The sequence below is a fragment of the Enterobacter sp. EC_64 genome (assembly GCF_019584165.1).
GTDB lineage: Bacteria > Pseudomonadota > Gammaproteobacteria > Enterobacterales > Enterobacteriaceae > Enterobacter > Enterobacter roggenkampii.
This window is the reverse complement of sequence record NZ_VDAS01000013.1, coordinates 1-56,461: the sequence shown is the minus strand read 5'-3', so window position 1 is coordinate 56,461 and position 56,461 is coordinate 1. Positions and strand designations below refer to the sequence as shown.

54 protein-coding genes and 2 pseudogenes (1 of these 56 cut by a window edge) are annotated in these 56,461 nt (G+C 56.7%); 34 read left to right on the top strand and 22 right to left on the bottom strand.

The features are described 5' to 3' along the window. Nucleotides 1–681, top strand: the 3' portion of a protein-coding gene (locus FHC52_RS12485) for an L-ribulose-5-phosphate 3-epimerase (protein ID WP_032655247.1). Its footprint begins 180 nt before the window's first position; 681 of the gene's 861 nt are visible here — the last part of the coding sequence; the start codon falls outside the window, past its left edge; it ends in the stop codon at nt 679–681. Next, the gene (locus FHC52_RS12480) at nt 674–1,360 is read left to right on the top strand and encodes an L-ribulose-5-phosphate 4-epimerase (RefSeq protein ID WP_025911930.1); all 687 of its coding nucleotides are present in this window, start codon (nt 674–676) and stop codon (nt 1,358–1,360) included. Before FHC52_RS12485 ends, FHC52_RS12480 begins: the two co-directional genes overlap by 8 nt. Nucleotides 1,361–1,500: 140 nt before the next feature. Here the strand turns inward: FHC52_RS12480 and yjfY are convergent, their stop codons facing one another. Continuing rightward, nucleotides 1,501–1,776: a DUF1471 family protein YjfY gene (gene yjfY / locus FHC52_RS12475; RefSeq protein WP_008502898.1), complete on the bottom strand. Its 276-nt coding sequence runs from the start codon at nt 1,774–1,776 to the stop codon at nt 1,501–1,503. Nucleotides 1,777–2,117: 341 nt separating this feature from the next. Between yjfY and rpsF the strand changes: the two genes are divergently transcribed. The 4 genes from rpsF to rplI are packed head-to-tail and all read left to right on the top strand — an operon-like array spanning nt 2,118 to nt 3,557. Beyond that, nucleotides 2,118–2,513 (top strand): 30S ribosomal protein S6, encoded by a 396-nt coding sequence (gene rpsF / locus FHC52_RS12470; RefSeq protein WP_008502896.1) that lies wholly within the window; start codon nt 2,118–2,120, stop codon nt 2,511–2,513. Nucleotides 2,514–2,519: 6 nt separating this feature from the next. Beyond that, nucleotides 2,520–2,834: a primosomal replication protein N gene (gene priB / locus FHC52_RS12465; RefSeq protein ID WP_008502895.1), complete on the top strand. Its 315-nt coding sequence runs from the start codon at nt 2,520–2,522 to the stop codon at nt 2,832–2,834. 4 nt (nt 2,835–2,838) lie between these two features. Continuing rightward, nucleotides 2,839–3,066, top strand: coding sequence for a 30S ribosomal protein S18 (gene rpsR / locus FHC52_RS12460; RefSeq protein WP_000135199.1), 228 nt, complete (start codon nt 2,839–2,841; stop codon nt 3,064–3,066). A 41-nt stretch (nt 3,067–3,107) separates the two neighbouring features. Beyond that, entirely contained in the window at nt 3,108–3,557 is a 450-nt protein-coding gene (gene rplI / locus FHC52_RS12455) for a 50S ribosomal protein L9 (protein WP_008502894.1), read from the top strand. Nucleotides 3,558–3,626: 69 nt separating this feature from the next. Here rplI and FHC52_RS12450 read toward each other — a convergent pair whose 3' ends face one another. Next, a complete protein-coding gene (locus tag FHC52_RS12450) occupies nt 3,627–4,271 on the bottom strand; it encodes an OapA family protein (protein WP_008502893.1) in 645 nt (214 codons plus the stop codon). A 233-nt stretch (nt 4,272–4,504) separates the two neighbouring features. On the opposite strand from FHC52_RS12450, the gene fklB reads away from it, so the two are divergent. Together fklB and cycA are read left to right on the top strand one after the other, a co-directional pair. Continuing rightward, complete coding sequence (gene fklB / locus FHC52_RS12445; RefSeq protein ID WP_008502892.1) at nt 4,505–5,125, top strand: FKBP-type peptidyl-prolyl cis-trans isomerase; 621 nt, start codon at nt 4,505–4,507, stop codon at nt 5,123–5,125. 312 nt (nt 5,126–5,437) lie between these two features. Beyond that, nucleotides 5,438–6,847: a D-serine/D-alanine/glycine transporter gene (gene cycA, locus FHC52_RS12440; RefSeq protein ID WP_008502891.1), complete on the top strand. Its 1,410-nt coding sequence runs from the start codon at nt 5,438–5,440 to the stop codon at nt 6,845–6,847. An 86-nt stretch (nt 6,848–6,933) separates the two neighbouring features. Here cycA and ytfE read toward each other — a convergent pair whose 3' ends face one another. Further along, entirely contained in the window at nt 6,934–7,596 is a 663-nt protein-coding gene (ytfE, locus tag FHC52_RS12435) for an iron-sulfur cluster repair protein YtfE (RefSeq protein WP_008502890.1), read from the bottom strand. A gap of 244 nt (nt 7,597–7,840) precedes the next feature. Between ytfE and FHC52_RS12430 the strand changes: the two genes are divergently transcribed. Continuing rightward, nucleotides 7,841–9,490 carry a methyl-accepting chemotaxis protein gene (locus FHC52_RS12430; protein WP_021240703.1) on the top strand — a complete coding sequence of 550 codons (1,650 nt, stop codon included), beginning with the start codon at nt 7,841–7,843 and terminating at the stop codon, nt 9,488–9,490. A gap of 87 nt (nt 9,491–9,577) precedes the next feature. On the opposite strand, the gene FHC52_RS12425 is transcribed toward FHC52_RS12430, so the two are convergent. From FHC52_RS12425 to FHC52_RS12415, 3 genes are all read right to left on the bottom strand, one after another. Beyond that, the gene (locus FHC52_RS12425) at nt 9,578–10,543 is read right to left on the bottom strand and encodes a DMT family transporter (RefSeq protein ID WP_220420094.1); all 966 of its coding nucleotides are present in this window, start codon (nt 10,541–10,543) and stop codon (nt 9,578–9,580) included. Nucleotides 10,544–10,618: 75 nt separating this feature from the next. Then, nucleotides 10,619–11,443, bottom strand: coding sequence for an AraC family transcriptional regulator (locus FHC52_RS12420; RefSeq protein WP_047748358.1), 825 nt, complete (start codon nt 11,441–11,443; stop codon nt 10,619–10,621). Between the two features lie 81 nt (nt 11,444–11,524). Next, a complete protein-coding gene (locus tag FHC52_RS12415; RefSeq protein ID WP_047748359.1) occupies nt 11,525–12,373 on the bottom strand; it encodes an SDR family oxidoreductase in 849 nt (282 codons plus the stop codon). 84 nt (nt 12,374–12,457) lie between these two features. On the opposite strand from FHC52_RS12415, the gene FHC52_RS12410 reads away from it, so the two are divergent. Further along, a complete protein-coding gene (locus FHC52_RS12410) occupies nt 12,458–12,844 on the top strand; it encodes a helix-turn-helix domain-containing protein (RefSeq protein ID WP_021240700.1) in 387 nt (128 codons plus the stop codon). Nucleotides 12,845–12,935: 91 nt separating this feature from the next. On the opposite strand, the gene FHC52_RS12405 is transcribed toward FHC52_RS12410, so the two are convergent. After that, nucleotides 12,936–14,879: a bifunctional 2',3'-cyclic-nucleotide 2'-phosphodiesterase/3'-nucleotidase gene (locus FHC52_RS12405; RefSeq protein ID WP_220420093.1), complete on the bottom strand. Its 1,944-nt coding sequence runs from the start codon at nt 14,877–14,879 to the stop codon at nt 12,936–12,938. A 190-nt stretch (nt 14,880–15,069) separates the two neighbouring features. Here FHC52_RS12405 and cysQ point away from each other — a divergent pair, with 190 nt between their 5' ends. Beyond that, nucleotides 15,070–15,810: a 3'(2'),5'-bisphosphate nucleotidase CysQ gene (cysQ, locus tag FHC52_RS12400; RefSeq protein WP_008501432.1), complete on the top strand. Its 741-nt coding sequence runs from the start codon at nt 15,070–15,072 to the stop codon at nt 15,808–15,810. Here cysQ and FHC52_RS12395 read toward each other — a convergent pair. Further along, complete coding sequence (locus tag FHC52_RS12395) at nt 15,804–16,361, bottom strand: YtfJ family protein (RefSeq protein ID WP_023326561.1); 558 nt, start codon at nt 16,359–16,361, stop codon at nt 15,804–15,806. The genes cysQ and FHC52_RS12395 overlap by 7 nt on opposite strands. 324 nt (nt 16,362–16,685) lie before the next feature. On the opposite strand from FHC52_RS12395, the gene FHC52_RS12390 reads away from it, so the two are divergent. Continuing rightward, nucleotides 16,686–16,892 carry a DUF1107 domain-containing protein gene (locus FHC52_RS12390; RefSeq protein ID WP_008501430.1) on the top strand — a complete coding sequence of 69 codons (207 nt, stop codon included), beginning with the start codon at nt 16,686–16,688 and terminating at the stop codon, nt 16,890–16,892. 70 nt (nt 16,893–16,962) lie between these two features. On the opposite strand, the gene FHC52_RS12385 is transcribed toward FHC52_RS12390, so the two are convergent. Both FHC52_RS12385 and msrA read right to left on the bottom strand, forming a co-directional pair. Beyond that, nucleotides 16,963–18,300, bottom strand: coding sequence for a hemolysin family protein (locus FHC52_RS12385; RefSeq protein ID WP_008501429.1), 1,338 nt, complete (start codon nt 18,298–18,300; stop codon nt 16,963–16,965). Between the two features lie 211 nt (nt 18,301–18,511). After that, complete coding sequence (gene msrA, locus FHC52_RS12380) at nt 18,512–19,153, bottom strand: peptide-methionine (S)-S-oxide reductase MsrA (RefSeq protein ID WP_008501428.1); 642 nt, start codon at nt 19,151–19,153, stop codon at nt 18,512–18,514. A gap of 224 nt (nt 19,154–19,377) precedes the next feature. Here msrA and tamA point away from each other — a divergent pair, with 224 nt between their 5' ends. From tamA to FHC52_RS12365, 3 genes are read left to right on the top strand one after another with little or no spacing between them, the layout of a single operon-like run. After that, the gene (gene tamA / locus FHC52_RS12375; protein WP_008501426.1) at nt 19,378–21,111 is read left to right on the top strand and encodes an autotransporter assembly complex protein TamA; all 1,734 of its coding nucleotides are present in this window, start codon (nt 19,378–19,380) and stop codon (nt 21,109–21,111) included. Continuing rightward, entirely contained in the window at nt 21,108–24,884 is a 3,777-nt protein-coding gene (tamB, locus tag FHC52_RS12370; RefSeq protein ID WP_220420092.1) for a translocation/assembly module TamB domain-containing protein, read from the top strand. The genes tamA and tamB overlap by 4 nt, the downstream gene beginning before the upstream one ends. A 2-nt stretch (nt 24,885–24,886) precedes the next feature. Next, nucleotides 24,887–25,231: a gamma-glutamylcyclotransferase gene (locus FHC52_RS12365; protein WP_008501424.1), complete on the top strand. Its 345-nt coding sequence runs from the start codon at nt 24,887–24,889 to the stop codon at nt 25,229–25,231. 315 nt (nt 25,232–25,546) lie between these two features. Here the strand turns inward: FHC52_RS12365 and FHC52_RS12360 are convergent, their stop codons facing one another. The 3 genes from FHC52_RS12360 to ppa form a co-directional block, all read right to left on the bottom strand. Continuing rightward, the gene (locus tag FHC52_RS12360; RefSeq protein WP_023326564.1) at nt 25,547–26,017 is read right to left on the bottom strand and encodes a hypothetical protein; all 471 of its coding nucleotides are present in this window, start codon (nt 26,015–26,017) and stop codon (nt 25,547–25,549) included. After that, nucleotides 26,014–26,598, bottom strand: a complete 585-nt coding sequence (locus tag FHC52_RS12355; protein ID WP_023616970.1) for a hypothetical protein — start codon at nt 26,596–26,598, stop codon at nt 26,014–26,016. Before FHC52_RS12355 ends, FHC52_RS12360 begins: the two co-directional genes overlap by 4 nt. A gap of 222 nt (nt 26,599–26,820) precedes the next feature. Continuing rightward, on the bottom strand, nt 26,821–27,351 hold the full coding sequence (gene ppa / locus FHC52_RS12350) for an inorganic diphosphatase (RefSeq protein ID WP_008501423.1): 531 nt from the start codon (nt 27,349–27,351) through the stop codon (nt 26,821–26,823). 309 nt (nt 27,352–27,660) lie between these two features. Between ppa and ytfQ the strand changes: the two genes are divergently transcribed. The 5 genes from ytfQ to FHC52_RS12325 all read left to right on the top strand — a co-directional run bounded on the left by ytfQ (nt 27,661) and on the right by FHC52_RS12325 (nt 33,905). Beyond that, a complete protein-coding gene (gene ytfQ, locus FHC52_RS12345) occupies nt 27,661–28,617 on the top strand; it encodes a galactofuranose ABC transporter substrate-binding protein YtfQ (RefSeq protein ID WP_021240696.1) in 957 nt (318 codons plus the stop codon). 105 nt (nt 28,618–28,722) lie between these two features. Next, entirely contained in the window at nt 28,723–30,225 is a 1,503-nt protein-coding gene (gene ytfR, locus FHC52_RS12340; RefSeq protein ID WP_063616759.1) for a galactofuranose ABC transporter, ATP-binding protein YtfR, read from the top strand. 10 nt (nt 30,226–30,235) lie between these two features. Continuing rightward, the gene (ytfT, locus tag FHC52_RS12335) at nt 30,236–31,261 is read left to right on the top strand and encodes a galactofuranose ABC transporter, ATP-binding protein YtfT (protein WP_164552858.1); all 1,026 of its coding nucleotides are present in this window, start codon (nt 30,236–30,238) and stop codon (nt 31,259–31,261) included. Beyond that, entirely contained in the window at nt 31,248–32,249 is a 1,002-nt protein-coding gene (yjfF, locus tag FHC52_RS12330; RefSeq protein WP_008501419.1) for a galactofuranose ABC transporter, permease protein YjfF, read from the top strand. Before ytfT ends, yjfF begins: the two co-directional genes overlap by 14 nt. Nucleotides 32,250–32,333: 84 nt before the next feature. Next, nucleotides 32,334–33,905, top strand: coding sequence for a methyl-accepting chemotaxis protein (locus FHC52_RS12325; RefSeq protein WP_032655212.1), 1,572 nt, complete (start codon nt 32,334–32,336; stop codon nt 33,903–33,905). On the opposite strand, the gene FHC52_RS12320 is transcribed toward FHC52_RS12325, so the two are convergent. Together FHC52_RS12320 and fbp are read right to left on the bottom strand one after the other, a co-directional pair. Beyond that, nucleotides 33,877–34,233, bottom strand: coding sequence for a LysR family transcriptional regulator (locus tag FHC52_RS12320; RefSeq protein ID WP_045415455.1), 357 nt, complete (start codon nt 34,231–34,233; stop codon nt 33,877–33,879). The two genes, FHC52_RS12325 and FHC52_RS12320, sit on opposite strands and share 29 nt — an antisense overlap. A 150-nt stretch (nt 34,234–34,383) precedes the next feature. Further along, a complete protein-coding gene (gene fbp, locus FHC52_RS12315) occupies nt 34,384–35,382 on the bottom strand; it encodes a class 1 fructose-bisphosphatase (protein ID WP_008501416.1) in 999 nt (332 codons plus the stop codon). A 197-nt stretch (nt 35,383–35,579) separates the two neighbouring features. On the opposite strand from fbp, the gene mpl reads away from it, so the two are divergent. Continuing rightward, nucleotides 35,580–36,959 (top strand): UDP-N-acetylmuramate:L-alanyl-gamma-D-glutamyl-meso-diaminopimelate ligase, encoded by a 1,380-nt coding sequence (mpl, locus tag FHC52_RS12310; protein ID WP_220420091.1) that lies wholly within the window; start codon nt 35,580–35,582, stop codon nt 36,957–36,959. A gap of 77 nt (nt 36,960–37,036) precedes the next feature. Here mpl and yjgA read toward each other — a convergent pair whose 3' ends face one another. Beyond that, the gene (yjgA, locus tag FHC52_RS12305) at nt 37,037–37,588 is read right to left on the bottom strand and encodes a ribosome biogenesis factor YjgA (protein ID WP_008501414.1); all 552 of its coding nucleotides are present in this window, start codon (nt 37,586–37,588) and stop codon (nt 37,037–37,039) included. A gap of 95 nt (nt 37,589–37,683) precedes the next feature. Here yjgA and pmbA point away from each other — a divergent pair, with 95 nt between their 5' ends. The 13 genes and pseudogenes from pmbA (at nt 37,684) to FHC52_RS12240 (ending at nt 48,670) form a co-directional block, all read left to right on the top strand. After that, nucleotides 37,684–39,036, top strand: coding sequence for a metalloprotease PmbA (pmbA, locus tag FHC52_RS12300; RefSeq protein WP_008501413.1), 1,353 nt, complete (start codon nt 37,684–37,686; stop codon nt 39,034–39,036). A 38-nt stretch (nt 39,037–39,074) separates the two neighbouring features. Continuing rightward, nucleotides 39,075–39,461 carry a cytochrome b562 gene (gene cybC / locus FHC52_RS12295; RefSeq protein WP_008501412.1) on the top strand — a complete coding sequence of 129 codons (387 nt, stop codon included), beginning with the start codon at nt 39,075–39,077 and terminating at the stop codon, nt 39,459–39,461. A gap of 315 nt (nt 39,462–39,776) precedes the next feature. Continuing rightward, the gene (locus FHC52_RS12290) at nt 39,777–40,115 is read left to right on the top strand and encodes a glycine dehydrogenase (protein WP_025911967.1); all 339 of its coding nucleotides are present in this window, start codon (nt 39,777–39,779) and stop codon (nt 40,113–40,115) included. Nucleotides 40,116–40,125: 10 nt separating this feature from the next. Beyond that, nucleotides 40,126–40,488 carry an SFCGS family glycine-rich protein gene (locus FHC52_RS12285; RefSeq protein ID WP_006810339.1) on the top strand — a complete coding sequence of 121 codons (363 nt, stop codon included), beginning with the start codon at nt 40,126–40,128 and terminating at the stop codon, nt 40,486–40,488. 2 nt (nt 40,489–40,490) lie between these two features. Further along, nucleotides 40,491–40,790 carry a DUF4312 family protein gene (locus tag FHC52_RS12280; RefSeq protein ID WP_006810338.1) on the top strand — a complete coding sequence of 100 codons (300 nt, stop codon included), beginning with the start codon at nt 40,491–40,493 and terminating at the stop codon, nt 40,788–40,790. A 22-nt stretch (nt 40,791–40,812) separates the two neighbouring features. Further along, nucleotides 40,813–41,589: a DUF4311 domain-containing protein gene (locus FHC52_RS12275; RefSeq protein ID WP_008501408.1), complete on the top strand. Its 777-nt coding sequence runs from the start codon at nt 40,813–40,815 to the stop codon at nt 41,587–41,589. A gap of 13 nt (nt 41,590–41,602) precedes the next feature. Next, entirely contained in the window at nt 41,603–42,244 is a 642-nt protein-coding gene (locus FHC52_RS12270; protein ID WP_008501407.1) for a DUF4310 family protein, read from the top strand. A 42-nt stretch (nt 42,245–42,286) separates the two neighbouring features. Continuing rightward, the gene (locus tag FHC52_RS12265) at nt 42,287–43,420 is read left to right on the top strand and encodes an amidohydrolase/deacetylase family metallohydrolase (protein ID WP_023326572.1); all 1,134 of its coding nucleotides are present in this window, start codon (nt 42,287–42,289) and stop codon (nt 43,418–43,420) included. Next, on the top strand, nt 43,404–44,522 hold the full coding sequence (locus FHC52_RS12260; RefSeq protein WP_063616761.1) for a DgaE family pyridoxal phosphate-dependent ammonia lyase: 1,119 nt from the start codon (nt 43,404–43,406) through the stop codon (nt 44,520–44,522). Before FHC52_RS12265 ends, FHC52_RS12260 begins: the two co-directional genes overlap by 17 nt. After that, the gene (locus tag FHC52_RS12255; protein WP_063616762.1) at nt 44,519–45,259 is read left to right on the top strand and encodes a 2-dehydro-3-deoxy-phosphogluconate aldolase; all 741 of its coding nucleotides are present in this window, start codon (nt 44,519–44,521) and stop codon (nt 45,257–45,259) included. Before FHC52_RS12260 ends, FHC52_RS12255 begins: the two co-directional genes overlap by 4 nt. A 25-nt stretch (nt 45,260–45,284) precedes the next feature. Further along, nucleotides 45,285–46,420 (top strand): annotated as a pseudogene (locus FHC52_RS12250) (lactonase family protein). Nucleotides 46,421–46,439: 19 nt separating this feature from the next. After that, on the top strand, nt 46,440–48,350 hold the full coding sequence (locus FHC52_RS12245; protein ID WP_008501401.1) for a transcription antiterminator: 1,911 nt from the start codon (nt 46,440–46,442) through the stop codon (nt 48,348–48,350). A gap of 77 nt (nt 48,351–48,427) precedes the next feature. Then, the gene (locus FHC52_RS12240) at nt 48,428–48,670 is read left to right on the top strand and encodes a type II toxin-antitoxin system RelB/DinJ family antitoxin (RefSeq protein WP_008501400.1); all 243 of its coding nucleotides are present in this window, start codon (nt 48,428–48,430) and stop codon (nt 48,668–48,670) included. 91 nt (nt 48,671–48,761) lie between these two features. On the opposite strand, the gene nrdG is transcribed toward FHC52_RS12240, so the two are convergent. From nrdG to FHC52_RS12210, 6 genes and pseudogenes are all read right to left on the bottom strand, one after another. Further along, nucleotides 48,762–49,226 carry an anaerobic ribonucleoside-triphosphate reductase-activating protein gene (nrdG, locus tag FHC52_RS12235; protein WP_023326577.1) on the bottom strand — a complete coding sequence of 155 codons (465 nt, stop codon included), beginning with the start codon at nt 49,224–49,226 and terminating at the stop codon, nt 48,762–48,764. A 105-nt stretch (nt 49,227–49,331) separates the two neighbouring features. Continuing rightward, entirely contained in the window at nt 49,332–51,470 is a 2,139-nt protein-coding gene (nrdD, locus tag FHC52_RS12230) for an anaerobic ribonucleoside-triphosphate reductase (RefSeq protein WP_008501397.1), read from the bottom strand. A 369-nt stretch (nt 51,471–51,839) separates the two neighbouring features. Next, nucleotides 51,840–52,412, bottom strand: a complete 573-nt coding sequence (locus tag FHC52_RS12225) for a fructose PTS transporter subunit IIA (protein WP_032655196.1) — start codon at nt 52,410–52,412, stop codon at nt 51,840–51,842. 1 nt (nt 52,413) lies between these two features. Further along, the gene (locus tag FHC52_RS12220; RefSeq protein ID WP_220420090.1) at nt 52,414–55,011 is read right to left on the bottom strand and encodes a glycoside hydrolase family 38 C-terminal domain-containing protein; all 2,598 of its coding nucleotides are present in this window, start codon (nt 55,009–55,011) and stop codon (nt 52,414–52,416) included. Between the two features lie 10 nt (nt 55,012–55,021). Next, a pseudogene (locus FHC52_RS12215) lies at nt 55,022–56,341 on the bottom strand (PTS fructose transporter subunit IIC); the annotation flags it as partial. Between the two features lie 20 nt (nt 56,342–56,361). Next, the coding region (locus FHC52_RS12210) for an IS1 family transposase (RefSeq protein ID WP_000641146.1) at nt 56,362–56,461 on the bottom strand (100 nt) is incomplete at its 5' end.

Below are 56,461 nucleotides of genomic sequence, written 5' to 3'. Positions count from 1 at the left end.
GTAAGCGCCATCGCGGAAACGGGCGTGCGCGTGCCGTCCATGTGCCTGAGCGCTCATCGTCGTTTTCCGCTCGGCAGCGAAGATGATGCCGTGCGCGCGCAGGGGCTGGAGATCATGCGTAAAGCCATCCGCTTTGCGCAGGACGTGGGTATCCGCGTGATCCAGCTGGCGGGTTATGACGTTTACTATCAGGAAGCTAACGATGAAACGCGCCGTCGTTTCCGTGATGGCCTGAAAGAGAGCGTTGAGATGGCCAGCCGTGCGCAAGTCACGCTGGCAATGGAGATCATGGATTACCCGCTGATGAACTCCATCAGTAAGGCGCTGGGCTACGCGCACTATCTGAACAACCCGTGGTTCCAGCTTTATCCCGATATCGGCAACCTGTCGGCATGGGATAACGACGTGCAGATGGAGCTGCAGGCAGGCATAGGGCATATCGTGGCGGTGCACGTCAAAGATACCCGTCCTGGCGTGTTTAAAAACGTACCGTTCGGCACCGGGGTGGTGGATTTCGAACGGTGCTTCGAGACGCTCAAGCAGACAGGCTATTGCGGGCCTTACCTGATTGAGATGTGGAGCGAAACGTCGGACAACCCTGCTGCGGAAGTAGCAAAGGCGCGGGACTGGGTGCGCGAGCGTATGGCGCGCGCGGGATTACTGGAGGCTGAACATGCTTAAGCTTAAACAGCAGGTCTTTGAAGCCAACATGGATCTGCCCCGCTATGGCCTGGTCACCTTCACCTGGGGCAACGTCAGCGCTATCGATCGCGAGCAGGGGCTGATCGTGATTAAGCCGAGCGGTGTGGCGTATGACACCATGAAGGCTGACGATATGGTGGTGGTCGATCTTGAAGGAAACGTCGTTGACGGTAAATGGCGTCCTTCTTCGGACACGGCGACCCATCTGGCGCTGTATCGGCGTTATCCGTCCCTTGGCGGTGTGGTGCATACTCACTCCACGCACGCGACCGCCTGGGCACAGGCGGGGCTGGCGATTCCGGCGCTGGGCACGACACATGCGGACTACTTCTTTGGCGACATCCCCTGCACGCGCGCATTAACGCAGGATGAAGTGGAAGGAGAGTACGAACTCAACACCGGAAAGGTGATTATCGACACGCTGGGAGAATGCGAGCCGCTGCATACGCCGGGGATTGTGGTGTATCAGCACGGCCCGTTCGCCTGGGGAAAAGATGCCCACGACGCCGTCCATAATGCGGTCGTCATGGAGGAAGTGGCACGTATGGCGTGGATTGCCCGCGGCATTAACCCACAGCTTCAGGGCATTGATGATTACCTGATGAACAAGCATTTCATGCGCAAGCATGGCCCGAATGCCTATTACGGGCAGAAGTGAATAAGTGCTCTGGAATACCGAAAAACAGTTGTAACCGGTGGTATTCCGGAGCCATTCACAAAAAAAGCCCCCGGGCAGGGGGCAACGTCAACTATGGCTATGTTCTCGTTGTTGGCTTTCCTGGTGCTAGCGTTAAGGCGTTATCGGTAAATATCTGCACTGGCGTGCATATTGCCGTTGCTGCCGGGCTCACGGATTAACATCACGTGGTAATAAGTTGCGCCCTGGGCGTCGGTCTCTTCATTTAGTGCCTGATCTGCTTCGCTTTCGGTGGCGAAATTATGATTAATATAGATTACGCCTAAGCTGTGCACATCATCCATGTTTCTGGCCTGTCGGCTGTCTATCTTGATGGCTGCCATCGCGTTTGCACTGAGCAAAAGCGCCGCCATTATGGCTAATGCGATTTTTTTCATGATATGCGCTCCACGACTGCGTGCTGTGAGAGGGGGGATGCTCCTTCTTCTGTTTCGGTTATCTCTGATTAAAGTGTAATCACTCCTCCGGCGGGGATGCGTGACCATTTCTGATGCAGTTGTTCAAAAAAACACCGCTTACGGGTGTGAGTAATTTTAAATCACCCACTTAGACCCGCTTCGCGCTTTGTGCGAATTATTTGTGCAATCAGCTTGAGTTTCCAGGGGCGCGCAAGTATTATGACGCGTCAATTTTTCAGCCGACCTTTAACACGTTCCTTGCCTCCCCGGGCCTCGGCTGACCCAGACAGGAGGCTGAATAATCCGTAAGGAGCAATTCGATGCGTCATTACGAAATCGTTTTTATGGTCCATCCTGACCAGAGCGAACAGGTTCCGGGTATGATCGAGCGCTACACTGGTGCAATCACTGCAGCAGCGGGCACGATCCACCGTCTGGAAGACTGGGGCCGCCGTCAGCTGGCTTATCCGATCAACAAACTGCACAAAGCACACTACGTTCTGATGAACGTTGAAGCGCCGCAGGAAGTGATCGATGAGCTGGAAACTAACTTCCGCTTCAACGATGCCGTTATCCGCAGCATGGTTATGCGTACCAAAAACGCAGTGACCGAAGCATCTCCGATGGTTAAAGCGAAAGACGAGCGCCGTGAGCGTCGCGATGATTTCGCAAACGAAACCGCAGATGATTCTGATGCTGGGGATTCTGAAGAGTAATTTCTGATGACCAACCGTCTGGCGTTGTCCGGCATCGTATGCAGGGCTCCCCTTCGAAAGGTCAGTCCATCAGGAATTCCGCATTGCCAGTTCGTGCTTGAGCATCGTTCTGTGCAAGAGGAAGCCGGGTTTCACCGGCAGGCGTGGTGCCAAATGCCCGTTATTATTAGCGGACACGAAAACCAGGCCATTACTCACAGTTTAACGGTCGGTAGTGCAGTAATCGTTCAGGGGTTCATCTCTTGCCACAAGGCAAAGAACGGTCTGAGCAAAATGGTTCTGCATGCCGAGCAGATTGATTTGATAGATTCTGGAGACTAGCCATATGGCACGTTATTTCCGTCGTCGCAAGTTCTGCCGTTTCACCGCGGAAGGCGTTCAAGAGATCGACTATAAAGATATCGCAACGCTGAAAAACTACATCACCGAAAGCGGTAAGATTGTCCCAAGCCGTATCACCGGTACTCGTGCAAAATATCAGCGTCAGCTGGCTCGCGCTATCAAACGCGCTCGCTACCTGTCCCTGCTGCCGTACACTGATCGTCATCAGTAATCGGGCACGGTCCATTAATACGACTTTAAGAGGATAAGGTAATGCAAGTTATTCTGCTTGATAAAGTAGCAAACCTGGGCAGCCTGGGTGATCAGGTAAACGTTAAAGCGGGTTACGCTCGTAACTTCCTGGTTCCACAGGGTAAAGCTGTTCCAGCTACCAAGAAAAACGTAGAGTTTTTCGAAGCACGTCGCGCTGAACTGGAAGCCAAACTGGCTGACGTTCTGGCGGCTGCTAACGCTCGCGCTGAAGCAATCAACGCACTGGGCACCGTTACCATCGCGTCCAAAGCTGGCGACGAAGGTAAACTGTTCGGTTCCATCGGTACCCGCGATATCGCTGATGCAGTTTCTGCAGCAGGCGTTAAAGTGGCTAAGAGCGAAGTTCGTCTGCCGAACGGCGTTCTGCGTACCACTGGTGAGCACGAAGTTGACTTCCAGGTTCACAGCGAAGTGTTCGCTAAACTGGTTGTTAACGTTGTAGCTGAGTAATTTTTTTACTCTGCTCACGTTGAAACGCCGGCCTTGTGCCGGCGTTTTGCTTTTTACAGAACCCCGCCCTTAACGTACCCTGATAAAGCTGCCGTCTGTCTGGCGGGTAAACAGCACCTGTTGTCCATTTCCGGTATCAATCGTTAATCCTGTCACCACCCCGCTGGCATTCTGGCGAATTTGCACCATCTGGCCATTCTGCAGGTTACTGAGCGGTTTACCCGCGCCTTCCACCTTCGCCATGGCATACACGTCTGTCGGCGGCAGGTTGTGGTCACGGAACAGCTGCGCCAGCGTTTTCCCCGGCTCTACGCGATAGGAACGCCACTGTTGCTCAATGCCGGTGGGCTGTTGGGTCTGAGGCTGAGACGGGGCGGCGGCCTGTTCCTGTGGCTGTTCGTCCTGAATCGGCTCTGGCTCAACCGGCGCGACCTGACCCGGATCGTTAGACGGGGTAACGAGCTGCGTCTGCATCGGCTGTGCGTCAGGCTGCGGTCGCGTTTGCGACTGAAGGTCCAGCTGAGCATTGCGGGTGACGGGGGCAGTATCAACATCATCGCCACCGGAAGGAAGCAGGAAGCCCACAATCACCATCAGCGCACCAATGATGATCCCTCTGCGATGCAGAGGAGGCAGCGGATCCATGATGCGAAAATTGTCCGGCGCCTGCCAGATTTTCGCCAGGGTAGGTTTCAGTTCAAATCGCCCGGGCATGGCACTCCTCCTGCTCCGCGTATTTTTTATCCTGTGCCCCGAAGTATAGTTTGCTAACTGCCTGAACGGCGTAGTAAACCCGACATCCGTGACATCAGTTCGGGATTAATCCTGGTTCTCTCTATTGTTTCTGTTTCGTCGCGGTTTGTCACCTTAACTTCAGACAAAGTTTTACCCATAAGGGCATGGCTGATATGCTGCCCGCTACTTTAAATGTGATGGAAGGAAAACCCATGACCACCCCGACTTTTGACACTATCGAAGCGCAGGCAAGTTACGGTATCGGCTTGCAGGTAGGACAGCAGCTGAGCGAATCCGGCCTGGAAGGTCTGTTACCTGAAGCGCTGGTGGCGGGTATCGCTGACGCGCTGGAAGGTAAACAGCCTGCCGTTCCGGTTGACGTTGTGCACCGTGCGCTGCGTGAAATCCACGAGCGTGCTGACGCCGTGCGTCGCGCGCGCTTTGAAGAGATGGCCGCCGAAGGTGTGAAATATCTGGAAGAGAACCGTGAGCGTGAAGGCGTGAACAGCACCGAGTCTGGTCTGCAGTTCCGCGTGATCAATCAGGGCGATGGCGCAATCCCGGCGCGTACCGACCACGTTCGCGTACACTACACCGGTAAGCTGATCGACGGTACCGTCTTCGACAGCTCCGTCGCGCGCGGCGAACCGGCTGAGTTCCCGGTGAATGGCGTTATCGCAGGCTGGATCGAAGCGCTGACCCTGATGCCAGTCGGTTCCAAATGGGAACTGACTATCCCGCATAACCTGGCTTACGGCGAGCGCGGCGCTGGCGCGTCCATCCCGCCATTCAGCACTCTGGTCTTTGAAGTCGAGCTGCTGGAAATTCTGTAATCGACTTTTCTTATTTCCTCTCCCCGGTTGGGGAGGGGAAAATAGCGTGAAAACCTATAGTTAAGTCGGAATCAATATTTTATCTTGCAAACGAAACTGTTGCGTGTATTTTTGTGAGCTGTTTCGCGCTGCATGAGTGATATGACACTCACTTTCAACATATTATTAACATAATATCTAAATCATAGTATTCATCCCGCCGATTCTTACCTAATATCGATTAGCCCTAACAAGGGAACGTCATTTTTTTGACGTATTTAAAGGCCAGAAGAGCCTTAACAACACAGACAGGCATAAACAGGAAAATATCACATGGTAGATCAGGTCAAAGTCGTCGCCGACGAAGAGGCGTCGTCTGAACAGTCGCTACGGCGCAATCTCACAAACCGTCATATTCAGCTCATTGCTATTGGGGGGGCCATCGGTACCGGGCTGTTTATGGGGTCAGGCAAAACCATAAGTCTCGCCGGACCGTCAATCATATTCGTTTATATGATTATCGGTTTTATGCTGTTCTTCGTGATGCGTGCAATGGGTGAGCTGCTGCTCTCGAACCTCGAATACAAATCCTTCAGCGACTTCGCTTCAGACCTGCTCGGGCCATGGGCGGGCTATTTCACCGGCTGGACCTACTGGTTCTGCTGGGTCGTGACCGGTATGGCGGACGTCGTGGCGATAACCGCCTATGCGCAGTTCTGGTTCCCCGGGCTGTCGGACTGGGTGGCCTCGCTGGCGGTTATTGTTCTGCTGCTGAGCCTGAACCTCGCCACCGTTAAAATGTTCGGTGAGATGGAGTTCTGGTTCGCGATGATCAAAATCGTGGCCATCGTTGGGCTCATCGTAGTAGGCCTGGTGATGGTGCTCACCCACTTCCAGTCACCAACCGGCGTTCAGGCGTCGTTTACCCATCTGTGGAATGATGGAGGCTGGTTCCCGAAAGGCATTAGCGGCTTCTTTGCCGGCTTCCAGATTGCGGTGTTCGCGTTTGTAGGGATTGAGCTTGTCGGAACGACCGCTGCGGAAACCAAAGATCCGGAGAAGTCTCTCCCGCGCGCCATCAACTCCATTCCGGTGCGTATCATCATGTTCTACGTCTTCGCGCTGATCATCATTATGTCCGTGACGCCGTGGAGCTCGGTGGTGCCAAGCAAGAGCCCGTTCGTTGAGCTGTTCGTGCTGGTGGGGCTGCCTGCGGCGGCGAGCCTGATTAACTTCGTGGTGCTGACCTCAGCGGCGTCTTCCGCGAACAGCGGCGTGTTCTCAACCAGCCGTATGCTGTTTGGTCTGGCGCAGGAAGGCGTGGCGCCGAGCGCGTTCGCCAAGCTGTCTAAGCGTGCGGTACCTGCGAAAGGGCTGACCTTCTCCTGCATGTGCCTGCTGGGCGGCGTGGTGATGCTCTACGTAAACCCAAGCGTGATTGGCGCGTTCACCATGATTACCACGGTCTCAGCGATCCTGTTTATGTTCGTCTGGACCATCATCCTCTGTTCCTATCTGGTGTACCGCAAACAGCGCCCACACCTGCATGAAAAATCGATCTACAAGATGCCGCTGGGCAAGCTGATGTGCTGGGTGTGCATGGCGTTCTTCGTCTTCGTGCTGGTTCTGCTGACGCTGGAAGATGATACCCGTCAGGCGCTGATCGTCACGCCGCTGTGGTTTATCGCCCTGGGGCTGGGCTGGATGTTTATCGGTAAGAAACGGATGGCTGGCATGCGTTAAGCATGTTGCCGGGTGGCGCTGACGCTTACCCGGCCTACGTTCGAGGACGTTGCAGGCCCGGTAAGCGCTAGCGCCACCGGGCTTTTTTATTCCCCCGCTAATGCCCGCGGGAACAGAACGTTGTTCTCAAGGCTGATGTGTTCCATCAGGTCGTCAATCATCTCGTTAATGCCGTTGTACATCGCTTTCCACGTTGTGCACGCTTCTGGCGGCGGCGTGACGTTGTGGGTGGTGTGTTTGATCACTTCCAGCAGTTCGCCCGCGTCATCATGCTCGCTTTCCATCACGCTGATGGGCCCCATCGCCTGGCTTCCCATTCCCTGTTTAATCATCGGGAAGAGGATCTGCTCTTCTTTCATCATGTGGCTGGAAAGCTCTTCGTGCAGCAGGGTCAGGTATTTCGCCAGACCGCGCGGAACGGAAGGTTTGTCGGCATGCACGCGTTCGACTTTGGTCGCCTGCAGGATCAACTCCGGCAGCTGTTCACGGTGACGGTCATGGTAACGCACGATGATGTGGTCGATGATTTCTGCGAGCGGAGCGGTTCGCCAGTCTTTGTCGACGGGCTGCTCGGCCAGCTTCGCCAGCTCGGCTTCAATCACCTCAACGTTCAGCTCTTTGCGTAAGGCCGCCCGTGCCAGGGTTTGCTTACCGCCGCAGCAGTAGTCCATATCGTATTTGCGAAACAGCGCAGAAGCGCGAGGAATGGAGAGCGCCAGCTCGCCCAGGGGTTGGTCGCGAAAGGCCATAGCAGTTACCTCATCATCAATAATATAAAGTGCATATTAAATACATCTTTTAAGCGACGCTATAACCCTTTAGAGGAACGGGTAAAAGTGAGATGCAGATCACAAAAAAATATCCGATTTAACTCTCTGAATGGGTTCAGGAAAGTGGTTTCGAAACTTTTTAAAGGTGGAGAAACAGTAAACAACCCGCTGCACCTGCCGATATATCCACGTCAGACAAACCTGCATATAACAAAGGCAACGCATGTTTAAACGTATAAAAGTCATTACCCTTCTGATTTCGGTGCTGCTTGTGCTCGGCATCATGCAAGTGATTTCCGCCGGTATCTTTATCAACGCCCTGAATAACGATAAAGACAACTTTACCGTGTCGCAGCTCTCCAGCAAGAACGTGGCGGAGTTTACCGATGCGTGGATCAGTCTGAACCAGGCGCGCGTCACCCTGAACCGCGGGATGCTGCGCCTGCAAAGCAGCATGGCCTCGCAAATTAACGGCGGTCAGCTGAATGAGCTGGTGACCACGGCGAAAAATCTGCTGACTGAAGCCCAGGTTCATTACGATAAATACTATGCCTTGCCGAATACGCCAGGCCTGGATGAGAACCTGACCAACCAACTCGAGGAGCAGTACCGCATTTACTCTGCAACGCTGACGCAAATGAATGTTCTGCTGAGCCAGGGCAATCTGGAAGATATGTTCAAGCAGAATGCTGAACAAAAACAGAATGCGATGCAGACGGTTTATCGTGAATGGCGTGAAGCGCAGGCCGCGCTCACGGATAAAGGCATTCAGGATAACGAAAGTGATTACAAGCGCATCCTGTGGATCCTCTCTGCGGTCATGCTGCTGGTGATTGTGGTGATTATCTCCAGCTGGATTGCGATGCGCCGCGTGCTGCTGCTGCCTCTGGAAGAGGTGATTAACCATATTCGCGCCATTGCGGCAGGCGATCTCACCCAGCCGATTCAGGCCGACGGTAAAAATGAAATGGCCATCCTGGCGCGCAACGTGCAGGAGATGCAAACTTCGCTGGCGAACACCGTGGGCGTGGTGCGCGAAGGCGCAGATACCATTTACACCGGTGCAGGCGAAATCTCCGCAGGCAGTAACGATCTCTCTTCCCGTACCGAGCAGCAGGCCGCGTCTCTGGAAGAGACGGCAGCCAGCATGGAACAGCTGACGGCAACCGTGAAGCAGAACGCCGATAACGCGCGTCAGGCTTCCCGTCTGGCGCTGGATGCCTCCTCCACGGCGAAGAAGGGCGGTCACGTGGTGGAAGGCGTCGTGCGGACGATGGATGAAATCGCCACCAGCTCCAGCAAAATCGCGCAAATTACCAACGTGATCGACGGGATTGCCTTCCAGACGAATATTCTGGCGCTGAACGCGGCGGTGGAAGCGGCCCGTGCAGGCGAGCAGGGCCGTGGCTTTGCGGTGGTGGCAGGGGAAGTGCGTACCCTTGCCCAGCGCAGCGCTCAGGCGGCGAAAGAGATCAAAGCGCTGATCGATGACTCCGGCGAACGCGTGAACGCGGGCTCGCAGCTGGTTAACGAAGCCGGGGCCACGATGGCTGAGATCGTCAATGCGGTTACTCGCGTCACCGACATTATGGGCGAAATTGCTTCGGCCTCTGACGAGCAGAGCCGCGGTATCGACCAGGTGGGCCAGGCGGTAGCCGAGATGGACCGCGTGACCCAGCAGAACGCCTCACTGGTGGAGGAGTCTGCGGCCGCGGCGGCGGCGCTGGAAGATCAGGCTGCACGCCTGAACGAAGCGGTGGCGGTGTTCAAAATTACCCGCAACCAGGCGGTCAAAGCGGCGCCGGTAAAAACCTATGTGCCAAAAGCGCAGCCTGTCGCGGCGGCGTCTGAAGCAAACTGGGAAACGTTTTAACATCATGTCGGGTGGCGCTGGCGCTTACCCGGCCTACGAAACGGCTCCTTGTAGGCCGGGTAAGGCGGAGCCGCCACCCGGCAAATATCACACCTCCGACGCCGGAACGACCCTCGGTTTTTCCGGCTTCGCTCTCACCGCCATCACCACCCCTACCACCAGCAGCACGATCCCGCAGGCCGTGAACAACGGCGGCACGCTCTGGCGCATGAGGAAGGTATAAAGCAGTCCGGCCAGGGTTTCGAAGACAATCAGCGGCCCTAAGATCACCGTCGGCAGCTTCTGGCTGGCAATGTTCCAGCACAGCGCGCCCACCCATGAGCACAGCACCGCGATCGCAACCATCAGGCCAATGAACACCCACGGTCTTGGCCCGAAGGGCTGGGCGAAGTCCGGCTGCTGATGGCCCAGCCAGAGGCATGCGCCGAGATACCCCACGACGGATACGGGCAGCGTGACCAGCGCCTGCGCCGTCGCCCACATCATCGGGTGCTTGTCCGGGTTCTCACGCAGCCAGCGCGCGTTGCGCAGGGCATACCATGCCCAGCACGCCACGGAAATGAACGCCAGCAGAATGCCAGAACCGTACCGCCATAGGTCAACATCGCCCTGCCCATGGCGCAGCTCGGCAATATTAACGCATATCAGCCCCAGGGCGGTGCAGACCAGCGCCGGGGCCATTTTTGACCACGCCATTTTGCCATCGCGCTGGCTGTAGAGCAGGTTAGCAAAGACGGGGATGACGACCGGCAGCGTGCCGATAATCATGGTCGATACCGGCGCACCGGTACGCTGAATGGCACTCGCGAGGCAAACGTAATAGATAAGATTGCCCATCATGGTCAGCGCCAGCGCGGTCCCCCAGTCCTGACGGCTGAGCTGGCGCAAGCGCGCGCGTCCCAGCCACGCCAGGGGCAGGGCAATCAGCCCCAGCGCCAGATAACGTCCGGTCGACTGCAATATTGCCGGATACTCGGGCACGATCAGCGGGCCGACAAAAATCAGTCCCCACATCATCCCGGCCAGCAGGGCATACAACACTCCACTAATCATTTTTCCATCCACAGGTATTTACGCTGTAGTTAGTGTAGGAGGGGCGAATGCGCGCGTATTGTATGAGATTGCGCATTAGCGCCGTGTAACCTGCTTCTGGTAGCGCACGGGCGTAATGCCGTAGCGGTGGGTAAATGCGCGGGTCAGATGTGACTGATCGGTCAGCCCGGTTGCGGCGGCAACCTCTGCGGCGGGCATGCCGTGGGTGAGAAACGCTTTGGCGCGCCAGAGTCGAATGGCCATCAGCATCTGATGCGGCGTCACGTGAAAATGGGCTTTGAACTGGCGCTGGAAATGATACGGGCTGAGCGAGACGACGCTGGCCAGCTCGTCCAGCGTCAGAGCGCGCATATAGTTGTCGTGCAGGTACTCGCGTACCCTTTCGAAGCGGTGCGCGCCTTCCTGAACCCGTGTCGCGTGGTGGGCAAACGGCTGGAAGGTCTCAATCAGATCCAGCAGTAAACCTTTTTGCGCAAGCGGATCGTCAGTGTGCCACAAGCCGTAAATGAGCCTGCCGATTTGCTGTGAGCGTAACGGATCATGACGGGTCACGTCGCTGAACCACCAGTGTCGGAGGCCGGTCACCTCTTCCAGCAGATCGGGTTCGATATAGACCATCCGGTAGCGCCAGCCGCCCTCGGTGGCGGATTCGCCGGTGTGGATCTCGTCCGGGTTCATGGTAACGACGGATTTCTCCGCCGCGAGATGCTGGCTGCCGCGATAGCGAAAGCGTTCGGCACCGGTTTCAATCGTGCCGATGCCGAAGGCTTCATGGGTGTGAGGCTCAAAGGCGTAGTCAGAAATGTGCGCGTGATACAGCTCCAGGCCCGGCAGCTGCGCCAGATGGCGAAAGCGCGCGCTGTCTCTTTCATCATTAAACTGTTCCGGTACGCCTTGCACGGTGAGCCTCCTCGTGGGTCATCTTTTCATTATCAAAGATGACCCGAGGGGATGCCACAAAAAATAACCATCCCGTAACAATTACAGAATGGCTTTAATGCTCTCCGCCAGCGTAGTGGTTGGGCGCCCGATCAGTTTGCTCAGGGTGCGGCTGTCGTCGAAAAGGCCGCCTTTCGAGGCGCCCACGTCGGAGTCCGCCAGCATATCCGCCAGCCCGGCAGGCAGGCCGACGCTTTTCAGCGCGGCAGCAAACTCCGCTTCGCTGAGATTCTGGTAGGTGACCGGCTTTCCGCTCTGTTTGCTCAGTTCAGCCGCCAGTTCGCTCAGCGTCCAGCCGTGGTCGCCCGCCAGTTCATACACCTTGCCCGCATGGCCCTCTTCAGCAATCACTTTCGCTGCCGCCGCGGCATAGTCTGCGCGGGTGGCAGAGGCAATTTTGCCTTCGCCTGCCGCACCAATAAACACGCCGTGTTCCAGCGCAGGCGGCGCGCTCGCCAGATAGTTTTCGGTATACCAGCCGTTGCGCAGCAGGGCATAAGGAATGCCGGACGCCGCCAGCGCTTTTTCAGTGGCAACGTGTTCAACGTGCAGACCGAGCGGCGAGGTATCCGCATGCAGCAGGCTGGTGTAGGCGATAAATTTCACCCCTGCCGCTTTGGCGGCGTTAATCACGTTCTGGTGCTGGATCGCGCGCTGGCCGACTTCGCTGGACGAGATCAGCAGCAGCTTATCCACGCCGTTCAGCGCGGCGGTGAATGCGGCTTCATCCGTGTAGTCCGCCTGACGAACCACAATTCCCTGCTGGCTTAAGGCTTCAGCTTTTGCCGGGTTACGTACGATGGCCACAATCTGGTTAGCCGGTACGGTTTTCAACAGCTGTTCGATAACGAGATGGCCAAGCTGGCCGGTGGCGCCGGTAATCGCGATCATGATGAATCTCCTTCGTGTTTGTCTGGTGTTGTGGCACACTAGCACCATAGCTAACTTTTAGTAAGTACGTACAAAAAGGTAAGTATGAAAACAACGATACCGACGCTCAGCGAACAATTGCGCGATGGCAATCTCTTCGCGGAACAGTGCCCTTCACGAGAGGTGCTCAAACACGTTACCAGCCGCTGGGGGGTACTGATTCTGCTGGCGCTGCGCCAGGGAACGCATCGCTTTAGCGATCTGCGCCGTAAAATGGGCGGGGTGAGCGAAAAGATGCTGTCCCAGTCGCTTCAGGCGCTGGAGCAGGACGGGTTTGTCGATCGCGTATCGTACCCGGTTGTGCCGCCGCACGTAGAGTATAGCCTGACCCCGATGGGGATCGAGGTCAGCGAGAAAGTCGCCGCGCTGGCGGACTGGATTGAGGTGAATACGCCGAAGGTGATGGCGAATCGGGACGAGCGCGCGGCGTAAAAGCCGGGTGGCGGCTTCGCCTTACCCGGCCTACCCATAATCTTCCATCCCGTAGGCCGGCTAAGCGAAGCGCCACCCGCCACAATCGACGCTACTTACTTAAATCCAGGTGATAAATCGCGAACCCAATATCATCCGTCGCGACCTGTTTCATCGGATACTGCGCCTTCTCCTTAATAAACGCGGCTGCCTTCTCGGACGGTGACGTTTCAAAGCGGATATCCAGCGGCGTATCGCTGTGGATCGGCGCCAGACGCCAGTTGTTATCCACCGCCGGATGAATTTCGCCGGCCTTTTTCGACTCCGCGCTGATCCACGCCGCCAGCACAGAGCGGTTCTCGTCCGGCGAGGCAAAGGCGATGTGTCCATCTCCCGTACCGGCAAACTTACCGCCGTAGGCACGGTAGTTATTGGTCACCACCAGGAAAGTGGCATTCGGGTCGATCGCCTTGCCGTTGAAGGTCAGGTTTTTAATGCGCTCCGCCTGCGGGTTGATCGCCTGACACTCGCCGTCATATTTCGCCGGCTGGGTGACGTCAATCTGGTAGTTCACGCCGTCGATCACGTCGAAGTTGTAGGTGCGGAAGCCGTCCCAGTTAATCAGCGACTGCGGCTTGCTGCTGTGTGGGTCAATCTGGTTAAACTGTCCGGCAGAACACTCCAGCCACTCTTTTACCTCTTTCCCGGTGGCTTTAACCACAACCAGCGTATTCGGGTAGAGATAGAGATCGGCGGCATTACGGAAGGTGAGCTGGCCCTTTTCGACCTCCACATAGCTTGCCGGGTCATTCTTACGCCCGCCCACTTTGAATGGCGCAGCGGCGGAGAGTACCGGCAGTTTCGCCAGATCCGGATCGCCCTGCACAAAGTGTTCGGCATAGGCTTTCTGCGCCATGTTGACGACCTGGACGGTCGGATCGTCCTGCACCAGCGCCAGGAAGCTGTACATGTTGTCGGCGGATTTGCCGATCGGCTTGCTGACGAATTCGCGCGTGGCGTCGTGATCGTGCTTCAGCACGTCGACCAGTTTTTTATCTTCCGCCGCCAGCGATTTTTTCGCAGCAGCGTCGTAAATTGGGCGCGCTTCGGCTTTTGGCTGCGTGACCTTCCAGCGGCCGCCGTCGTTATTCAGCACCAGATCCACCACGCCAAGATGGTCGCCCCACATGCCCGGCATCACCGACGGCACGCCGTTAAGCATCCCTTTCTCAATATCCGCCCCTTTAATGCTGGCAAAGTCTTTGCCCGGGAAGACCGCGTGGGCGTGGCCGAACAGGATTGCATCAACGCCCGGGACTTCACTCAGGTAGTAAACGGAGTTTTCTGCCATGGCCTGGTATGGATCGGCGGAGAGGCCGGAATGGGCAACCACCACCACCAGATCGGCGCCTTTTTCGCGCATTTCCGGCACGTATTTACGCGCGGTTTCGGTGATGTCGTTAACGGTCACCTTACCATCGAGGTTGGCCTTATCCCACGTCATGATCTGCGGCGGGACAAAACCGATGTAGCCGATTTTCAGCGTCTGTTTTTTCCCGTCCTGATCGACAACCTCAGTCTCTTTAATCAGGTAAGGCGTAAAAAGCGGCTTTTGGGTCTTAACGTCGATGATATTGGCGTTAACGTACGGGAATTTTGCGCCTGCCAGGGCATCATGCAGGTATGTCAGACCGTAGTTGAATTCATGGTTGCCGAGGTTACCGACGGTATAGTCCAGGGTGTTCATCGCTTTATAAACAGGATGGATCTCGCCTTTTTTCAGCCCCCTGGTCGCCATGTAGTCCCCGAGCGGACTGCCCTGAATGAGATCGCCGTTATCGACCAGCACGCTATTTTTCACTTCGCCGCGCGCCGCATTGATCAAACTCGCCGTGCGTACCAGTCCGAATTTTTCCGTCGGGGTATCTTTGTAGTAATCGAAATCCATCATGTTGCTGTGCAGATCGGTCGTTTCCAGAATACGTAAATCGACCGTCGCTGCCTGCACGCTCGCCGCAATCAGCGTCGCCAGGAGCGTTGCGCTAAACTTAATCATCAGAAGAGTCCTTTTTTCGATCCAGGCCACAAAAGAGTATGTATCTATAACGTGTTGCTTACATAAATGTGAATCCTGACAGAAAAAAGCAACCTGAAACCGGAATTGCTTCACAGATAGCGGAATTGTTCACATTACGATATAACTAAAACAAAGAGTTAACCTCACTGCGTTAACAAAGAGGTGGAAAATGCTAGATAAAATTTGTCAGCTCGCACGGGATGCGGGGGATGCCATCATGCAGGTGTATGACGGTAGTAAACCCATGGAGGTTGTCAGCAAAGCGGACGACTCTCCGGTCACGGCGGCAGATATCGCGGCGCATAAGGTGATCCTGAAAGGGTTACAGGCCTTAACGCCGGACATCCCCGTCCTGTCAGAAGAAGCGCCGCAAAGCTGGGAAGAGCGCCAGCACTGGCAGCGCTACTGGCTGGTGGACCCCCTGGACGGGACAAAAGAGTTCATCAAGCGCAACGGTGAATTCACCGTCAATATCGCCCTGATTGAGAAGGGTAAAGCGGTGCTGGGCGTGGTCTACGCGCCGGTCATGAAGGTGATGTACAGTGCTGCAGAAGGGAAGGCGTGGAAGGAAGAGTGCGGCGTGCGCAAGCAGATCCAGGTGCGCGACGCGCGTCCGCCGCTGGTGGTGATTAGCCGCTCGCACAGCGACAGCGAGCTGCAGGAGTATCTGCAGCAGCTGGGTGAACACCAGACCACCTCGATTGGCTCATCGCTGAAATTCTGCCTGGTGGCGGAAGGACAAGCTCAGCTCTATCCCCGCTTTGGGCCGACGAACGTCTGGGACACCGCCGCCGGGCATGCCGTTGCCGCGGCCGCCGGGGCGCATGTTCATGACTGGCAGGGCAAGCCGCTGGACTACACCCCGCGCGAATCCTTCCTCAATCCCGGCTTCCGCGTCTCTCTTTATTGAGCCAGCAGCTTATGCAGCAGGTCGACAACCTGCTGCACCTCTTCCTGGGTCAGCGCCCCGTCTTTCACCCACTGTACGCGGCCGTTCTTATCCAGCACGACAATCGCAGAGCTCTCTTCCTCCAGCTGCCAGGCCTTACGGGTGACGCCGTTGCTGTCGACGATAAACTGCGACCATGGGTAGAGCTTTTTATTGCTCTCAAGGCTTGAACGCACAAACATTCCGGAGCCCGGAATGGCGTCATCGGTATTCACGATCGTGGTGGTCTGGTAACGATCGTGTGGGAATTTTGCCGCCTTGATCGCCTCCACCAGGTTGGCATTTTTCTCTTTTGCAGATGTACGACCGGCAATATGTTGTACAACTCTCACTTTGCCCGCGAGCTGCGCGCTATTCCAGGCTTTATAGCTAAACTTATCATTGTCGAGAATCAATTCTCCCCGGTCAGCAATGCCGACTGGCGGTACACGTTGTCCTTTTTCAATGTTGTGAGCACTCGCCCACAGGGGCAGCAGCAGGCAGGCTGCTGCAAGGATAGTACGTAGGGTCATGGCGTTTCCTTATTGTTTGCAGGTGATCCGACCACTTGGTCATGCATTTTTAATGATAAGTGCGATCAATGTGGTTTTCCCGCAATCCCGATGCCACTTTGCGGGTGAACGCACATATCCATGAAAAAACGACGGCTTATACTGCGCTCAGTCACGCTTTGCAAAGATTATTCTGAATAATTGTAATCAAACGGTAAATAAACTTATGCACACTGGGTAACACCGTAGTTCTGGTCTATAGTCATTGGGCATTAAAATTTGCGCTCAGGACAGTCGGGCCGATTGTGGCACCGCAAGAGCGTATGATACGCAGGAGATACAAGAATGAAAATTTTCCAACGCTACAACCCGCTTCAGGTGGCGAAGTACGTGAAGATCCTGTTCCGTGGACGGTTGTATATCAAGGATGTTGGCGCTTTTGAGTTTGATAAGGGCAAAATCCTTGTCCCAAAAGTGAAGGACAAACAGCACCTGTCTGTGATGTCCGAAGTCAACCGTCAGGTTATGCGTCTGCAAACTGAGATGGCTTAACCAACGTGCTATGCAGCAGTAAAAAAACGGCTCCCGATGGGAGCCGTTGATGTTTGTGGGGGCAGGAACCTTACGCCGACACCTTCTCTTCCGCATCCGGCAGCTTCGGCACCAGTACGGTCGGTTTGTTGTCGATGCGCGTCACCAGCAGCTGGTCGATGCGGTAGTTATCAATATCCACCACCTCAAACTTGTAGCCGGAGAACTTCACCGAGTCGGTACGTTTCGGGATCTTACGCAGCATAAACATCATAAAGCCGCCGATGGTCTCGTAGTTTCCGGACTGCGGGAACTCGTCGATATCCAGCACGCGCATCACGTCTTCAATTGGCGTGCCGCCATCAATCAGCCATGAATTATCGTCACGCTGAACAATCTGCTCTTCCAGCCCCTGGCCTACCAGGTCGCCCATCAGCGTGGTCATGACGTCGTTGAGGGTGATAATACCCACCACCAGCGCGTATTCGTTCATGATCACCGCGAAGTCTTCCCCGGCGGTTTTGAAGCTTTCCAGCGCTTCTGAGAGCGTCAGGGTGTCCGGCACAATCAGGGTATTGCGGATCTGCACGCCGCTGTTCAGCGCCAGGCTCTGGTTCGCCAGCACGCGGTTCAGCAGGTCTTTGGAGTCGACGTAACCGATGATGTGGTCAATATCTTCATTACAGACCAGGAACTTGGAGTGCGGATGCTGCGCCACTTTGTTCTTCAGGCTCTGCTCATCTTCATGTAAATCGAACCAGATAATGCTTTCACGGCCCGTCATGGAAGAGGGCACGGTACGGGATTCCAGTTCGAATACGTTCTCAATCAGCTCGTGTTCCTGCTTACGCAGTACCCCGGCCAGGGCACCGGCTTCCACGACCGCATAAATGTCGTCAGAGGTGATGTCATCTTTACGCACCATCGGCAGCTTAAAGATGCGGAAAATGACGTTTGCCAGGCCGTTGAAGAACCACACCAGCGGGCGGAACACAAACAGGCAGAAGCGCATCGGGTTGATGATACGCAAAGCCACGGCTTCTGGCGCAATCATACCGATGCGTTTCGGGGTCAGGTCGGCGAAGAGGATGAACAGCCCGGTCACCAGCGAGAAGGAGAGGATAAAGCTCAGCTGTTCGGCCAGTTCTGCGGACATGTACTGCGCAAAGAGGCTATAAAACGCCGGGGAAAACGCCGCATCGCCCACGATACCGCCCAGGATAGCCACCGCGTTCAGACCAATTTGCACCACGGTAAAGAACGTACCGGGGTTTTCCTGCATTTTGAGAATGCGAGAGGCGTTGATGTTGCCCTCGTCGGCGAGCAGCTTCAGTTTGATTTTACGGGACGCGGCCAGCGAGATCTCGGATATCGAGAAAAATGCACTGACGGCAATCAGACAAAGTATTACTAAAATACTGTTTAACATAGTTTATCCGGCTTCTCGCCAGATCCTCAGAAGGGGAGTTGATACCATTTGTGTGGAAACACATTGAACATCAGCTCGTAGCGTTGAGCCGATTATTTCAGCGGCTAGTATAGCGTAAAGAGATGTAAATCTGCCAGAGGTCACATTTTTACATAAAACAGACCGGACAGCGGGTGCTGCCCGGTACGGGCGACGATCTAACGGCTGATAATCAGGCCAGCTGTGGCGGCAGGCAGACGCCGATACCTCCGATTCCGCAGTAGCCGTACGGGTTTTTATGCAGATACTGCTGGTGATCGTCCTCGGCGTAGTAGAACGGTTTCGCGGTGGTGATTTCCGTGGTCACCTCGCGCGTATCGCCCGCTTCACGCATGGCCTGCTGGAAACGCTCAAGGCTGGCGCGCGCGGCGGCATCCTGCTCAGGGGTGAGCGGATAGATAGCCGAGCGGTACTGCGTGCCGTGGTCGTTGCCCTGACGCATGCCCTGCGCCGGGTCGTGGTTTTCCCAGAAGACCTGCAGGAGCTGTTCGTAGCTGATTACCGTCGGGTCGTACACTACGCGTACCGCTTCCGCATGGCCGGTTTCGCCGGAGCAGACTTCGCGGTAGGTTGGATTCGGCGTGTAACCGCCCGTGTAGCCGGCTGCCGTGCTGTAAACGCCAGGCAGCTGCCAGAAGAGGCGCTCAACGCCCCAGAAGCAGCCCATAGCGAACAGGGCGATTTCCATGCCATCAGGAACGTTAGTCATGGAATGGCCATTGACGGCGTGTAAAGTCGCCACAGGCATAGGGGTGTTGCGTCCCGGTAATGCATCAGCTTGTGAAACCAGATGCTTTTTGTCGAATAAACTCACGGTGGGGCCTCCCGGGGTGCGATGTTTCGGTTAAGGTTGTCACGGCGCGTTTAATTGAACACAATAAATGCGCTGAATGAGTCTAGATTTAATCATAAGAAATATTTGGGTGTTACACCCATTTTCAACCCGATATTCGGGTTTTTGGCCAACAGGCCGTATTTTGCCGCGGAGCGGCACTTCATTTGCTTCCAGGGTGGAAACAGGGATATTCAGGAGAAAACGTGACAAAAATCCGCCAGTTATGTTTAGTCAGTCTGTTGCTGACAAGCGGGATTGCCAGCGCGGCGAATGTCCGTTTGCAGGTTGAGGGGTTATCCGGGGCGCTACAAAAAAACGTGCGTGCGCAGCTATCGACCATCCAGAGTGATGAGGTGACGCCGGACCGGCGTTTCCGCGCGCGCGTCGATGATGCCATCCGTGAAGGACTAAAAGCGCTGGGGTATTACGAACCCACCATTGATTTCGATCTCCGCCCGCCCCCAAAGAAGGGGCGCCAGGTGCTTATTGCCCGCGTTTCGCCGGGCGAGCCGGTGCTGATTGGCGGCACCAACGTCATCCTGCGCGGCGGGGCGCGTACCGACCGGGATTACCTCGACTTGCTCAGCACGCGGCCGAAAATCGGCACCGTGCTCAACCACGGTGACTACGACCACTTCAAAAAAGAGCTGACCAGCGTTTCCCTGCGTAAGGGCTACTTTGACAGCCAGTTCAATAAAAGCCAGCTGGGCATTGCGCTGGCGCGACGTCAGGCCTTCTGGGATATCGACTACGATAGCGGAGAACGCTACCGCTTTGGCGACGTGACATTCGAAGGGTCGCAAATTCGTGAAGAGTACCTGCAAAACCTCGTGCCCTTTAAAAAAGGGGATTACTACCAGTCGAGCGACCTGGGAGAGCTGAACCGACGGCTCTCAGCCACCGGCTGGTTTAACTCCGTGGTTGTCGCCCCTGAATTTGATAAGTCTCGCAAAACCAAGGTGTTGCCGCTGCACGGCGTTGTTTCGCCGCGCACCGAGAACACCATTGAAACCGGTGTGGGCTATTCGACGGACGTTGGCCCGCGCGTGAAGGCTACCTGGAAAAAGCCGTGGATGAACTCCTACGGCCATAGCCTGACCACCAGCGCCAGCATTTCCGCCCCGGAACAGCAGCTCGATTTCAGCTATAAAATGCCGCTGCTGAAAAATCCGCTTGAGCAATATTACCTGGTTCAGGGGGGCTTTAAGCGCACCGACCTGAACGATACCGAGTCCGATTCCACCACGCTTGCCGTGTCGCGTTACTGGGATCTCTCCAGCGGCTGGCAGCGCGCCATCAACCTGCGCTGGAGCCTGGATCACTTTACCCAGGCCAACGTCACCAACACCACCATGCTGCTCTATCCTGGTGTGATGATCAGCCGCACCCGCTCGCGCGGCGGCCTGATGCCGACCTGGGGCGATTCCCAGCGTTACTCTATCGATTACTCCAACACCATGTGGGGTTCCGACGTGGATTTCTCGGTGATTCAGGCGCAGAACGTCTGGATCCGCACGCTGTATGACAAACACCGCTTTGTGGTGCGCGGCAACCTCGGCTGGATTGAAACCGGCGACTTCGACAAGGTTCCGCCGGACCTGCGCTTCTTCGCCGGGGGCGATCGCAGCATCCGCGGCTATAAATACAAATCCATCGCGCCTAAGGACGATGACGGCAAGCTGATCGGTGCCTCTAAGCTGGCTACCGGCTCGCTGGAGTACCAGTACAACGTCAGCGGAAAATGGTGGGGCGCCATGTTCGTCGACGGCGGCGAAGCGGTGAGCGATATCCGCCGCAGCGATTTTAAAACCGGCGCGGGCGTCGGCGTACGCTGGCAGTCACCCGTCGGGCCCATTAAGCTCGATTTCGCCGTGCCGGTGGGCGACAAAGAAGAACACGGATTACAGTTTTACATCGGTCTGGGGCCTGAATTATGAGTTTATGGAAGAAGATAAGCCTCGGGGTGCTGATTTTTATCGTGCTGCTGCTCGGTACGGTGGCGTTTCTGGTAGGAACGACGACCGGGCTGCATCTGCTGTTTAATGCCGCGAACCGCTGGGTGCCGGGGCTGGAGATTGGCCAGGTGACGGGCGGCTGGCGCGACCTGCGCCTGAAGAACATCCGCTATGAGCAGCCGGGTGTGGCGGTGAACGCCGGGGAGTTTCACCTGGCGGTGAAGCTGGGCTGTCTGCGTGACAGCAAGCTCTGCGTCAACGACTTGTCGCTAAAAGACGTCAACGTGGCGATAGATTCGAAGAAAATGCCGAAGTCTGCGCCGGTAGAGGAAGAGGACAGCGGTCCGCTGAATCTCTCCACGCCGTACCCTATCGCGCTTTATCGGGTGGCGCTTGATAACGTCAATATCAAAATCGACGACACCACCGTGTCCGTGATGGATTTCAGCTCCGGCCTGCGCTGGCAGGAGAAAAACCTCACCCTGACGCCAACCTCCCTGCAGGGCTTGCTGATCGCGCTGCCGAAAGTGGCCGACGTGGCGCAGGAAGAGATCGTCGAGCCGAAGATCCAGAACCCGCAGCCGGAAGAGAAGCCGCTGGGCGAAACGCTGAAAGACCTCTTCTCGAAGCCTGTCCTGCCGGAAATGACCGATGTGCATCTGCCGCTGAACCTCAATATTGAAGAGTTCAAAGGCGAGCAGCTGCGCCTGACCGGCGATACCGACCTGACGGTCTATAACATGCTGCTGAAAGTCAGCAGCATTGACGGCAACATGAAGCTCGACGCGCTGGATATCGACACCAATCAGGGCTCGGTGAACGCGTCAGGCAACGCCCTGCTGCGCGACAACTGGCCGGTGGATATCACGCTGAATAGCGCCCTGAACATTGACCCGCTCAAAGGCGAGAAGGTGAAGGTCAAAGTGGGCGGGGCGCTGCGCGAGAAGCTGGATGTCGGGGTCAATCTCTCCGGCCCGGTGGACATGGTCCTGCGTGCGCAAACCCAGCTGGCGGAAGCCGGGCTGCCGCTCAATCTTGAGGTGGTCAGCAAGCAGCTTTACTGGCCATTCACCGGCGAAAAACAGTACCAGGCCGATGACCTGAAGCTGAAGCTGAGCGGTAAGATGACCGACTATACGCTCTCGTTCCGCACCGCAGTGAAGGGTCAGGGCGTGCCGCCCGCGAACATCACCCTGGATGCGAAGGGCAATGAACAGCAGGTTAACCTCGACAAGCTGACCGTCGCGGCGCTGGAAGGCAAAACCGAGTTGACCGCGCTGCTCGACTGGCAGCAGGCGATCAGCTGGCGCGGCGAGCTGAAGCTGACGGGCATTAACACCGCCAAAGAGGTGCCGGACTGGCCGTCGAAGCTGGATGGCCTGATTAAAACCCGCGGCAGCCTGTACGGCGGCACGTGGCAGATGGACGTGCCGGAGATTAAGCTCACCGGGAACGTAAAGCAGAACAAGGTAAACGTTGAAGGATCGGTGAAAGGCAACAGCTACCTGCAGTGGGTTATCCCGGGTCTGCACGTGGCGCTGGGCCGCAACACGGCGGATATCAAAGGCGAGCTGGGGGTGAAAGATCTCAATCTGGACGCCACCATCGACGCGCCGAATCTGGATAACGCCCTGCCGGGCCTGGGCGGTACGGCGAAGGGGCTCCTGAAGGTGCGCGGCACGGTAGACGCGCCGCAGCTGCTGGCGGACATTACCGCCAATAACCTGCGCTGGCAGGCGCTGAGCGTTGCCCGCGTTCGTGTGGAAGGGGATGTGAAATCCACTGACCAGATCGGCGGAAACCTGAACCTGCGCGTGGAGCGCATTTCTCAGCCGGACGTCAACATCAGCCTGGTCACCCTGGACGCGAAAGGGAACGAGAAGCAGCACGACCTGCAGTTGCGCGTGCAGGGCGAGCCGGTCTCCGGCCAGCTTCACCTGACCGGCAGCTTCGACCGCAAAGAGGAGCGCTGGAAAGGGACGCTGGATAACACCCGTTTCAATACGCCGGTCGGGCCGCTGGCGCTGTCGCGCGCCATCGCGCTGGACTACCGCAACGCCGAGCAGAAGATCAGCATTGGGCCGCACTGCTGGACCAACCCGAATGCGGAACTGTGCGTGCCGCAGACTATCGACGCGGGCGCGGAAGGACGCGCACAGATCACCCTCAACCGCTTCGATCTGGCGATGCTGAAACCGTTTATGCCGGATACTACCCAGGCCAGCGGCGTCTTCAGCGGAAAAGCCGATGTCGCCTGGGACACCACCAAAGAGGGGCTGCCTCAGGGCAGCGTCACGCTGTCCGGGCGTAACGTGAAGGTGACGCAGGAGGTGAATGACGCGCCGCTGCCGGTGGCCTTCGACACCCTGAACCTGAGCGCGGACCTGCATAACAACCGTGCGGAGCTGGGCTGGCTGATTCGTCTCACCAATAACGGTCAGTTTGACGGCAAGGTTCAAATTACCGACCCACAGGGACGACGAAATCTGGGCGGCAACGTCACTATCCGCAACTTCAACCTGGCGATGGTGAACCCGATTTTCGCGCGCGGGGAAAAAGCCGAGGGCATGGTGAACGCCAACCTGCGCCTGGCGGGCAATGCGCAAAGCCCTCAGCTGTTCGGCCAGCTGCGCCTCAGCGGCGTGGATATTGACGGCAACTTTATGCCGTTTGACATGCAGCCGAGCCAGATCGCGATGAACTTCAACGGCATGAGCTCGACGCTGAGCGGATCGGTACTGACGCAGCAGGGGCAAATCAACCTGAGCGGCGACGCGGACTGGAGCCAGCTCGACAACTGGCGCGCCCGTATTGCCGCGAAGGGCAGTAAGGTGCGCATCACCGTACCGCCGATGGTGCGACTGGACGTCTCGCCTGATGTGGTCTTTGAAGCCACGCCAAGCCTCTTCACGCTTGATGGTCGCGTTGACGTGCCGTGGGCGCGCATCGTGGTTCACGACGTGCCGGAAAGTGCGGTCGGCGTCTCAAGTGATGAAGTTATGCTCAATGAAAATCTGAAACCGGTCGAACAGAAGAGCGCGGGCATCCCGATTAATAGTAACCTTATCGTGCACGTGGGGAATAACGTGCGGTTGGATGCGTTTGGGCTGAAGGCGAGGCTTACGGGCGACCTGAAGGTGGCGCAGGATAAACAAGGGCTTGGCCTGAACGGGCAGATCAATATCCCTGAAGGGCGATTCCACGCCTATGGTCAGGATCTGATTGTCCGTAAAGGCGAGCTGCTGTTCTCCGGTCCACCGGATCAACCGCTGCTGAACATCGAAGCGATTCGTAACCCGGAAGCGACGGAAAACGACGTCATTGCCGGGGTACGCGTCACCGGTTCCGCCGACGAACCGAAGGCGGAGATCTTCTCTGACCCGGCGATGTCCCAGCAGGAAGCCCTTTCTTACCTGCTGCGTGGTCAAGGTCTCGACAGCGGTCAGAGCGACAGCGCAGCGATGACTTCGATGTTAGTGGGGCTGGGGGTTGCACAAAGTGGGCAGGTTGTGGGTAAAATCGGCGAGACGTTCGGCGTAAGCAATCTGGCGCTGGACACCCAGGGCGTGGGTGACTCCTCGCAGGTGGTGGTCAGCGGCTATGTACTGCCGGGTCTGCAGGTAAAATATGGTGTGGGGATCTTTGACTCACTGGCAACACTCACGTTACGCTATCGCCTGATGCCTAAGCTATATCTGGAAGCAGTGTCCGGCGTAGACCAGGCACTTGATCTGCTCTATCAGTTTGAGTTTTAGCAATGCGAATATTTGTCTACGGCAGTTTACGAACCAGGCAAGGCAACAGTCACTGGATGACCAATGCCCAGCTACTGGGGAATTACAATATCGAGAACTACCAGTTGTACAGCCTGGGCCACTATCCAGGCGCGGTTCCGGGCGAAGGAACAGTACAGGGTGAAGTTTATCGTATTGATAACGCGACGCTTGCCGAACTTGATGCCTTGCGCACCAGGGGCGGTGAATACGCACGCCAGTTGATCCAGACGCCGTACGGAAGCGCGTGGATGTATGTCTACCAGCGTCCAGTCGACGGGTTAACGCGGATCGTAAGCGGTAACTGGTTAGACAGAGACCAGTACTGAAAAACGACAACGCCACCGTAAGGTGGCGTTGTTTTTTTATTCCTTCAACTCTCTTCTGTATCCCGGCGTCGGGTTAAAAACAGAGGAACGAACAGCATGATGTACGGCGCAATAAGCCATAAAAAACACAAGGCGCGTGAACGGCCATAGTAGTTTATGCACCGCGTATTGCTTGAAATGACGGGCAGGAAACACAGTAAAAACAGCAGAATCACATAATCGCTTCGATAAGGGATCCATAAGTAAAACAAAAACCAGGCAAGCTGGAATGTCATGATGCAGAGATACTGCCATTTACTGTCTTTACCGTAACAGTCAAACGCCTTTATGTAGCCCATCTTTATGCTTTGAAGAAAGAAACTTAGCATGTATAACGCTCACGATCGCGACGGTCAGGAGTGTGCTCATCAGCAACGCCCCTAAAAAATAGCTGTGGGTGATATCAGTAGCACCCGAGCCTAAAGTATGCAATTTACTATAACCTCTATCTACTGCAACAAAAAGTGTATATAGCCCTATGTTAATAAAGAATTGCAGAAGACAAGAAAACAAGATATTTCTTGGAATTGTTTTTAATAGAGTGAGTAACGCATAAATAATGCTTGATGATAGCGCGAAGTAAAGTCCATTAAGTAAACCAGATAGCAATGCGCTATTTATTTGACTGAATATTAAATGATCGCTTCCATAGTACCATGACAGATATTCAACATAAGTACTTCTGCCAAAGACAAAGGAGGCAATAATAAGGACGAATAGGCTCATGACATGGCTTTTCTTACTCATAATTTTGCTCCCTTAGATAGCAGCTCCTTCATCGTTTTACTGGCTTCTAGCTGATCTTTGATTATGGCAAGGTCACGAGTATTGTGGTTATATTTTGCAATAGCGGTTGGCGTACCCTTACCACCATTGTCCATAAAGAAGACTATATCCTTGCGACCATAAAGAAGGACTTGTGGGATGGGATCACGCCCATAACTCACCGCCTGTGGAAGGGAGTGGATAGACTCTGTCGTGAGGAAGCGAGGAATATTTTCATGCTCAATATTACCTAAAGGCGTGGTGGCAACAAGGGAGCCGATAAAATCGGTCGTATACACTAACGCATCTGTATCCTTGGTCGTTACTTTTGAACCTGTAATATATTTTATCTGTTGCCAAAGGGTAATATCTTTAGGGGTAACCTTAACACCATCCATAAACATATCCTGCTTGCGTTTTAGCTGAATGACAGTACGGTGTACCTGTGTCAAAGAGGGGCTGATTTCCCCAATAGAAGGCATAAAACCATCGCGGGAATACAACCGTTCAATGATAAAATAAATTCCAGTTGGGCGGGCAACATCAATGTTAATGGATGACATATGAATCCTGTAATGAATGGGGATTAATGATCATCATGACAGTATGTTGTGAACAGCCAGGCTATTCAACCACTCCCACTATAAATGATAGGGTGTCTTTTTTGGTTTTAATGTCAAAAACATAAGGAATGGGATTATTCTTAAAAATTCAGTTTGTACTACTTTAAACCAGGGAAATAAAAAAGCCCCGACTCGCGGGGCCTTCATTAACAGCAGTAAGAATTACTTCTTAGCAGCGCGTTCGAAAGAGGCGATGATTTCCGCTTTCGCTGCTTCTGCGTTGTCCCAGCCGTCAACTTTAACCCACTTGCCTTTTTCGAGGTCTTTGTAGTGCTCGAAGAAGTGAGTGATCTGAGCTTTCAGCAGCTCTGGCAGGTCGTTCACATCTTTGATGTGATCGTATTCTTTGCTCAGCTTGGTGTGCGGTACCGCAACCAGCTTCGCATCTTCACCGGATTCGTCGGTCATTTTCAGCACGCCAACTGGACGGCAGCGAATCACTGCGCCTGGCTGCAGTGGGTATGGCGTTGGGACCAGCACGTCAACCGGGTCACCGTCCAGAGACAGGGTGTGGTTGATGTAACCGTAGTTGCACGGATAGAACATCGCGGTAGACATGAAGCGGTCTACGAACAGGGCGCCGCTCTCTTTGTCCACTTCGTATTTGATCGGATCTGCGTTAGCCGGGATTTCGATAACTACGTAGATGTCTTCTGGCAGTTCTTTACCCGCTGGGACGTTGAGTAAGCTCATGTCGGTGTCCTTTAAAATGGATGGTAAACAAGTGGCAGGTATTATAGCCAACTCGCGCTGAATGTCTCCGCCTGTTTTCGCCTTCTCTCCACGTTCTTCCCACTTTTCAGACCGATTCCATGACAGAAAAATCCATAAACTCAGCCGCATTTTTCATGGAGAAATGAAAGCGATTACAAACTTGTGATTAACGTTTTATTCACTTTTCTGAAGTGTGATGTAACGCAATTCGTTACATATTTCATGGGCTATAGTCATTCCGCAGAACATCTTTTAACCAACAATAACTCACCCTACGAGGACGTTCATATGTGGAAGCGCTTACTCCTTGTCACAGCAGTTTCGGCAGCCATGTCGTCTATGGCGATGGCCGCTCCCTTAACCGTAGGTTTTTCGCAGGTCGGCTCTGAATCTGGCTGGCGAGCGGCAGAAACCAACGTGGCGAAAAGCGAAGCTCAGAAACGCGGCATTACCCTGAAAATCGCCGATGGTCAGCAAAAACAAGAGAATCAGATCAAAGCCGTGCGCTCCTTTATCGCCCAGGGCGTGGATGCCATCTTTATTGCACCCGTCGTGGCGACCGGCTGGGAACCCGTCCTGAAGGAAGCGAAAGACGCTGAAATCCCGGTCTTCCTGCTCGATCGTTCCATCGACGTCAAAGACAAATCTCTCTATATGACCACCGTGACGGCCAACAACGTGCTGGAAGGGCAGTTAATTGGCGACTGGCTGATAAAACAGGTCGACGGCAAGCCGTGTAACGTTGTTGAACTGCAGGGCACCGTCGGGGCGAGCGTGGCCATCGACCGTAAAAAAGGCTTTGCTGAAGCCATCGCGAAAGCGCCAAACATCAAGATTATCCGCTCTCAGTCCGGCGACTTTACCCGCAGTAAAGGTAAAGAGGTGATGGAGAGCTTCATTAAGGCTGAAAACAACGGCAAGAACATCTGCATGGTTTACGCCCACAACGATGACATGGCGATCGGCGCGATTCAGGCAATTAAAGAAGCGGGCCTGAAGCCGGGCAAAGATATCCTCACCGGCTCTATCGACGGCGTGCCTGATATCTACAAAGCGATGATCGACGGCGAAGCCAACGCCAGCGTGGAGCTGACGCCAAACATGGCCGGCCCGGCATTCGACGCGCTGGAGAAATTCAAGAAAGACGGCACGATGCCGGAGAAAGTGACTGTTACCAAATCCACGCTCTACCTGCCTGACACGGCGAAAGAAGAGTTAGAGAAGAAGAAAAATATGGGCTACTAAGCCTGTCTGAACATGCCGGGTGACGCTGCGCTTACCCGGCCTACGATACGCTCTTTTGTAGGCCGGATAAGCGTAGCGCCATCCGGCTTGATGCAGGGGGAAACCATGACCACTGAACAACACCAGGAAATCCTCCGCACAGAGGGCTTGAGTAAATTCTTCCCCGGCGTAAAGGCGCTGGATAACGTTGATTTCAGCCTGCGGCGCGGGGAGATCATGGCGCTGCTGGGGGAAAACGGCGCGGGAAAATCGACGCTGATTAAATCTCTGACCGGCGTTTATCACGCCGACCATGGCACCATCTGGCTGGAAGGTAACGCCATTTCGCCAAAAAACACCGCCCATGCCCAGCAGTTGGGGATCGGGACGGTATACCAGGAAGTGAACCTGCTGCCGAATATGTCGGTGGCGGATAACCTGTTTATTGGCCGTGAGCCACGACGCTTTGGCCTGCTGCGCCGTAAAGAGATGGAGGCGCGGGCGACAAAGCTGATGGAATCCTACGGCTTCTCTCTCGACGTTCGCGAGCCGCTGAACCGCTTTTCCGTGGCGATGCAGCAGATCGTCGCCATTTGCCGCGCGATCGATCTCTCGGCAAAGGTGCTGATCCTCGACGAACCCACCGCCAGCCTCGATACCCAGGAGGTGGAAATGCTCTTTACCCTGATGCGCCAGCTGCGCGATCAGGGCGTCAGCCTGATCTTCGTCACCCACTTCCTCGATCAGGTGTACGAGGTGAGCGATCGCATTACGGTGCTGCGCAACGGCAGCTTTGTCGGCTGCCGTGAAACCCGCGAGCTGCCGCAGATCGAGCTGGTCAAAATGATGCTGGGCCGCGAGCTGGAGACCAACGCCCTTCAGCGCGCGGGCCGCACGCTGCTGAGCGAGAAGCCGGTCGCCGCGTTCAGCGATTACGGTAAAAAAGGGGTCATCTCGCCGTTTAACCTTGAGGTGCGGCCAGGCGAAATTGTCGGGCTGGCGGGCCTGTTAGGCTCGGGTCGAACCGAGACCGCCGAGGTGATCTTCGGGATCAAGCCCGCCGACAGCGGCAGCGCGCTGATCAAGGGCAAACCGCAAACCCTGCGATCGCCGCATCAGGCCTCCTGTCTCGGCGTCGGCTTCTGCCCGGAGGACCGGAAAACGGACGGCATTATTGCCGCGGCCTCGGTGCGGGAAAATATCATTCTGGCGCTACAGGCCCAGCGCGGCTGGCTGCGGCCGATCCCTCGCAAAGAGCAGAACGCCATTGCCGAGCGGTTTATCCGCCAGCTCGGCATCCGCACCCCGAGCGCGGAACAGCCCATTGAATTTCTCTCCGGCGGTAACCAGCAGAAAGTACTGCTGTCGCGCTGGCTGCTGACCAAACCCCAGTTCCTGATCCTCGACGAACCGACCCGCGGCATTGACGTGGGGGCGCACGCCGAAATTATCCGGCTTATCGAGACCCTGTGCGCTGACGGTCTGGCGCTGCTGGTCATTTCGTCCGAGCTGGAAGAGCTGGTGGGTTATGCCGATCGCGTCATCATCATGCGCGATCGTAAACAGGTGGCAGAGATCCCGCTGGATAAGCTGTCCGTTCCGGCGATCATGAATGCCATCGCGGCATAAGGAGTGAATCGTGATGTCCCGTTCGCTTTCGCAAACCGGTGAGTCAAAGCGCCGCTTCAGCTGGCCGACCGGCACGCCGCAAATCGCGGCGCTGCTGGTGGTTTTACTGGTGGATAGCCTGGTCGCGCCGCATTTCTTCCAGATTATCGTGCAGGATGGCCGCCTGTTTGGCAGCCCGATAGACATTTTAAACCGCGCCGCGCCCGTGGCGCTGCTGGCCATCGGGATGACGCTGGTCATCGCCACCGGCGGGATTGATCTCTCCGTCGGCGCGGTGATGGCTATCGCCGGGGCCACGGCAGCCTCCATAACCGTGGCCGGGCATAGCCTGCCGGTGGTCCTGCTGGCGGCCTTAGGCACTGGCGTGCTGGCCGGATTATGGAACGGCATTCTGGTGGCGGTGCTGAAAATCCAGCCCTTTGTCGCCACGCTCATTTTAATGGTGGCCGGGCGCGGCGTCGCGCAGCTGATTACCTCCGGACAGATTGTCACCTTTAACTCGCCGAGCCTGGCGTGGCTCGGCAGCGGCAACCTTCTGTTCTTCCCGACGCCGGTGATGATTGCCCTGGTGACGCTCGTGGTGTTCTGGCTTTTCACCCGCAAAACGGCGCTGGGCATGTTCATTGAGGCCGTCGGGATCAACATCCGCGCCGCGCGCAACGCCGGGGTTAACACGCGGCTGATGGTGATGCTGACCTACGTGCTGAGCGGTATTTGCGCTGCCATCGCCGGCGTGATCGTCGCGGCGGATATTCGCGGAGCCGATGCCAACAACGCCGGGCTCTGGCTGGAGCTGGATGCGATCCTGGCGGTGGTCATCGGCGGCGGGTCGCTGATGGGCGGGCGCTTTAACCTGCTGCTCTCGGCGATCGGCGCGCTGATCATTCAGGGCATGAACACCGGGATCCTGCTTTCGGGATTCCAGCCGGAACTCAACCAGGTGGTGAAAGCGGTGGTCGTGCTCTGCGTGCTGATCGTCCAGTCGCCGCGCTTTGTCAGCATCCTTAAGGGGATCCGTGGCCATGATAAAACGTAATTTACCGTTAATGATCACGCTGGGCGTGTTTGTGCTGGGGTATCTCTACTGCCTGACCCAGTTCCCGGGGTTTGCCTCGACGCGCGTGATCTGCAATATCCTGACCGATAACGCCTTTTTAGGCATCATCGCCGTCGGCATGACCTTTGTGATCCTCTCCGGCGGGATCGACCTCTCCGTCGGCTCGGTGATCGCGTTTACGGGCGTGTTCCTCGCGAAAGCGATCGGCTTCTGGGGCATCTCACCGCTGCTGGCGTTCCCGCTGGTGCTGGTGATGGGCTGCGCGTTTGGCGCCTTTATGGGGCTGCTGATCGACGCGTTAAAAATTCCGGCGTTTATCATTACCCTCGCGGGGATGTTCTTCCTCCGTGGGGTAAGTTATCTGGTGTCTGAAGAGTCGATCCCGATTAACCATCCGGTGTACGACACGCTCTCCAGCCTGGCGTGGAAAATCCCCGGCGGCGGCCGCCTGAGCGCGATGGGGCTGCTGATGCTGGGCGTGGTAGTGATTGGCATCTTCCTCGCCCACCGCACCCGGTTTGGCAATCAGGTTTACGCTATTGGCGGCAACGCCACGTCGGCCAACCTGATGGGGATCTCGACCCGCAGCACCACCATCCGCATCTATATGCTCTCGACCGGCCTGGCGACGCTGGCGGGGATCGTCTTCTCGGTGTATACCCAGGCGGGCTATGCCCTTGCAGGCGTTGGCGTGGAGCTGGATGCGATTGCTTCTGTGGTCATCGGCGGCACGCTGCTCAGCGGCGGCGTGGGGACGGTGCTGGGGACGCTGTTCGGCGTGGCGATTCAGGGGCTGATCCAGACCTATATCAACTTTGACGGCACGCTCAGCTCCTGGTGGACGAAGATCGCCATCGGCATTCTGCTGTTTATTTTTATTGCCCTGCAGCGCGGCCTGACGGTGCTCTGGGAGAACCGTCAAAGCTCGCCTGTTACCCGCGTGAACACATCGGTAACAGAGCGATAACATGCTGAAAGTCTAAACATTTTCCGGTAGCGGCCGATACTCTTTTTTTATGCCCAGAAATATCTCGCTACCGGAAATAATATCATGCTGAAAACGCTATCGATTCGTACCGGCTTGCTCTCTTTACTGGCCGTTATGACCCTTCTGCTGCTGATTGTCAGCGGCATTGGCATTTATGCCCTCACACAGAGTTCTTCTTCGCTGCAGCGCATTAATCATCTTCAGGGTGAGCAGATGGTGCAGCTTAATTCAGGCTATACGCTGATCCTCCGCGCGCGCAATGAAGCGGGTCAGGCCGTTCGCATGATGGAAATCGGCATGCTGGACGATGCGGCCAGCGCGGTAAAAAACATCAATCAGGAAGTTGCCCTGGCCCAGAAAACGCTGAAGGGCGTGATCGACGGCGGCGTGGCTGACGAGCAGGGGCAGCAGCTGCTCGATAAAGTGGCAGCCAGCCTGGCGGCGTATAACCAGCAGGGGATCAACCCGATGCTGAAAACCCTCAATGACCAGAGCGCGGACGGGTATTACGACCTGCTGGAGAAGACGCTGATCCCGCTGGCGTCAGCGTTTGATAACGACATGCAGGCGTTTCAGAAATGGAGCGAAGCGCGAGGTCAGGCGGAAGTGAGTGCCGTGCAGGCGAGCAAAACCCGCGTCCTGATCCTGATTATCGTGGCGGCGCTGCTGACGGCGGGCATTATCGTGCTGGCCTGGCTGGCGCTGCGCCATATGCTGCTCAAGCCGCTCTCGGCGTCGATTGCTCAGCTGGAGAACGTGGCGGCGGGCGATTTAACCCATACGCTGGCCGCGCCCGCGAGCCAGGAGTTTAACCGCCTTAACGCGGTCATTGAGGAGATGCGTCAGTCGCTGATGAACTCGGTTCTGCGGGTACGCGATGCCAGCGCGCAGATTGACACCGGCAGCCGCGAGCTGACGCTGGGGAACCGGGATCTCGCCGAGCGAACGGAATCCACCGCCACGTCGCTGGAGCAGACGGCGGCCAGCATGGAACAGATCACCGCCACGGTGAAGCTCAACGCCGATAACGCCGAGCAGGCGCACCTGCTGGCGAAGTCAGTGTCCGACACGGCCGATCACGGCAGCGAAATGGTCTGCTACGTGATTGAAAAAATGCGCGATATCTCCGGCAGCTCGGCGCGCATCGCTGACATCCTGAGCGTGATCGACGGCATTGCCTTCCAGACCAATATCCTGGCGCTTAACGCCTCCGTAGAGGCGGCGCGCGCGGGCGAGCAGGGGCGCGGGTTTGCCGTCGTCGCGGGCGAGGTGCGAAACCTGGCCAGCCGCAGCGCCGACGCGGCGAAGGAGATTCGTTCTCTTATCAGTGATTCGCAAACCCACGTTAACGAGGGCAGCGAGCTGGCCCAGCAGGCGGGCGAAACGATGGATGAGATCGCAACAGAAGTGCTGCGCATGACCAAACTGATGCGTGAGATTGCGACCGCGTCTCAGGAGCAGAGCCGCGGCATTGAGCAGGTGAATATTGCGGTAAACCAGATGGACGAAACCGCGCAGCAGAATGCGGCGCTGGTGCAGCAATCCTCCGCCGCGACCCGCTCCCTTGAGGAGCAGTCGCGTCAGCTGATGGAAGCTATGTCATCATTCAAAGTGACGACTCAGAACGCGGCATAATATTACCCAGCCCCGGTACGTTCTGTGCCGGGGTTTTATTCCTTCCGGAATTAAGCGCCCCGATATTATCGTGAATTTCGCCCATTAATATTTCCAGCGAGTTGGTTAAGGCTAATGCTTTTTCAGTCGGCTCAAGATATAAGCCTTTGCGGAGAAATAACGGCTCATCAAAGAGTTGATTAAAACGCTTTAATGCCAGACTCACCGCAGGGCGTGACATCTCCAGACGCAAAGAGGCCTTTGCCATGCTGCCGCAGCGGACGATTTCAATAAATACAGGGATAAGATTTAAATCAATGCCGGTATTAGCACGGGAATAATTTTTCATTGCGTTTCTGCTCCACGAAATATCTGTCAAACTGTTATGGAAATAATGCAGGAGCAGTGGCGAATATTAAAGCGTGTTTTTTATAAACACTTATACGGTAAAATATATAAATGAACAGGGGAGCCGGATCGGCTCCCCTGAAGAGAGGGATTACGCGTCCGGGTACTCGCGGATAAAGCGTTCAACGTCTTCAACCATGTGGTTGTTGCCGACGAAGAACGAACGGCGCTGGTGAAGGCTTTCCGGCACGATCTCCAGAATACGCTCTTTACCGTCGCTCGCCTTACCGCCCGCCTGTTCGGCCAGGAACGCCATCGGGTTGCATTCGTACAGCAGACGCAGCTTCCCGTCCGGGTGGCTGGCGGTGCTTGGGTAGAGGTAAATGCCGCCTTTCAGCAGGTTACGGTGGAAATCCGCGACCAGAGAGCCAATATAGCGGGACGTATACGGGCGCTGCGTCGCTTTATCTTCTTCCTGGCAGAATTTGATGTACTTCTTCACGCCGTTCGGGAAGCGGATGTAGTTACCTTCGTTAATGGAGTAGGTATTGCCCTTCTCCGGGAAGCGCATGCGTTCCTGGCTCAGACAGAAAACGCCCAGGGAAGGATCGTACGTAAAGGCGTGTACCCCGCAACCGGTGGTGTAGACCAGCATGGTGGACGAGCCATAAACGACGTAACCGGCAGCAACCTGATTAATGCCCGGCTGCAGGAAATCTTCTTCGGTCACCGGCGTGCCAACAGGCGTGACGCGGCGGTAGATGGAGAAAATGGTACCGACAGAAACGTTAACGTCGATGTTGGAGGAGCCGTCGAGCGGATCCATCAGAACAACGTATTTCGCGTGTTCACACCCTTCGAAAACAACAATTTCATCTTCTTCTTCGGAGGCGATACCCGCAACGATGTCGCGCGCGCGCAGTGCAGCTTTCAGTTTTTCATTTGCGAACAGATCGAGTTTCTGTTGAACCTCGCCCTGAACGTTCTCGGCACCGCTGGCACCCAGGATATCGACCAGACCGGCCTTGTTGATATCACGGTGGATGATCTTAGCGCCCAGCTTTATTGCCGACAGCAAAGCAGTGAGTTCACCGGTAGCATGAGAGAACTCGTGCTGCTTTTCGACAATAAATTCACCTAACGTTTTCATAACACTTTCCCTGCATCTTTGTGAGTAGAGCGATTGTATGTTCACTAAAACGACTAAAGCCCAACAATCTTAACAAATATTCAAATAGTAGCGCAGAGGTGAATCGCGCCAGCAACATACGGATTTACCTGAAATGCGTTTCACAGCCGCTAACATGTGAGTAAAATGTGCGCCACATTGAAGAAGGATAGTGACGTATGCGCATTCATATATTGGGGATTTGTGGCACTTTCATGGGCGGACTGGCAATGCTGGCGCGCTCGCTGGGCCATGAGGTGACAGGTTCGGACGCCAATGTGTATCCGCCAATGAGCACACTTCTGGAGAAACAGGGCATCTCTTTGATTCAGGGCTACGATGCCAGCCAGCTGGATCCCGAGCCGGACCTGGTGATTATTGGCAACGCCATGACCCGCGGCAATCCGTGCGTTGAGGCGGTACTGGAACGCAATATTCCGTTCATGTCCGGCCCGCAGTGGCTGCATGACTTCGTCCTGCGCGACCGCTGGGTGGTTGCCGTTGCCGGTACCCACGGCAAAACGACCACCGCGGGCATGGCGACCTGGATCCTCGAAGCCTGCGGCTATAAGCCGGGCTTCGTCATCGGCGGCGTACCGGGTAATTTCGACGTCTCTGCGCGTCTGGGTGACAGCCCGTTCTTTGTGATCGAAGCCGACGAGTATGACTGCGCGTTCTTCGACAAGCGCTCCAAGTTCGTGCACTACTGCCCGCGCACGCTGATCCTCAACAACCTTGAGTTTGACCACGCGGATATTTTTGACGACCTGAAAGCCATACAGAAACAGTTCCACCACCTGGTGCGCATCGTGCCGGGCCAGGGCCGCATCATCCTGCCGGAAAACGACATCAACCTGAAGCAGACCCTGGCAATGGGCTGCTGGAGCGAGCAGGAGCTGGTGGGCGAGCAGGGCCACTGGCAGGCGAAGAAACTCAACGCCGATGCCTCCGAGTGGGAAGTGCTGCTCGACGGTGAAAAAGTGGGCGAAGTGAAGTGGGGCCTGGTGGGCGAACACAACATGCACAACGGCCTGATGGCCATTGCTGCCGCGCGTCACGTGGGCGTTCTGCCTGCGGATGCAGCGAATGCGCTGGGCTCGTTTATCAATGCCCGCCGCCGTCTGGAGCTGCGCGGTGAAGCCCACGGCGTCACCGTGTATGACGATTTCGCGCACCACCCAACGGCCATTCTGGCCACGCTTGCCGCCCTGCGTGGCAAAGTCGGCGGTACCGCGCGCATTCTGGCGGTGCTGGAACCACGCTCGAACACCATGAAGATGGGCATCTGCAAAGACGATCTCGCGCCGTCGTTAGGACGTGCCGATGAAGTCTTCCTGCTGCAGCCGCAGCATATTCCGTGGCAGGTGGCGGAAGTGGCCGATGCCTGCATTCAGCCGGCACACTGGAGCGCGGATGTGGATGCGCTCGCGGATATGGTGGTGAAAGCCGCTCAGCCCGGCGACCATATTCTCGTGATGAGCAACGGCGGTTTTGGTGGGATCCATCAGAAGCTGCTGGACTGGCTGGCGAAGAAAGCGGAAGCGGCCGCCGAGGCGTAAAAAAAAGCCCGGTGGCGCTAGCGCTTACCGGGCCTACGTTCTTTTCCCCCTCGCCCTTCCGGGGTGAGGGGAACGGATTACTCTTCGTTCTCAGACAGCTCGCGCAGATACTGGAAAATCAGGCGCGCAGACTTCGGCGGCTTATTCCCTTCTTTCTCTTTCTTCGCGTTGCGGATCAAGGAACGCAGCTGCTGGCGGTCGGCATCCGGCCACAGGTTCAGCACTTCCGGTACGGCGTCATCACCCTGTTCAATCAGACGATCGCGGATCTGCTCCAGCTTGTGAAACAGCGCAACCTGCTGGTTGTGGCGGTTTTTCAGCTTGTCCAGCGCCTGGCGGATCGGATCAACATCGCGCTGACGCAGCATTTTCCCGATAAGCTGAAGCTGGCGACGACGGCCTTCTTTTTTGATTTTCTGTGCCAGTTCAATGGCATCGCGCAGATCCTGGTCGAGCGGGATCTTATCCAGCGCGTTTTTACCCAGTTCTACCATTTCCGCGCCAAGCTGTTTTAACTCTTCGGCGTCACGTTTAATTTCACTTTTACTGACCCAGATGATCTCATCATCTTCGTCTTCGATGTCATCACCGGGAACGTCGTCGAGCCAGTCTTCGGGCTGCTTAGTCATGTCAGGCTCCTTAAAAAAAGAGGCTAATGTTACCAGTTAAGACGCGCACTGAAAAACGGTTCTCTGTTAGACTTCAGTTAACTCTCTCTTACAGTATGGCATTTGCGATGAAAGTAACCTCACAAGTTGAAGCGCAGCGTAAGATTCTGGAAGAAGCCGTCTCCACCGCGCTGATGCTTGCTTCAGAAAAATCAGATGGCGCCGAAGTGGCGGTCAGCAAAACCACCGGCATTAGCGTGAGCACCCGCTATGGCGAAGTGGAGAATGTCGAATTCAACAGCGACGGCGCGCTGGGTATCACGGTATATCACCAGAATCGCAAAGGCAGTGCGTCATCCACCGATCTCAGTCCGGATGCCATCGCCCGTACGGTGCAGGCCGCGCTGGATATCGCCCGTTATACCTCACCGGATCCTTACGCCGGCGTGGCGGATAAAGATCTGCTGGCGTTTGACGCGCCGGATCTCGACCTGTTCCATCCGGCGGAAGTGACGCCGGACGAAGCGATTGAGCTGGCTGCCCGCGCCGAGCAGGCGTCCCTGCAGGCCGACAAGCGCATCACCAATACCGAAGGCGGCAGCTTTAACAGCCACTACGGCATCAAAGTCTTCGGCAACAGCCACGGCATGCTGCAGGGCTACTGTTCTACCCGCCACTCGCTCTCCAGCTGCGTCATCGCCGAAGAGAACGGTGACATGGAGCGCGACTACGCCTACACCATTGGCCGCGCGCTGGGGGATTTGCAGTCTCCTGAGTGGGTGGGTAAAGAGTGCGCCGAACGCACGCTGTCTCGCCTGTCGCCGCGCAAGCTCTCCACCATGAAAGCCCCGGTGATTTTTGCCAACGAAGTGGCGACCGGCCTGTTTGGCCATCTGGTGGGCGCTATCGCGGGCGGCTCCGTTTACCGTAAATCGACCTTCCTGCTCGACTCGCTGGGCAAGCAGATCCTGCCGGAATGGCTCACCATCGAAGAGCATCCGCACCTGCTGAAAGGCCTGGCCTCCACGCCGTTCGACAGCGAAGGCGTGCGCACGGAGCGTCGTGACATCGTGAAAGACGGCATTCTGACCCAGTGGCTTCTGACCAACTACTCCGCGCGCAAGCTGGGGCTGAAAAGCACCGGGCACGCGGGCGGCATTCACAACTGGCGCATTGCCGGGCAGGGCCTCAACTTTGAGCAGATGCTGAAAGAGATGGGCACCGGTCTGGTGGTGACCGAGCTGATGGGTCAGGGCGTCAGCGGCATCACCGGCGATTACTCTCGCGGCGCGGCGGGCTTCTGGGTTGAAAACGGCGAAATCCAGTATCCGGTGAGCGAAATCACCATCGCTGGCAATCTGAAGGATATGTGGCGCAATATCGTTACGGTCGGTAACGATATTGAAACACGCAGCAATATACAGTGTGGTTCTGTATTACTCCCGGAAATGAAAATCGCCGGACAATAGAGATAGCGTTTTGTTAATAATAAAAAAGGAAGTGAGCAATGCGTAAACATCTGTTAGCGATCGTCGCGGCTTCAACGCTGGTTCTTGGTTCTTCTGCGTTTGCTGCCGATCTTGAAGACGACATGGGCATCCTCGGGCAAAACCTGAAGGTGGTGCAGAAAACCGACAATGCGGCGGAAATGAAAGACGCGCTGACCAAAATGCGTGAAGCGGCGCTGGACGCACAAAAAGCGACGCCTCCTAAACTGGAAAGCAAAGCGGCAGACAGTGCAGAGATGAAAGACTACCGCCACGGCTTTGACGTGCTGGTCGGCCAGATCGACGGCGCGCTGAAGCTCGCTAACGAAGGCAAAGTGAAGGAAGCCCAGGCTGCGGCCGAGCAGTTTGTGACGACCCGTAATACGTATCACAAGAAATACCGTTAACCGATCGCGCATTTGACAAATAATCAGCGGGGGCCAGTGGCCCCCGTTTTTTTGCGCGGTAATAAGTAAACCCTATCGCCATCACATTTTTGCGTCACCACGCCTGAACGTTTTCGCTTCCCCGGCGCGCGTTTTGCCGCTGGAATACGTGATATTCATCACGCAAATGCCGTGATTAATCCAGATTTACCGTATTTATGTGGCACAGATCACTGCTGCGGCTCCCCTTTCCACTTCGAAGTGGAAAACAACTCGCTACAAACAATTCCCCCCCAACGTTAGTTTTATTCCAGAGCCATTAACGGGGTAAGACCAGTGATTAACGGAGCGGTAATGAACGACGTTGGGGAACAGGCAGAGCAAACAGAACAGCTCGCGAACACCATGCTGCAGCAGGTTTATGCCCTGCTGGCCCGGAACAACATCATCCCCAATGCGGTACAGGAGCAGATGCTTACTTCCCACGTGCGCGCCATGGCGCACCGGTCCGTGACCGGCGAGCCGCTGCCGGAGGTTGAAGCAGAGCTGTTTGACGAAATTTCACCGGATTCAATGCGGCTTGCCCGTGAAGTGGTAGCGCAGTTTGGCAACCTTCCTGATGAAGAAGCCTGGCTGCTCTCCGTTCACTTTGAAGTCGCGAAAGACAACCTTTAAGGAGCAACACATGGAACAGATTACAGTCGTGATTGGCGATCGCCTGGGTAAAGGTCAGAAAGTGGCGGCCGGTGTGGAAAAAGCAGGTGGACGCGCGGTTGTCGTACCGGGCATGGCGGCAGACATGAAGCTCGGTGACGTGATGAAAGCAGAAAACGCCACCTTCGGCATCTCCTTCTGCGGCAGCGGCGGCGCGGGTGCCATCACCGCCCAGACCAAATATGGCTACAAGGCCAAATACGGCATGCGTTCCGTGGATGAAGGCGTCACCGCCATCAACGAAGGCTGTAACGTGCTGGGCTTTGGCTTTATGGATAAAGAAGAGCTGGGCGAGCGTCTGGTACAGGCGTGGCAGAAAAAATACGGCGCATAAGCATGAAAGAACAGTTCACAACCACGGTGAGAGTGAAGGGGAAGGGCGACGCCAAAGCGCGCGCCTTTGCCGACGCGCTCAACCACGTTCAGGCCGCGGTGATGAAAGCCTCACCGCATATCTTACTGCGTATTGAGCCACAGGATGTGCAGGTTGTTCAGGCGCAAGAAGCGGTGCGAAAAGAAGCGTTTCTGTTCTTCTTTCTGCGCCGGGAAAGACGCACCTACAGCGTGGAGCTGGATGTGACCGTCAACGTGACAGCCATCAATCTCGACCAGGTGGATTTCGTCACGCAACGCTGATTATTCATAAAAGGGCAGACTGATGTTCTTAATTATATTAATAAAATCGCTCATCATCGGCGGCCTGGTAGGCGTCGGTGTCGGGGCCGGGGCTGCACGCATGTTTCATGCGCCTACCACTCAGGGTATGGGCGCGTTTCGTACGTTGGGGGAACTGAACTCCTGCGAAGGGGATCCGGCGTCCCACTTCTCCTTTGGGTTAGGCTTCTTCTTTAACGCCTGGGCCTCTTCCGTGGCCGCAGGGGCTTTCACACAGGACGTTGACCACCGCATCATCCCAAACTGGGGTGCTGCCGCACTGATGATCAAAAACCGTAACGTCGGCGAAACGCTGCACGATCCGCGCAAAATGGCGATTGCCTGCGGCGTGATCGGCATGATCGTCGTGACCTTCCTTAACCTGACCGCCTCCTCCGTGCCCGCTGCGCTTCAGGTCACCGCCGTGAAGGTGCTGGTGCCCGCCGCGAACCTGCTGGTCAACACCGTGATGCCGGTGATCTTCTGGCTGGCGGCCATCGACGCGGGTAAAAAATCGGGCTTCTGGGCCACCATCTTTGGCGGCGCGGCGCAGCTGATTATGGGCAACGCCGTACCGGGCCTGGTGCTGGGGATCCTGATCGGTAAAGGCGTGGAAGAGAGCGGCTGGAACCACGTCACCAAAGTGATGATGGCGGCGATCGTTCTGCTGTTCGTGCTGAGCGGCTTCTTCCGCGGTTTCGACATGAAGATGATCGAATCCTTCCATCTGACCGTGCCGAACTGGCTCGACATGATCCACAACTCGCTCAGCGGTAAATAACAGGAGCCTCGACATGGAACAGAATAAAGGTTTTTGGTATGCCGACTGGTCGTTCCCGATCTTCGTTGGCCTGCTCTCCTCCGGCGTGTTTGCCGGGACGCACATGTACTACCTCTACGGCATCGGCGCGTTTAACGAAGTGGCCTTCGTGGCGATGCTGAAAGCGGGAATTGACACCGGCGTTTACGGCGCGGTGGCGGCGTTCGGCGCGAGCTTCCTGTTCGCCCGTATTATCGAAGGGTCGCTGGTCGGTATTCTCGACATCGGCGGGGCGATCCAGACCGGCGTGGGTCTTGGTGTGCCGGCGCTGCTGCTGGGCGCGGGGATCATGTTCCCGGTGACCAACTTCATTGCCGCGCTGATCACCGGCCTGGTGATTGGCCTGGCGATTGGCTACGTCATCATCCTGGCGCGTAAGTTCACCATCAACCAGAGCAACTCCACCTACGGCGCAGACGTGATGATGGGGGCGGGCAACGCTTCCGGTCGTTTCCTCGGACCGTTGATTATCCTCAGCGCCATGACCGCCTCCATTCCGATTGGCGTGGGTTCTCTGCTGGGTGCGCTGCTGTTCTACATCTGGCAGAAGCCCATTACCGGTGGCGCTATCCTCGGCGCAATGATTCTGGGCTGGCTGTTCCCGGTTGCCCTTTAATACCCGCGGGCGCTCCGGCGCCTGCCTTTTCAGGAGATCCTCATGTTTGATTTACTCCTGCGCCGTGCGCGCCTCGCCGACGATACCCTGACCGATATCGCCATTCAGGACGGGAAGATCGCCGCGACGGGCGACATAGACGCTCCCGCCCGCAAGACGGTGGAGCTTAACGGTGACGTGTTCGTCAGCGCAGGCTGGATTGACTCCCACGTACACTGCTACCCGAACTCCCCGATTTACCACGACGAGCCGGACAGCGTGGGCGTTGCCACCGGCGTGACCACCGTGGTGGACGCGGGCAGCACCGGGGCCGACGACGTGGACGATTTCTACGCGATTACCCGCAAGGCCTCCACCGAGGTCTTTGCCCTGCTGAACATCTCCCGCGTGGGGCTGATTGCCCAGAACGAGCTGGCCAACATGGCCAATATTGACGCCGACGCGGTGAAGCAGGCGGTGACGCGCCACCCTGATTTTATCGTCGGCCTGAAGGCGCGCATGAGCAGCAGCGTGGTCGGTGACAACGGCATCACGCCGCTGGCGCGCGCCAAAGCCATTCAGAAAGAGAACGGCGACCTGCCGCTGATGGTGCACATTGGCAACAACCCGCCGAACCTCGACGAAATTGCCGAGCTGCTGAGCTCCGGCGACATCATCACCCACTGCTACAACGGCAAGCCTAACCGCATTCTGACGCCCTCCGGCGAACTGCGCGCCTCCATTACGTCTGCGCTGAAGCGCGGCGTGCGTCTGGATGTCGGCCACGGCACGGCGAGCTTCAGCTTTGAGGTGGCGAAACGCGCCATCGCGATGGGCATTCTGCCGCACACCATCAGCTCGGATATCTACTGCCGCAACCGCATCAACGGCCCGGTCGGCTCGCTGGCAAGCGTGATGTCGAAATTCCTCGCCATCGGCATGTCATTGCCGCAGGTGATTGACTGCGTCACGGCGAACGCCGCCGACGGCCTGCGCCTGACGCGCAAAGGCCGCATTCAGCCGGGTCTCGATGCCGACCTGACGCTGTTCACCCTTAAACGTCAGCCGACGGTGCTGACGGATGCCGAAAACGACAGCCTGCAGGCTGAACACATACTGGTGCCGCTTGCCGCGATCCGCGCGGGCAAGGGCTACATGACCGAACAAGGGAGCACGGAACATGCCTTCGATTTATGAGAAGTACAACTTAAAGCAGGTTATCAACACCTCCGGCCGCATGACGGCGCTGGGTGTCTCCACGCCGCGCCCGGAAGTGGTTCAGGCGGCGATGGACGGCATGAATCACTATTTCGAGATGAAGGATCTGGTCAATAAAACCGGGGAATACATCGCGAAGCTGCTGGGCGTGGAAGGGGCGACGGTGGTCTCCTGCGCGTCGGCGGGCATTGCCCAGTCCGTGGCCGCGGTGCTGGTGAAAGACAGCGACTGGCTGCTGGAAAACCTGCACGTCACCCCGATTGAGAACAACGAGATCGTCCTGCCGAAAGGCCACAACGTGAACTTTGGCGCGCCGGTGGGCACCATGGTGGCGCTGGGCGGCGGCAGGCTGGTGGAAGCGGGCTACGCCAACGAATGTTCCGCCGATCAGCTGGCGGCGGCGATTACCCCGCGCACGGCGGCGATCATGTACATCAAATCTCACCACTGCGTGCAGAAAAGCATGCTCAGCGTCGAGCAGGCGGCGGTTGTCGCACGTAAACACGGCTTGCCGCTCATCGTCGATGCCGCGGCGGAAGAAGATCTGCACGCGTACTACCGCGCCGGCGCGGACCTGGTGATCTACAGCGGTGCGAAGGCGATCGAAGGCCCCACCAGCGGGCTGGTGATCGGCAAGACCCAGTACGTTGAGTGGGTGAAGCGCCAGACGGCGGGGATTGGCCGCGCCATGAAGGTGGGTAAAGAGGGCATTCTTGGCCTGACCTGCGCCATCGAACACTATCTGACGGCCACCAAAGAGAGCGGTGCCGAGATGGTGGCGAAAATGACGCCGTTTATCGAGGCGCTCAACACCCTGAACGGTGTGACCGCGCGCGTGGTCTGGGACAGCGCCGGACGCGACATCGCCCGCACCGAGATTAAATTTGACGAAGCCACCACCGGCGTCGGCACGGGTGACCTGGTGGCGAAGCTGAAGCAGGGTGAATACGCCATTTACTTCCGTGGCTACAAGGCCAACGAAGGGATTATCGAAGCGGATGTACGCAGCGTGAATGCTGATCAGCTGAACATCGTGTACCGCCGCATTAGCGAAGTGTTAGGACAGGAGAAAAACGCATGAAACTGACCCCCAACTTTTACCGTGACCGCGTCTGTCTGAACGTGCTGGCAGGGTCGAAAACCAACGCCAGCGCCATCTACGAGGCGGCGGAAGGTCATGTGCTGGTGGGCGTGCTCTCCAAAAATTACCCGGACGTAGCCAGCGCGGTAGCGGATATGCGCGAATACGCGAAGCTGATTGATAACGCGCTCTCCGTTGGCCTGGGCGCGGGCGATCCGAACCAGTCGGCGATGGTGAGCGAGATCTCCCGCCAGGTGCAGCCGCAGCACGTTAACCAGGTCTTTACCGGCGTGGCCACCAGCCGCGCGCTGCTGGGACAGAACGACTCCGTGGTCAACGGTCTGGTCTCTCCGACCGGCACCGTCGGGATGGTGAAAATCTCCACCGGCCCGCTGAGCAGCGCGGCACCGGACGGCATTGTGCCGGTGGAAACGGCGATTGCTCTGCTGAAAGATTTCGGCGGCAGCTCTATCAAATACTTCCCGATGGGCGGCCTGAAGTGCCGTGACGAGTACAAAGCGGTAGCGGAAGCCTGCGCCCGTCACGACTTCTGGCTGGAGCCGACCGGAGGTATCGATCTGGAAAACTATGAGGAGATCCTGCAGATCGCCCTCGACGCGGGCGTGAGCAAAATCATCCCGCATATCTACAGCTCGATTATCGACAAAGCCAGCGGTGATACGCGTCCGGAAGATGTGCGTACCCTGCTGGCGATGACGAAGAAGCTGGTGAAGTAGAACTCACACCTATACAGGAGCCACCATGCACACCCGTACCTTGCTTGTCGCTTCACTCTCAATGTTCGCCACCGCCGCTGTCGCCCAGACGCAATACGCCTGGGTGGGTACCTATAATCCAAACGGTGAAGGGCTGTACCGTTTTACTGTTAACCCGCAAACCGGCGCGCTGAACGATAAAACACGGGTAAGCAAACTGCCGAATGCGGCGCAGTTGACCCTTTCACAGGACGGCAAAACGCTGTATCTGGCAAGCGAAGTGGAGCAGGGCGTGGTGCAGGCGCTGCGCGTCGGCGATAACGGTGAGCTGAGCGAGCTCAGTCAGGTGGCCTCCGGCGGTGCCGGGCCTGTGTATCTCTCCCTGACGCCGAACGGCCAGCATCTGCTGGTGGCGAACTACGTCAGCGGCTCCATTGCCGTTTTACCCGTTAACGCAGACGGCAGCCTGGGTGACGCCACGGACACACATCAGGATCAAGGCGAACCGGGCGCGGCGAAGCCGGAAGCTGCCGTCGAGGGCAGTTTCGCGATCAGCGATCATAACGGCCCCCATGCGCATATGATCGCCGCCGATCCGAGCGGGAAATACGTGTTTTCCACCGATCTGGGGCTGGATCGCATCTATCAGTACCGCTTTGACGATCGGACAGGAAAGCTGACGCCGAACGATCCGCCGTTTATCAGCGCCTCCTCGAAAGGCGCCGGGCCGCGCCACTTTGTCTTTACGCCGAAGGGCGATGCCCTGTGGCTGATTAACGAAGAGGCGTCTACGCTCACCCGGTATACCGTGAATACCAACGGCACCCTGAAAGAGGGTAAAACGGTTTCTGCCCTGCCGGAAGGTTACAAAGGCACCAGCTTTGCTGCCGGGCTCGCATTAAGCGCCGACGGTAAGCAGCTGTATGTGGCTAACCGTTTGCATAACAGCATCGGGCACTTTACCGTAACGGCGGAGGGCACGCTGACGCATCAGGACGATGTGTGGACGCGCGGTGACTACCCGCGCCCCTGACGCTCGATAAACAGGGGCGCTGGCTGTACGTCATGAACCAGCGCAGCGACAACATTACCCGCTTCCGCGTGGCGCAGGACGGGAAATTGAGCTTTGAGCCAGACTATACCCCGGTCGGCAGCCCATCCCAGATGGTCATTTCACCTTAAGCCGTAAGAGGACAACGACGTGCGATTTCCGAACCAACGTTTGGCGCAACTTTTCGACCTGTTGCAAAACGAGACGCTGCCGCAGGACGAGCTGGCGCAGCGGCTGTCGGTCTCCACGCGAACCGTCCGTGCGGACATCACCGCCCTGAACGCGCTGCTGGCCAGCCACGGCGCGCAGTTCATCCTGAGCCGGGGCAACGGCTACCAGCTCAAAATTGAGGATGCCGAGCGCTATCAGCAGCTTCAGGCATCCCACCCGCGCGCGCTGCGTATCCCGCGGACCGGGCCGGAGCGCGTGCATTATCTGGTGGTGCGTTTTCTGACCTCGGCGTTTTCGCTTAAGCTGGAGGATCTGGCGGACGAATGGTTCGTCAGCCGCGCCACGCTGCAAAGCGATATGGCGGAGGTGCGCGAGTGGTTTCATCGCTACAACCTGACGCTGGAAACCCGTCCGCGCCACGGCATGAAGCTGTTTGGCAGCGAGATGTCGACCCGCGCCTGCCTGACCGATCTGCTCTGGGAGCTGGCGCAGCAGGACAGCCTGAACCCGCTGGTAACCGACGTGGCGCTGAATGCGGGCGTGGCGGAGCAGATGGTGCCGGTGCTGCACGACGCCTTGACCCGTCACCACATTCGCCTGACCGATGAAGGCGAGCTGTTCCTGCGCCTGTACTGCGCGGTGTCGGTACGTCGCATCAGCGAAGGTTACCCGCTGCCGGAATTCCATGCCGAAGACGTGGAAGAGAACGTGCGCGAGGCGGCGAAGGATATCGCGGTGACCATCCAGCAGCTGGCGGGCAAGGCGCTTTCGCCGTCGGAGGAGAGCTGGCTGTGCGTGCACATTGCGGCGCGGCAGATTCAGGAGATCGCGCCCAGCGCCATTAACGCTGACGACGACGAGGCGCTGGTCAACTACATCCTGCGCTATATCAACACTCACTATAACTACAACCTGCTCAGCGACGCGCAGCTGCACGCGGACCTGCTCACGCACATCAAAACCATGATCACCCGCGTGCGGTATCAAATCATGATCCCCAATCCGCTGCTGGATAACATCAAGCAGCACTACCCGATGGCGTGGGACATGACGCTGGCCGCGGTGTCGAGCTGGGGCAAATACACGCCGTATGTGATCAGCGAAAACGAGATTGGCTTTCTGGTGCTGCATATTGGCGTCGGGCTTGAGCGCCACTACAACATCGGCTACCAGCGTCAGCCGCGCGTGCTGCTGGTATGCGACGCCGGTAATGCCATGGTGCGCATGATTGAGGCGGTACTGCAGCGTAAATACCCGCAGATTGAGGTGACGCGCACGCTCACCCTGCGCGAGTACGAGCTGGCGGAAACCATTAGCGAAGACTTTGTGATCGCGACCGCCCGCGTCAGCGAAAAGTCGAAACCGGTGGTGATGATCGCCCCGTTCCCGACCGACTACCAGTTAGAGCAGATTGGCAAACTGGTGCTGGTGGACCGCACCCGTCCGTGGATGCTGGATAAATACTTCGACGCGGCCCATTTCCGCATTATCGACAAGCCGATCGATCAGCAGACGCTCTTCCGCGAGCTGTGTGAACAGCTTGAAGCAGAGGGCTTTGTCGGTGCGGAGTTTCTGGATTCGGTTGTTGAACGTGAAGCTATTGTCAGCACCATGCTCGGCGACGGCATCGCGCTGCCGCATTCCCTCGGCCTGCTGGCGCAGAAAACGGTGGTCTACACCGTGCTCGCCCCGCACGGCGTGCAGTGGGGCGACGAAACCGCGCACGTTATCTTCCTGCTCGCCATCAGCAAAAGCGAGTACGAAGAGGCGATGGCGATTTACGATATCTTCGTCACTTTCCTGCGCGAGCGGGCGATGTCACGGCTCTGTAGCTGCGAGGATTTCGCCGGGTTTAAGGCGGTGGCGATGGAGAGTTTGAGTCGTTTTTGAGAGGCATTATCCAGAATTCGATGTAATGCGAATGTAATGCTAAACTGCATTACATATTCGATTTTTCTGGAGGCATAATGGCCACGCTAAACGTCCGTCTGGATGACAAACTCAAAAACGAGGCTTATGCCGTGCTGGAAAAACTCAATATTACCCCAACGGAAGCAGTGCGATTGCTGTTTCAGTACGTTGCTGAAACGGGGCGCATGCCGGTGAAAACGGTCACCATCAGCGACAGCGAAGATGCGCTGATACAGACAGTCCGGGAGCGACTGGCTAATCCGCAAAAGGGGATAAAGGTTAGTCTGGATGACTTATGAGTTTGAGTTTGCCTGAGGGCGTTATAATGAGTGATACAGAAAAAGAGAAAAATCAGCCGTTTATCATGACGCAAACAAACGGCTCTAACGCTCACCGCAAATGATGCACAACCTGGTTGCTGCTGCCGCGCCAGATGAGTGCCGGGTCTTTTAAATCCTGCACGAACTTGCCGTCGACCAGCACGTTAATCAGATCCACGACTTCCATTTGCTGCGCATTCAGTTCTTCCAGCTTGTAGCCCGTCCAGACCCAGATATCTTTTCCCGGACACTCTGCGCGAATGCGCTTCACCAGCTTCAACATATCCGGCACGTTTTGCGGGTGCAGGGGATCGCCGCCGGAGAGCGAGATCCCCTGGCGTTTGATGCGCGTGTCGTTCAGGTCGTTGATGATTTTATCTTCCATCTCCGCGGTGAACGGCATGCCGGAATTGAGTCGCCAGGTGCTTTTGTTGTAGCAGCCGGGGCATTCGTGGACGCAGCCTGAAACAAACAGGGTGCAGCGGGTGCCGGGGCCGTTGACGATGTCGACAGGGTAGTACTGGTGATAGTTCATTGCGAATAACCACGCCGGGTGGCGCTGCGCTTACCCGGCCTACAAAAGAGAGCGGTCCGTAGGCCCGGTAAGCGCAGCGCCACCGGGCATTAATGTGGCAGCGGATTAACCGATCTGCCCATTTCCCAGATGCTTCACGCGGCGCTTCACTTCTTCCTGTTTGCCAGCGTTAAACGGACGGGCGTCCGGGCTGCCGAGATAGCCGCATACGCGACGGGTCACGGAGACGCGAGCCGCATCGTGGTTGCCGCATTTCGGGCAGGTGAAGCCTTTGCTGGTACATTCAAACTCACCGGTGAAGCCGCACTCGTAACACTCATCAATTGGCGTGTTGGTCCCGTAATACGGCACGTGCTGGTAGCTATAGTCCCACACGTCCTCCAGCGCCTTCAGGTTGTGCTGAATGTTCGGGTACTCGCCGTAGCAGATGAAGCCGCCGCTGGCGATCGGCGGATAGGCCGCTTCGAAGTCGATCTTGTCGTACGGGTTCACCTTCTTCTCGACGTCGAGGTGGAAGCTGTTGGTGTAGTACCCTTTATCGGTCACGCCTTCCACAATCCCGAATTCGGCGGTGTCCAGACGGCAGAAGCGGTCGCACAGGTTCTCGCTCGGGGTGCTGTACAGGCTAAACCCGTAGCCGGTTTCCTCTTTCCACTGGTCTACCGCGTCGCGCAGGCGCTGAACGATGGCGATGCCTTTTTCACGCAGAGCTTCGCTGTCGTACATGTGCGTGTCGCCAAACAGGGCGTTGATGGTCTCGTGAATGCCGATGTAGCCCAGCGAAATCGACGCGCGGCCGTTTTTGAAGATCTCGGATACGTCATCGTCCGCCTTCAGGCGCACGCCGCAGGCCCCTTCCATATAGAGGATCGGCGCCACGCGGGCTTTGACCCCTTCGAGGCGCGCAATGCGGGTCATCAGCGCCTTACGCGCCAGCTGCAGGCGCTCATCCAGCAGTTTCCAGAATTCAGCTTCATTACCTTTTGCCTCCAGCGCGATGCGCGGCAGGTTGAGGCTGATCACGCCCAGGTTGTTACGCCCGTCGTGGATCTGCTCGCCGTTTTCATCCTCGTACACGCCGAGGAAGCTGCGGCAGCCCATTGGCGTTTTAAACGAACCGGTGACTTTGACGACCTGATCGTAGTTCAGGATGTCAGGGTACATGCGCTTGCTCGCGCACTCCAGCGCCAGCTGTTTGATGTCGTAGTTCGGGTCGCCAAACTTGTGGTTCAGGCCGTCGCGAATCGCGAACACCAGTTTCGGGAACACGGCGGTTTTACGGTTTTTGCCGAGGCCGGAAATACGGTTGCGCAGGATCGACTGCTGGATCAGGCGTGATTCCCAGCTGGTGCCCAGCCCAAAGCCGAAGGTTACAAACGGCGTCTGGCCGTTGGCGGTGTGCAGCGTGTTCACCTCATATTCCAGCGACTGGAAGGCGTCGTAGCACTCTTTCTCGGTACGGGAATGCGCATAGCCGTCCGCGTCCGGAATCTGCCACTCTTCGGCGGTTTTACGGTGCTTGTTGAAGCTCGCCGTCACGAACGGGGCCAGCACTTCGTCAATGCGGTTAATGGTGGTGCCGCCGTAAATATGGCTGGCGACCTGAGCGATGATCTGCGCCGTGACCGCGGTAGCCGTGGAGATCGACTTAGGCGGTTCAATCTCCGCGTTACCCATTTTAAAGCCGTGGGTCAGCATGCCTTTCAGATCGATCAGCATGCAGTTGAACATCGGGAAGAACGGCGAATAGTCGAGATCGTGGTAGTGGATCTCGCCGCGCTCGTGCGCCGAGACCACGTCGCGCGGCAGCAGATGCTGACGGGCATAGTGTTTGGCGACGATACCGGCCAGCAGGTCGCGCTGGGTGGGGATCACTTTACTGTCTTTATTGGCGTTTTCATTGAGCAGCGCAGAGTTGGTCTGCTCCACCAGGCCACGGATCTCCTGGTTCAGTCGGCCGCGCTTCTCGCGCTGGACGTCTCGATCGTGGCGGTACTCAATGTAGGCGCGCGCCAGCTGCTTGTAAGGTCCTGCCATGAGCTGGTTCTCAACCGCGGTCTGGATCTCGTTGATATCAACCTGGCTGCGTTCATTCATCTGGCTGCTAACGACTTCTGCGACGGTGGCGCAGTAATCTGCGTCATCGACTCCCGCTGCTTTAGCTGCACGCAGAATGGCTTCCTGGATGCGCTCTGATTTAAACGGCACTTTACAGCCATCACGTTTCATCACATGCGGTGTCATGATCACTCCATTATTAAAAACAGGTTATCCACAGAGGTGGAGAAGTATTCACCGGACGCATTTCCCGCCAGGCCAAAGACTTCCCGCGTTCCCAGCTCGTGTTATCCACAATTCCGGCCAGCGTAAGCGCCGTCTTGTTGTTGGAATAGTAGACGATAAATACAAGATGTTGGGTCGGCGTGCATTTTAAGTGCTACATATAGTGATTTGCATCAAACATGTTTGCGATTTATTTGATGCAGAACAAAGTAAAAAGACGAGAGTACAAACGACGGGCGCTTCAGCGATTGTAAAGGCAGGCGAGAAAAATCTGATTAATTATTCAACAAAAACAAGCGCTCAGCACGGTGTGTGCTAAGCGCTGTTCATTTAACTCCCCCCGCAGACCCAGCTCAGTCCCGCCTGCAAAAAGGCTGCGGTTGCGATACTGCCCAGCACCACCGGGATGAGAAAGGAGCGTTCAGGAGCATCGTCCTGTTTTTGTGGTTCTTCAGCACTCAGCGCGGACATCGCCTCTTCCCGGGTGCGCGCCGCCAGCAGTCGCTCACGCACCCGATCTTCCGTCAATAAACAGGTCAGCGTCGTCAGCAGCTGCATATGGGTACTCCCTGCTTCCGCGGGCGGAATGGCGAGCAGGAAAACCATTCTCACCTCTTCATCACCGTCCAGCCCCGGCCAGCGTATCGGGTCATCGAAGAGGGCCAGACAAAACGCCGCCTGCTGCACCGCCTCGGTTTTACCGTGCGGGACGGCGAGCGCTTCACCCAGCGCGGTAGGACCTTCACTTTCGCGTTGTAACACGCTCTGGATGAACGTTTCTTCATCACTGATGATTTTTTGCCTGGCGAGCGGTTCGGCGAGCCAGCGTATTAGCGCTTCAGGCGAACGGTGCGGCGGGTTGATAAAAACCAGATCGGGATGCGTCAATGCAAGCAGGTTCATATTAAGCCTCCATTAAAAAATCGCAGGTCGCGAAAGGGGGAATAGCCATTACCGGCTGCACCGGCTCTTCCAGATAGTTGATCTGACGAAACCCCTCCAGGCTTGCCGGGACGGGAACGGGCTCCGTGCCGGCGTTAAACACGCGAACGACCGTACCCTGCGACTGCTGCGCATGGGGCAAGGCAGAGAGGATGAGCGGCTCCGGCAGGTACAATAATGAGAATTCTGCCGGAAGCCTGCGGTCGGGCAGACGCAACGAAAAGCGCTCAAGACGGTGATCGAGCGTGTGCAGCGTTTGCCGTTGATAGGTGAAGGGCTGTCCCGCTGTCTGATTTTCCAGCTGGCGAAGCGTGAGGTGATCGGCGCTATCGGCCAGCGCGACGGTGAAAGAGAAGCGCAACGGTTTCAGCAACTGGGCATCGGGGGTCTCGACCACCGTATTATTGATGCCGGATGCCCGGCCCGGTCGCCAGTCGAGATCGCTGCGTCCCAGCACGCCCGTTGATTTAAACAGCGTCAGGGCAACCGTAGCCGGTGCGTCGCCGATTATCTGAAACTCCTTCATGCCGCGGCTATTCACCACCAGCGCTTTGCCCGCTTCCGCAACTGCAATGATTCCCTCGCTGGTTTCGATATCCACGGGCATTTCGCGATAGTGTTCCTGCCACTCTTCAGCGTGACACCCCGTTTCGCGCTCGATGATCGCGAAGGGCTGCGAGGCGATTGCGTGGCGGGTGTGAATATCGCTGTTAATCAGCAAACGTAGCCGGTGATCGCAGTGGCTGTTTTCCAGCGAGCTGTCCACATACAGGTTCGGATCGTGATCGCGTAATTCACACGCCAGACGAAGGGATAACGGCGTTCGGGCATTTTCCTGACGGTCTGCGAGATCCGGCGGAAGAAATAGGGTGGCTTCCACGATCAGCTTTTCGACAAGCGGCGTTTTCAGGCAGTCGACGAGCGTGAACTGGTCGCACCGCGTCGGCGTGTCGCCCGCAAGCGGTGAGAAATCGTAGCTGTCGCCCGCATCCGCGCAGTCTTCGAGAGTAAAGAAAGAGGGAATGCATCTGCCGCTGCGTTTGTCGTGCAGGGTGAGCGTTCCGGCGTCCAGCGTTAATCGATAATGCGCATTCTCTATCTCGCTGCCCTTTGTCTGTTCCTGCTGCTGGAAAGGCGCCGGGTCATCGTTAACGCTAACGCTGAGATAGCCGACCGGCGGCAGAACCGGTGTCTTCACAGCAACGTGCCAGCGATAATAGGGAGGAAGGGGCGTTTCACATTCGCCTTCAGCGCTAAGGGAGATCGCCGTTCCGCCGGGCAGAATGTCTCTTTTCAGGACGTCGAAAGGGATGGGCTGCCCCTGATATGTCAGGGCGATATTATCAGCACGGCTATACAGGGTGGTTATCACTACGCGCTGCGTTGGGGTGCCCAGCGGGTTGAAAATCAGCAGGTCATTTTCCTGAGCGCAGGCGGCGGCCAGGGTTTTTACCACCAGGTTCCACAGGCTGTGGCACAGCTGTTCGGTTTGCTCCAGCCGATGCAGTATGTCGCGGTTGGTGGTATCGCTATTACAGCCGCCGATAGAGTCGTGGGCATGGCTTCGCAACAGCTTCTTCCAGAGCGTATCGACCACAGAGAGGTTGACCGCAATCCCCTGATGGCGAGCCATAGCGATTGTCGGCTCCAGCTGCCGCAGGATGAACTGCTCCACCTCATCATTTTTTTTTTTTATGTCGTAGCGCACGGAGCCGATCGTTTTATGGATGCGGGTGTAGCGCGGCGATTTCAGCTCCCCTTCCCAGCCTTCAAACTGTTCACGCTGCGCGCGCAGAATGTCGACGTAGCGCTCCAGCGAACTGATAACGTATCGATCCCCATCGGGAGAGTCTGCGCTGGCGACCTGCAGAATTTTCGGCAGCGCCGGGTCGATGCAGACCTGATCGCCGCCGCAGGGCAGGAGCAGGTCGTTTATACCGGCCCGTGAACGCAGGAGATTGACCATCGGGAAGATTTTTCCCTGCAGATGGCTCGCGTCTGAACGCATGTTTTTAGCCGCGCCATAACCGAATGCCATCGCGCAGGCGATAACGGTCGCCCCAGACGGCGCGCGCCAGAGGAACTGGCTGCTTTTCGCTTGTCTGTCGTGATCGATACCGCGCCAGAAGACGATATTGTCGATATTGCAGCCCTGCAAAATGGTGGGCATCTGAGCATTGTGGCCAAAGGTGTCCGGAAGGTACCCGACCTGCATAGCATGCCCCAGCGCGCGGGCGGCGAAAATGCCGTACTTGAGATTGCGAATAATGGATTCGCCATGCACGTTGTAGGTGTCCGTCTGGGTATACCATGGCCCCACAAAGATTCTTTTCTCTTTGACGAGGGTTTCCAGCCTGGCTCGATAATCGGGATTGATGGCGAGAAAGTCCTCCACTACCGCCATCTGTCCGTCAAGGTGATAACAGCTGTAAGCGGGGTCCCGCTCCAGCGTGTCGATGACATCCGCAAAGTTATAGGATGCCAGCACCATGCTGTCCTGACGGGTGAAATACCACTCCTGATCCCAGTGCGTATGGGCAATGACGTGGATCTGATTCATGACGTTCCCCTTACCTGGCGTTCTTTGGGCTGACATAGAGCACGCCCAGGGCGCAAATCAGTGCGCCAATAAAGACGCTCGCCAGGTAGCCCACCACATTGGTTGCCAGCGGCCAGCCCCAGATGGCAGGCAGAGGCAGCGTCTGCTTCACGCCAAGTGCAATGGCGATTAGCGCGCCGGCAACGGCACCGGTCATGAACACCGGGATCAGACGTGGGTTTTTCAGGATGAACGGGATCGCGCCTTCGGAGATCCCAATCACGCCCAGCAGCAACGAGGTACTCCCGACGGTTTTCTCTTCCCGGCTGAAGACATCCGGTAGTCCAAAGCGGCCGTTGAGAAACGCCGCAAAGCCGACGCCAATAGAGGGGATCACGATGGAGAGTTCGCGGGCGGTGAGATCAAACGTTTCGCTCATGCCATTCAGGCCGAGCGCGACCGAGCCTGCCGCCTTGTTGACCGGACCGCCCAGGTCGAACGCGGTGCCCGCGGCGATCATCGCGGAATAGAATCCGCGCCCGGTGTCACCTGCCGAGGTAAAAAAGACCACCATCAGCTGGTTAAGCGAGCCAAAAATCGGGTTGATCAGGTATTCCATGACCATCACCAGCGTAATGCCGGTGATCAGCGGGACGATCAGCATGGTCTTAATGGTGGTGAGCTGCTGGCGGACGTGAATGGAATCATTCAGCCAGCGCACCAGATAGCCTACAAAGAAGCCGATGCCAATCGCGCCAAAGAAGCCGGACGGCATAAAGCCTTCGATATCGAAGAAGCGCTTGTAGACCTCGTCTGACATGATGCCGCCGATAAGCCCGGGGATCAGCGCCGGTTTACCCGCAACGGAAAATGCCAGATACATGGCGAAAACAGGATACATGAACTTAATGGTCATAAAGCCCACTTTATCCAGCACGCTGAATGGCGAGTGGTCGATGTTAATAAACTGGCCGGTGATTTTGGCCGTTGCCATCATCAGCCCGCCCATGACCACCACTGGCAGCATATAGCTGATGGCCGCCATGATATGGCCGATAAAAGTCTGGTAAGCCGAACGCGGAAGATCGTCTTCGTCTTCGACGGTAGTGGCGGTGACGTTTTTTTCCATGGCCAGCGCCTGACGCAGATAGCGATCGGTATGCTTAATCAGCTCTTGCGTGCGGGTCTGAAGGTGGGGAACTTTTTCAAAGCGCTCGGCATCCTGAATGGGAACGTCGGTTGCCAGTATAATGGCTGTGGCGGAGGCGATATCCTGTTTCGTTAAGCGGTTTTTAACGCCATCGCTGCCCTGCGTTTCGACCTTTACCTCGATATTGTGCTCTTTAGCCCATGTAGGGTAATGACTCCAACTTACTGATAGTGTTTTATGTTCAGATAATGCCCGATGACTTTGTCATGCAGCTCCACCGATTTTGAGAACGACAGTGACTTCCTGCCCAGCCTTGCCAGA

Excerpts from the sequence above, each read along its gene's own strand:
- cysQ (WP_008501432.1), top strand. The coding sequence starts at position 15,070 with ATGCTAGATAAAATTTGTCAGCTCGCACGGGATGCGGGGGATGCCATC.
- yjfF (WP_008501419.1), top strand. The coding sequence starts at position 31,248 with ATGATAAAACGTAATTTACCGTTAATGATCACGCTGGGCGTGTTTGTG.
- FHC52_RS12225 (WP_032655196.1), bottom strand. The coding sequence starts at position 52,412 with ATGAACCTGCTTGCATTGACGCATCCCGATCTGGTTTTTATCAACCCG.
- FHC52_RS12270 (WP_008501407.1), top strand. The coding sequence starts at position 41,603 with ATGGAACAGAATAAAGGTTTTTGGTATGCCGACTGGTCGTTCCCGATC.
- FHC52_RS12240 (WP_008501400.1), top strand. The coding sequence starts at position 48,428 with ATGGCCACGCTAAACGTCCGTCTGGATGACAAACTCAAAAACGAGGCT.
- FHC52_RS12425 (WP_220420094.1), bottom strand. The coding sequence starts at position 10,543 with ATGATTAGTGGAGTGTTGTATGCCCTGCTGGCCGGGATGATGTGGGGA.
- FHC52_RS12390 (WP_008501430.1), top strand. The coding sequence starts at position 16,686 with ATGAAAATTTTCCAACGCTACAACCCGCTTCAGGTGGCGAAGTACGTG.
- FHC52_RS12410 (WP_021240700.1), top strand. The coding sequence starts at position 12,458 with ATGAAAACAACGATACCGACGCTCAGCGAACAATTGCGCGATGGCAAT.
- FHC52_RS12385 (WP_008501429.1), bottom strand. The coding sequence starts at position 18,300 with ATGTTAAACAGTATTTTAGTAATACTTTGTCTGATTGCCGTCAGTGCA.
- priB (WP_008502895.1), top strand. The coding sequence starts at position 2,520 with ATGACCAACCGTCTGGCGTTGTCCGGCATCGTATGCAGGGCTCCCCTT.
- fklB (WP_008502892.1), top strand. The coding sequence starts at position 4,505 with ATGACCACCCCGACTTTTGACACTATCGAAGCGCAGGCAAGTTACGGT.
- cybC (WP_008501412.1), top strand. The coding sequence starts at position 39,075 with ATGCGTAAACATCTGTTAGCGATCGTCGCGGCTTCAACGCTGGTTCTT.
- ytfE (WP_008502890.1), bottom strand. The coding sequence starts at position 7,596 with ATGGCCTTTCGCGACCAACCCCTGGGCGAGCTGGCGCTCTCCATTCCT.
- FHC52_RS12275 (WP_008501408.1), top strand. The coding sequence starts at position 40,813 with ATGTTCTTAATTATATTAATAAAATCGCTCATCATCGGCGGCCTGGTA.
- tamB (WP_220420092.1), top strand. The coding sequence starts at position 21,108 with ATGAGTTTATGGAAGAAGATAAGCCTCGGGGTGCTGATTTTTATCGTG.
- cycA (WP_008502891.1), top strand. The coding sequence starts at position 5,438 with ATGGTAGATCAGGTCAAAGTCGTCGCCGACGAAGAGGCGTCGTCTGAA.
- yjgA (WP_008501414.1), bottom strand. The coding sequence starts at position 37,588 with ATGACTAAGCAGCCCGAAGACTGGCTCGACGACGTTCCCGGTGATGAC.
- FHC52_RS12405 (WP_220420093.1), bottom strand. The coding sequence starts at position 14,879 with ATGATTAAGTTTAGCGCAACGCTCCTGGCGACGCTGATTGCGGCGAGC.
- fbp (WP_008501416.1), bottom strand. The coding sequence starts at position 35,382 with ATGAAAACGTTAGGTGAATTTATTGTCGAAAAGCAGCACGAGTTCTCT.
- FHC52_RS12280 (WP_006810338.1), top strand. The coding sequence starts at position 40,491 with ATGAAAGAACAGTTCACAACCACGGTGAGAGTGAAGGGGAAGGGCGAC.
- FHC52_RS12255 (WP_063616762.1), top strand. The coding sequence starts at position 44,519 with ATGAAACTGACCCCCAACTTTTACCGTGACCGCGTCTGTCTGAACGTG.
- FHC52_RS12355 (WP_023616970.1), bottom strand. The coding sequence starts at position 26,598 with ATGTCATCCATTAACATTGATGTTGCCCGCCCAACTGGAATTTATTTT.
- nrdG (WP_023326577.1), bottom strand. The coding sequence starts at position 49,226 with ATGAACTATCACCAGTACTACCCTGTCGACATCGTCAACGGCCCCGGC.
- FHC52_RS12360 (WP_023326564.1), bottom strand. The coding sequence starts at position 26,017 with ATGAGTAAGAAAAGCCATGTCATGAGCCTATTCGTCCTTATTATTGCC.
- rpsF (WP_008502896.1), top strand. The coding sequence starts at position 2,118 with ATGCGTCATTACGAAATCGTTTTTATGGTCCATCCTGACCAGAGCGAA.
- FHC52_RS12320 (WP_045415455.1), bottom strand. The coding sequence starts at position 34,233 with ATGAAAAATTATTCCCGTGCTAATACCGGCATTGATTTAAATCTTATC.
- FHC52_RS12260 (WP_063616761.1), top strand. The coding sequence starts at position 43,404 with ATGCCTTCGATTTATGAGAAGTACAACTTAAAGCAGGTTATCAACACC.
- FHC52_RS12395 (WP_023326561.1), bottom strand. The coding sequence starts at position 16,361 with ATGACCCTACGTACTATCCTTGCAGCAGCCTGCCTGCTGCTGCCCCTG.
- FHC52_RS12365 (WP_008501424.1), top strand. The coding sequence starts at position 24,887 with ATGCGAATATTTGTCTACGGCAGTTTACGAACCAGGCAAGGCAACAGT.
- rplI (WP_008502894.1), top strand. The coding sequence starts at position 3,108 with ATGCAAGTTATTCTGCTTGATAAAGTAGCAAACCTGGGCAGCCTGGGT.
- pmbA (WP_008501413.1), top strand. The coding sequence starts at position 37,684 with ATGGCATTTGCGATGAAAGTAACCTCACAAGTTGAAGCGCAGCGTAAG.
- FHC52_RS12415 (WP_047748359.1), bottom strand. The coding sequence starts at position 12,373 with ATGATCGCGATTACCGGCGCCACCGGCCAGCTTGGCCATCTCGTTATC.
- FHC52_RS12430 (WP_021240703.1), top strand. The coding sequence starts at position 7,841 with ATGTTTAAACGTATAAAAGTCATTACCCTTCTGATTTCGGTGCTGCTT.
- FHC52_RS12450 (WP_008502893.1), bottom strand. The coding sequence starts at position 4,271 with ATGCCCGGGCGATTTGAACTGAAACCTACCCTGGCGAAAATCTGGCAG.
- FHC52_RS12220 (WP_220420090.1), bottom strand. The coding sequence starts at position 55,011 with ATGAATCAGATCCACGTCATTGCCCATACGCACTGGGATCAGGAGTGG.
- FHC52_RS12285 (WP_006810339.1), top strand. The coding sequence starts at position 40,126 with ATGGAACAGATTACAGTCGTGATTGGCGATCGCCTGGGTAAAGGTCAG.
- mpl (WP_220420091.1), top strand. The coding sequence starts at position 35,580 with ATGCGCATTCATATATTGGGGATTTGTGGCACTTTCATGGGCGGACTG.
- nrdD (WP_008501397.1), bottom strand. The coding sequence starts at position 51,470 with ATGACACCGCATGTGATGAAACGTGATGGCTGTAAAGTGCCGTTTAAA.
- ppa (WP_008501423.1), bottom strand. The coding sequence starts at position 27,351 with ATGAGCTTACTCAACGTCCCAGCGGGTAAAGAACTGCCAGAAGACATC.
- FHC52_RS12325 (WP_032655212.1), top strand. The coding sequence starts at position 32,334 with ATGCTGAAAACGCTATCGATTCGTACCGGCTTGCTCTCTTTACTGGCC.
- ytfR (WP_063616759.1), top strand. The coding sequence starts at position 28,723 with ATGACCACTGAACAACACCAGGAAATCCTCCGCACAGAGGGCTTGAGT.
- ytfQ (WP_021240696.1), top strand. The coding sequence starts at position 27,661 with ATGTGGAAGCGCTTACTCCTTGTCACAGCAGTTTCGGCAGCCATGTCG.
- rpsR (WP_000135199.1), top strand. The coding sequence starts at position 2,839 with ATGGCACGTTATTTCCGTCGTCGCAAGTTCTGCCGTTTCACCGCGGAA.
- FHC52_RS12265 (WP_023326572.1), top strand. The coding sequence starts at position 42,287 with ATGTTTGATTTACTCCTGCGCCGTGCGCGCCTCGCCGACGATACCCTG.
- FHC52_RS12480 (WP_025911930.1), top strand. The coding sequence starts at position 674 with ATGCTTAAGCTTAAACAGCAGGTCTTTGAAGCCAACATGGATCTGCCC.
- yjfY (WP_008502898.1), bottom strand. The coding sequence starts at position 1,776 with ATGAAAAAAATCGCATTAGCCATAATGGCGGCGCTTTTGCTCAGTGCA.